This is a genomic window from Siminovitchia acidinfaciens (assembly GCF_003605385.1).
Lineage (GTDB): Bacteria > Bacillota > Bacilli > Bacillales > Bacillaceae_C > Siminovitchia > Siminovitchia acidinfaciens.
On sequence record NZ_QYTV02000004.1, the window covers coordinates 403699 to 461369 of the forward strand.

General features: G+C 43.2%; 56 protein-coding genes and 1 tRNA gene (1 of these 57 running past the window's edge). 21 read left to right on the top strand and 36 right to left on the bottom strand.

What is annotated here, in order from left to right:
• Positions 1-264 precede the first annotated feature (264 nt).
• Positions 265-699 carry a GNAT family N-acetyltransferase gene (locus D4T97_RS11795; RefSeq protein ID WP_126050924.1) on the top strand — a complete coding sequence of 145 codons (435 nt, stop codon included), beginning with the start codon at positions 265-267 and terminating at the stop codon, positions 697-699.
• Here the strand turns inward: D4T97_RS11795 and D4T97_RS20525 are convergent.
• The 4 genes from D4T97_RS20525 to D4T97_RS11810 all read right to left on the bottom strand — a co-directional run bounded on the left by D4T97_RS20525 (position 696) and on the right by D4T97_RS11810 (position 4764).
• On the bottom strand, positions 696-863 hold the full coding sequence (locus D4T97_RS20525; protein ID WP_164525554.1) for a hypothetical protein: 168 nt from the start codon (positions 861-863) through the stop codon (positions 696-698). The two genes, D4T97_RS11795 and D4T97_RS20525, sit on opposite strands and share 4 nt — an antisense overlap.
• 154 nt (positions 864-1017) lie before the next feature.
• Positions 1018-2445 (bottom strand): aspartate ammonia-lyase, encoded by a 1428-nt coding sequence (gene aspA / locus D4T97_RS11800; RefSeq protein ID WP_235872229.1) that lies wholly within the window; start codon positions 2443-2445, stop codon positions 1018-1020.
• Between the two features lie 171 nt (positions 2446-2616).
• Positions 2617-3399 carry a sulfite exporter TauE/SafE family protein gene (locus tag D4T97_RS11805; protein ID WP_126050926.1) on the bottom strand — a complete coding sequence of 261 codons (783 nt, stop codon included), beginning with the start codon at positions 3397-3399 and terminating at the stop codon, positions 2617-2619.
• A gap of 21 nt (positions 3400-3420) precedes the next feature.
• A complete protein-coding gene (locus D4T97_RS11810; RefSeq protein WP_126051001.1) occupies positions 3421-4764 on the bottom strand; it encodes an MATE family efflux transporter in 1344 nt (447 codons plus the stop codon).
• A 477-nt stretch (positions 4765-5241) separates the two neighbouring features.
• Here D4T97_RS11810 and D4T97_RS20925 point away from each other — a divergent pair, with 477 nt between their 5' ends.
• Positions 5242-5370 (top strand): hypothetical protein, encoded by a 129-nt coding sequence (locus tag D4T97_RS20925; RefSeq protein WP_268920431.1) that lies wholly within the window; start codon positions 5242-5244, stop codon positions 5368-5370.
• 204 nt (positions 5371-5574) lie between these two features.
• Here the strand turns inward: D4T97_RS20925 and D4T97_RS11815 are convergent, their stop codons facing one another.
• Positions 5575-6372: a carbon-nitrogen hydrolase family protein gene (locus D4T97_RS11815; protein WP_126050928.1), complete on the bottom strand. Its 798-nt coding sequence runs from the start codon at positions 6370-6372 to the stop codon at positions 5575-5577.
• A 411-nt stretch (positions 6373-6783) separates the two neighbouring features.
• Positions 6784-7362, bottom strand: a complete 579-nt coding sequence (locus tag D4T97_RS11820) for a superoxide dismutase family protein (protein WP_206435562.1) — start codon at positions 7360-7362, stop codon at positions 6784-6786.
• Positions 7363-7530: 168 nt separating this feature from the next.
• Here D4T97_RS11820 and D4T97_RS11825 point away from each other — a divergent pair, with 168 nt between their 5' ends.
• Together D4T97_RS11825 and lipA are read left to right on the top strand one after the other, a co-directional pair.
• Positions 7531-8379 carry a lipoate--protein ligase family protein gene (locus D4T97_RS11825; RefSeq protein ID WP_126050930.1) on the top strand — a complete coding sequence of 283 codons (849 nt, stop codon included), beginning with the start codon at positions 7531-7533 and terminating at the stop codon, positions 8377-8379.
• The gene (gene lipA / locus D4T97_RS11830) at positions 8366-9310 is read left to right on the top strand and encodes a lipoyl synthase (RefSeq protein WP_126050932.1); all 945 of its coding nucleotides are present in this window, start codon (positions 8366-8368) and stop codon (positions 9308-9310) included. The genes D4T97_RS11825 and lipA overlap by 14 nt, the downstream gene beginning before the upstream one ends.
• 703 nt (positions 9311-10013) lie before the next feature.
• Here the strand turns inward: lipA and D4T97_RS11835 are convergent.
• The 6 genes from D4T97_RS11835 to D4T97_RS11860 form a co-directional block, all read right to left on the bottom strand.
• Positions 10014-10439 (bottom strand): GNAT family N-acetyltransferase, encoded by a 426-nt coding sequence (locus D4T97_RS11835; protein ID WP_126050934.1) that lies wholly within the window; start codon positions 10437-10439, stop codon positions 10014-10016.
• A 73-nt stretch (positions 10440-10512) separates the two neighbouring features.
• Positions 10513-11052 carry a GNAT family N-acetyltransferase gene (locus D4T97_RS11840; RefSeq protein ID WP_126050936.1) on the bottom strand — a complete coding sequence of 180 codons (540 nt, stop codon included), beginning with the start codon at positions 11050-11052 and terminating at the stop codon, positions 10513-10515.
• Positions 11053-11235: 183 nt separating this feature from the next.
• The gene (locus tag D4T97_RS11845) at positions 11236-12573 is read right to left on the bottom strand and encodes an APC family permease (RefSeq protein WP_126050937.1); all 1338 of its coding nucleotides are present in this window, start codon (positions 12571-12573) and stop codon (positions 11236-11238) included.
• Positions 12574-12707: 134 nt separating this feature from the next.
• A complete protein-coding gene (locus D4T97_RS11850) occupies positions 12708-14189 on the bottom strand; it encodes an aldehyde dehydrogenase family protein (RefSeq protein WP_126050939.1) in 1482 nt (493 codons plus the stop codon).
• Positions 14190-14851: 662 nt separating this feature from the next.
• Positions 14852-16225, bottom strand: coding sequence for an aminotransferase family protein (locus D4T97_RS11855; RefSeq protein WP_126050941.1), 1374 nt, complete (start codon positions 16223-16225; stop codon positions 14852-14854).
• Between the two features lie 54 nt (positions 16226-16279).
• Entirely contained in the window at positions 16280-17518 is a 1239-nt protein-coding gene (locus D4T97_RS11860) for a M20 family metallo-hydrolase (RefSeq protein WP_126050943.1), read from the bottom strand.
• A 168-nt stretch (positions 17519-17686) separates the two neighbouring features.
• On the opposite strand from D4T97_RS11860, the gene D4T97_RS11865 reads away from it, so the two are divergent.
• The 3 genes from D4T97_RS11865 (at position 17687) to D4T97_RS11875 (ending at position 20415) form a co-directional block, all read left to right on the top strand.
• Complete coding sequence (locus D4T97_RS11865; RefSeq protein WP_126050945.1) at positions 17687-19072, top strand: sigma-54 interaction domain-containing protein; 1386 nt, start codon at positions 17687-17689, stop codon at positions 19070-19072.
• Positions 19073-19130: 58 nt separating this feature from the next.
• The gene (aguA, locus tag D4T97_RS11870; protein ID WP_126050947.1) at positions 19131-20228 is read left to right on the top strand and encodes an agmatine deiminase; all 1098 of its coding nucleotides are present in this window, start codon (positions 19131-19133) and stop codon (positions 20226-20228) included.
• 113 nt (positions 20229-20341) lie between these two features.
• Positions 20342-20415 (top strand) — tRNA-Pro (locus tag D4T97_RS11875).
• A gap of 595 nt (positions 20416-21010) precedes the next feature.
• Here D4T97_RS11875 and D4T97_RS11880 read toward each other — a convergent pair.
• From D4T97_RS11880 to D4T97_RS21095, 7 genes are all read right to left on the bottom strand, one after another.
• On the bottom strand, positions 21011-21607 hold the full coding sequence (locus tag D4T97_RS11880; RefSeq protein ID WP_126050949.1) for an ABC transporter ATP-binding protein: 597 nt from the start codon (positions 21605-21607) through the stop codon (positions 21011-21013).
• Complete coding sequence (locus D4T97_RS11885; protein WP_126050950.1) at positions 21597-22520, bottom strand: ABC transporter ATP-binding protein; 924 nt, start codon at positions 22518-22520, stop codon at positions 21597-21599. Before D4T97_RS11885 ends, D4T97_RS11880 begins: the two co-directional genes overlap by 11 nt.
• 37 nt (positions 22521-22557) lie before the next feature.
• Positions 22558-23403 (bottom strand): ABC transporter permease, encoded by an 846-nt coding sequence (locus D4T97_RS11890; RefSeq protein ID WP_126050951.1) that lies wholly within the window; start codon positions 23401-23403, stop codon positions 22558-22560.
• Positions 23400-24389: an ABC transporter permease gene (locus D4T97_RS11895; protein ID WP_268920432.1), complete on the bottom strand. Its 990-nt coding sequence runs from the start codon at positions 24387-24389 to the stop codon at positions 23400-23402. The genes D4T97_RS11890 and D4T97_RS11895 overlap by 4 nt, the downstream gene beginning before the upstream one ends.
• Entirely contained in the window at positions 24389-26014 is a 1626-nt protein-coding gene (locus tag D4T97_RS11900; RefSeq protein WP_235872230.1) for an ABC transporter substrate-binding protein, read from the bottom strand. The genes D4T97_RS11895 and D4T97_RS11900 overlap by 1 nt, the downstream gene beginning before the upstream one ends.
• 40 nt (positions 26015-26054) lie before the next feature.
• Complete coding sequence (gene nikR / locus D4T97_RS11905) at positions 26055-26474, bottom strand: nickel-responsive transcriptional regulator NikR (protein ID WP_126050952.1); 420 nt, start codon at positions 26472-26474, stop codon at positions 26055-26057.
• A 562-nt stretch (positions 26475-27036) separates the two neighbouring features.
• A complete protein-coding gene (locus tag D4T97_RS21095; protein ID WP_408021604.1) occupies positions 27037-27120 on the bottom strand; it encodes a putative holin-like toxin in 84 nt (27 codons plus the stop codon).
• Between the two features lie 338 nt (positions 27121-27458).
• Between D4T97_RS21095 and D4T97_RS11910 the strand changes: the two genes are divergently transcribed.
• The 10 genes from D4T97_RS11910 to D4T97_RS11960 all read left to right on the top strand — a co-directional run bounded on the left by D4T97_RS11910 (position 27459) and on the right by D4T97_RS11960 (position 36743).
• On the top strand, positions 27459-28823 hold the full coding sequence (locus D4T97_RS11910) for a vWA domain-containing protein (protein ID WP_126050953.1): 1365 nt from the start codon (positions 27459-27461) through the stop codon (positions 28821-28823).
• Positions 28824-29580: 757 nt separating this feature from the next.
• The gene (locus tag D4T97_RS11915; RefSeq protein WP_126050954.1) at positions 29581-29883 is read left to right on the top strand and encodes an urease subunit gamma; all 303 of its coding nucleotides are present in this window, start codon (positions 29581-29583) and stop codon (positions 29881-29883) included.
• Between the two features lie 17 nt (positions 29884-29900).
• Complete coding sequence (locus D4T97_RS11920) at positions 29901-30224, top strand: urease subunit beta (RefSeq protein ID WP_126050955.1); 324 nt, start codon at positions 29901-29903, stop codon at positions 30222-30224.
• On the top strand, positions 30221-31936 hold the full coding sequence (ureC, locus tag D4T97_RS11925; protein WP_126050956.1) for an urease subunit alpha: 1716 nt from the start codon (positions 30221-30223) through the stop codon (positions 31934-31936). Before D4T97_RS11920 ends, ureC begins: the two co-directional genes overlap by 4 nt.
• An 11-nt stretch (positions 31937-31947) precedes the next feature.
• Positions 31948-32403 carry an urease accessory protein UreE gene (ureE, locus tag D4T97_RS11930; protein ID WP_126050957.1) on the top strand — a complete coding sequence of 152 codons (456 nt, stop codon included), beginning with the start codon at positions 31948-31950 and terminating at the stop codon, positions 32401-32403.
• Complete coding sequence (locus D4T97_RS11935; protein WP_126050958.1) at positions 32396-33082, top strand: urease accessory protein UreF; 687 nt, start codon at positions 32396-32398, stop codon at positions 33080-33082. The genes ureE and D4T97_RS11935 overlap by 8 nt, the downstream gene beginning before the upstream one ends.
• A gap of 37 nt (positions 33083-33119) precedes the next feature.
• On the top strand, positions 33120-33731 hold the full coding sequence (gene ureG / locus D4T97_RS11940) for an urease accessory protein UreG (protein WP_126050959.1): 612 nt from the start codon (positions 33120-33122) through the stop codon (positions 33729-33731).
• A 1-nt stretch (position 33732) separates the two neighbouring features.
• Entirely contained in the window at positions 33733-34557 is an 825-nt protein-coding gene (locus D4T97_RS11945) for an urease accessory protein UreD (RefSeq protein WP_126050960.1), read from the top strand.
• 88 nt (positions 34558-34645) lie between these two features.
• Entirely contained in the window at positions 34646-35125 is a 480-nt protein-coding gene (locus tag D4T97_RS11950; RefSeq protein ID WP_126050961.1) for a hypothetical protein, read from the top strand.
• A 718-nt stretch (positions 35126-35843) separates the two neighbouring features.
• Positions 35844-36743, top strand: a complete 900-nt coding sequence (locus tag D4T97_RS11960) for a DMT family transporter (protein ID WP_126051005.1) — start codon at positions 35844-35846, stop codon at positions 36741-36743.
• Between the two features lie 693 nt (positions 36744-37436).
• Here the strand turns inward: D4T97_RS11960 and opuFB are convergent.
• Positions 37437-38951 (bottom strand): osmoprotectant update ABC transporter permease/substrate-binding subunit OpuFB, encoded by a 1515-nt coding sequence (gene opuFB, locus D4T97_RS11965; protein ID WP_126050963.1) that lies wholly within the window; start codon positions 38949-38951, stop codon positions 37437-37439.
• Positions 38944-39894 carry an ABC transporter ATP-binding protein gene (locus tag D4T97_RS11970; RefSeq protein ID WP_126050964.1) on the bottom strand — a complete coding sequence of 317 codons (951 nt, stop codon included), beginning with the start codon at positions 39892-39894 and terminating at the stop codon, positions 38944-38946. The genes opuFB and D4T97_RS11970 overlap by 8 nt, the downstream gene beginning before the upstream one ends.
• 174 nt (positions 39895-40068) lie before the next feature.
• Here D4T97_RS11970 and D4T97_RS11975 point away from each other — a divergent pair, with 174 nt between their 5' ends.
• Positions 40069-40854 carry a TIGR00266 family protein gene (locus D4T97_RS11975; RefSeq protein ID WP_126050965.1) on the top strand — a complete coding sequence of 262 codons (786 nt, stop codon included), beginning with the start codon at positions 40069-40071 and terminating at the stop codon, positions 40852-40854.
• Between the two features lie 509 nt (positions 40855-41363).
• Here the strand turns inward: D4T97_RS11975 and D4T97_RS11980 are convergent.
• The 4 genes from D4T97_RS11980 to D4T97_RS21100 form a co-directional block, all read right to left on the bottom strand.
• Positions 41364-42011 carry a TetR/AcrR family transcriptional regulator gene (locus D4T97_RS11980; protein WP_126050966.1) on the bottom strand — a complete coding sequence of 216 codons (648 nt, stop codon included), beginning with the start codon at positions 42009-42011 and terminating at the stop codon, positions 41364-41366.
• 13 nt (positions 42012-42024) lie between these two features.
• Positions 42025-43053, bottom strand: coding sequence for an ABC transporter permease (locus tag D4T97_RS11985; RefSeq protein WP_126050967.1), 1029 nt, complete (start codon positions 43051-43053; stop codon positions 42025-42027).
• A complete protein-coding gene (locus D4T97_RS11990) occupies positions 43050-43775 on the bottom strand; it encodes an ABC transporter ATP-binding protein (protein WP_126050968.1) in 726 nt (241 codons plus the stop codon). Before D4T97_RS11990 ends, D4T97_RS11985 begins: the two co-directional genes overlap by 4 nt.
• A 505-nt stretch (positions 43776-44280) precedes the next feature.
• Entirely contained in the window at positions 44281-44361 is an 81-nt protein-coding gene (locus tag D4T97_RS21100) for a putative holin-like toxin (protein WP_373315280.1), read from the bottom strand.
• Positions 44362-44590: 229 nt separating this feature from the next.
• Here D4T97_RS21100 and D4T97_RS11995 point away from each other — a divergent pair, with 229 nt between their 5' ends.
• Complete coding sequence (locus tag D4T97_RS11995; protein ID WP_235872231.1) at positions 44591-45055, top strand: Rossmann-fold NAD(P)-binding domain-containing protein; 465 nt, start codon at positions 44591-44593, stop codon at positions 45053-45055.
• 288 nt (positions 45056-45343) lie between these two features.
• On the opposite strand, the gene D4T97_RS12000 is transcribed toward D4T97_RS11995, so the two are convergent.
• On the bottom strand, positions 45344-45787 hold the full coding sequence (locus D4T97_RS12000; RefSeq protein ID WP_206435563.1) for a GNAT family N-acetyltransferase: 444 nt from the start codon (positions 45785-45787) through the stop codon (positions 45344-45346).
• 108 nt (positions 45788-45895) lie between these two features.
• Between D4T97_RS12000 and pdxR the strand changes: the two genes are divergently transcribed.
• Positions 45896-47311: a MocR-like pyridoxine biosynthesis transcription factor PdxR gene (gene pdxR, locus D4T97_RS12005; protein WP_126050969.1), complete on the top strand. Its 1416-nt coding sequence runs from the start codon at positions 45896-45898 to the stop codon at positions 47309-47311.
• A gap of 82 nt (positions 47312-47393) precedes the next feature.
• Here pdxR and D4T97_RS20530 read toward each other — a convergent pair whose 3' ends face one another.
• The 4 genes from D4T97_RS20530 to D4T97_RS12020 are packed head-to-tail and all read right to left on the bottom strand — an operon-like array spanning position 47394 to position 51422.
• Positions 47394-47555, bottom strand: coding sequence for a hypothetical protein (locus D4T97_RS20530; RefSeq protein ID WP_164525555.1), 162 nt, complete (start codon positions 47553-47555; stop codon positions 47394-47396).
• Positions 47556-47560: 5 nt separating this feature from the next.
• Entirely contained in the window at positions 47561-48793 is a 1233-nt protein-coding gene (locus D4T97_RS12010; RefSeq protein WP_235872232.1) for a Ger(x)C family spore germination protein, read from the bottom strand.
• Positions 48790-49881 carry a GerAB/ArcD/ProY family transporter gene (locus D4T97_RS12015; RefSeq protein ID WP_126050970.1) on the bottom strand — a complete coding sequence of 364 codons (1092 nt, stop codon included), beginning with the start codon at positions 49879-49881 and terminating at the stop codon, positions 48790-48792. Before D4T97_RS12015 ends, D4T97_RS12010 begins: the two co-directional genes overlap by 4 nt.
• The gene (locus tag D4T97_RS12020; RefSeq protein WP_126050971.1) at positions 49878-51422 is read right to left on the bottom strand and encodes a spore germination protein; all 1545 of its coding nucleotides are present in this window, start codon (positions 51420-51422) and stop codon (positions 49878-49880) included. The genes D4T97_RS12015 and D4T97_RS12020 overlap by 4 nt, the downstream gene beginning before the upstream one ends.
• A 156-nt stretch (positions 51423-51578) precedes the next feature.
• Between D4T97_RS12020 and D4T97_RS12025 the strand changes: the two genes are divergently transcribed.
• On the top strand, positions 51579-52319 hold the full coding sequence (locus D4T97_RS12025) for a MerR family transcriptional regulator (RefSeq protein ID WP_126050972.1): 741 nt from the start codon (positions 51579-51581) through the stop codon (positions 52317-52319).
• A 69-nt stretch (positions 52320-52388) separates the two neighbouring features.
• Here the strand turns inward: D4T97_RS12025 and D4T97_RS12030 are convergent, their stop codons facing one another.
• From D4T97_RS12030 to D4T97_RS12055, 6 genes are all read right to left on the bottom strand, one after another.
• Positions 52389-54506, bottom strand: coding sequence for an MMPL family transporter (locus D4T97_RS12030; protein WP_126050973.1), 2118 nt, complete (start codon positions 54504-54506; stop codon positions 52389-52391).
• 111 nt (positions 54507-54617) lie between these two features.
• The gene (locus D4T97_RS12035) at positions 54618-55193 is read right to left on the bottom strand and encodes a TetR/AcrR family transcriptional regulator (RefSeq protein ID WP_126050974.1); all 576 of its coding nucleotides are present in this window, start codon (positions 55191-55193) and stop codon (positions 54618-54620) included.
• A gap of 128 nt (positions 55194-55321) precedes the next feature.
• Positions 55322-56029 (bottom strand): hypothetical protein, encoded by a 708-nt coding sequence (locus tag D4T97_RS12040; protein WP_126050975.1) that lies wholly within the window; start codon positions 56027-56029, stop codon positions 55322-55324.
• On the bottom strand, positions 56026-56775 hold the full coding sequence (locus D4T97_RS12045; protein WP_126050976.1) for a hypothetical protein: 750 nt from the start codon (positions 56773-56775) through the stop codon (positions 56026-56028). The genes D4T97_RS12040 and D4T97_RS12045 overlap by 4 nt, the downstream gene beginning before the upstream one ends.
• Positions 56747-57658, bottom strand: coding sequence for an ABC transporter ATP-binding protein (locus D4T97_RS12050; protein WP_126050977.1), 912 nt, complete (start codon positions 57656-57658; stop codon positions 56747-56749). The genes D4T97_RS12045 and D4T97_RS12050 overlap by 29 nt, the downstream gene beginning before the upstream one ends.
• Positions 57655-57671, bottom strand: the 3' end of a protein-coding gene (locus D4T97_RS12055; protein ID WP_126050978.1) for a GntR family transcriptional regulator. It continues 364 nt past the right edge of the window; only the last 17 of its 381 coding nucleotides appear in the window; the start codon falls outside the window, past its right edge; it ends in the stop codon at positions 57655-57657. The genes D4T97_RS12050 and D4T97_RS12055 overlap by 4 nt, the downstream gene beginning before the upstream one ends.

A 57671-nucleotide genomic window follows, 5' to 3' on the forward strand; every position in this document is an offset into this window, starting at 1 on the left:
ATGTTAGTAACTTTCCTTGCAATTGTTTGATTTTACTTAAATAGTGAATGTCGTTAGAATAAACCCCTTTTCTCTCCACAACTGTGGATAAACACTCTATTAATCTGTGGATAATTGTATTTGAGATTTGGAGATTATCCCCAAGAAATTCAATGTCGTCATTTTTCCTGTGAGTTTTATTTGAAATCCGTTAAAATTATGTGGATATGATGTGGAGGATTTTCTTAAAAACAGTTATTATGATTTCAAAAAGGAGGCATCTCCATGCGTCGCTTAAGAATCAAAGAGCTTCATTCACGTAATGAAATGATGGAGGCCTTTCCAGTGATGAAGCAACTGCGAACACATCTTGATGAAAAAGTTTATCTTGAATTGATCAGTGAAGCGCAAGAAAAAGAGGGTTACAAAATGTTTGCCTTATTCCATGACAGCGACATTGTTGCAGTCATTGGTTTCCAGCCAATGATCACCCTATATTATGGGAAATTCATTTGGATCTGCGATTTGGTTACGGACTCGCATAGGCGTTCAGAGGGATACGGTGAAAAACTGCTTTCCTATGTTCATCAATGGGCAAAAGAAAATAAATACGAAAGGGTTGCATTATCTTCAGGGTTGCAGCGTACCGATGCACACCGGTTTTACGAAGAAAAAATGGGTTACGATAAAGTCAGTTTTGTTTTTAAAATAGATTTCTAAGGACGAGATTCGAAAAACTTCCGCAGCTCATGCTCATACAAGCCCCTTAACTCATGTTCTTTTTCATACATATCCTCACTGTCGGAAGGGGTTAGCTCAATCGATTTTATATGATTAATTCCCAAGTTTTTTTCAATTTCTTCAATTAACAAAGACTTTTTCATATTAATCAACTCGCTTTGTTTTAAGTTTTTCCTCTTATAAAAATGTAAGCAAAAAAGAACCTCCGCTCATGCCGGAGGTTCCCACTTTTTCCATTCATTCTCTACTTTCGATACGATAAAATTCGAGGTTATTCGGGGAGTGACAGGCACCCCCTTATTTTTTAAGCAAAGCCGCACCGGCGATTCCCGGGTTGGTCATTTCATGCGCATCCAGAATTTGATCTAGCTCTTCACCAGTCAACATGCCGAGTTCAAGGCAAAGCTCGCGGACAGAGCGGCCTGTTTCGATAGCTTCTCTCGCGATGGCTGCAGCGGCTTCGTATCCGATATGCGGGTTGACCGCGGTGATGATGCCCACGCTTGATTCAACGTAGTTCTTCATTCTTTCTTCGTTGGCAGTGATATCTGAAACGCAGTATTCTGTGAACACTCTAAAGCCGTTAGTCATTACCGTGATGGAATCCATTAAGTTGTAAACTAACACAGGTCCCATGACATTCAATTCGAATTGCCCAGCTTCCGAAGCAAGGGTGACAGTTTGGTCATTTCCGATGACTTGGAATGCAATTTGGTTGATGAGCTCAGCCATTACCGGGTTCACTTTTCCAGGCATGATGGATGAGCCCGGCTGTCTTGCAGGAAGGTTGAGTTCCGCAAGTCCTGCTCTTGGTCCTGATGCCATGAATCTTAGGTCATTTGCGATTTTGGACATATTTGTCATGCAGATTTTTAATGCGGCTGATACTTCCGTGTAGGCATCAGTGTTCTGCGTTGCATCCACCAAATTTTCCGCAGCGCTCATCGGCAGTCCGCTGATATCTTGGAGGTATTCAACGGCTAATTCGATATATTTTGGATCTGCGTTTAATCCTGAGCCAACTGCAGTTGCTCCAAGATTCACTTCGTAAAGCCCCTCTTTTGAACGGCGGATCCGTTTGATGTCCCTTCCGATAACGCGGCTGTATGCACCAAACTCTTGGCCAAGGCGAATCGGAACAGCATCCTGCAGATGTGTTCTTCCCATTTTTACAACATGGTCGAATTCTTTTTGCTTCTCATCAAAAGCAGCTTTCATGTCTTCCATGACTGCCAGCAATCCGTCAAGGACGTTCAAGACTGCCACATGGATAGCCGTTGGAACACTGTCGTTTGTGGATTGTGCCATATTGACATGGGAGTTTGGGCTGATTGTGGCGTAGTCGCCTTTCTTTTTGCCAATCAATTCAAGCGCTCGGTTGGCGATAATCTCGTTGGCATTCATATTCATCGATGTTCCGGCTCCGCCTTGGATCGGATCCACGATGAATTGATCATGCAGCTGCCCCTCAATAATTTCTTGGGAAGCCTCCACAATCGCCTGCCCAATTTCTCCTGGCAGCAGTCCGACTTCCGTGTTTGCCAATGCAGCCGCCTTTTTTACAATAGCTAATGCTTTAATGAGCTCTTCATGAAGTTTGTTTCCTGTAATCGGAAAGTTCTCCACAGCACGCATTGTTTGAATCCCATAGTATGCCTCGACGGGTACTTCTTTTTCTCCTAAAAAGTCTTTCTCCACTCGCGTTTCCATGACTGACGCTTCCATTTTTTCCGTCTCCCATCTGGTAATCTTTTACACGCATAAAAGTCTGCCCGGATCATTTTTTAAAGATCCGGGCAATCATATATTATTTTATAGTACTATATTACATCGTTATGCAGCTTTTGAAAACAGTAAGTTTTCAAAATTCGGTTTTCGTCCAAATTTTCTGCCATATTACAGACACACCTTCAGCATGTTAAATATATTTACGAAGAATATCATGATAATGATTGATTGAAAAAGAAGATCAACCCACTTTGAGGGCATATTATTGGAAAGGAAAGAGCCAATCAGGCCTCCTATGGCACCGCCCGCAAGCATGTAAACCAACGAGGACAGGTCGTATCCTGCGAACCCTTCCGTTAGCCAGACTAACATTAACGAGGACAGCTGTGAGAAAAATATGATGAAAATGGAGTTGGCGGCTGCTTCCTTGGTACCCATGGAAAAAGCCAGAGTGAGGACGGCTATGTTCAAGGGCCCGCCGCCGATGCCCAAAAATGCACCGATCATCCCAAGACCAAAGCCTATCAAAATGATCAAAAATATTTGGTGTAAACGATATGTATTCATTTTTTCTTTATTTTTTACCATGAAAAAGATGACTAGCATCAAAAATGCGAGCATACCTGACTGGCTAAAAGTAATCGCAGCGTCCTGATGGACTGCTTTTATAAGATAATCAAAAGTGTACTGTCCAACAATGCCTCCTATGACAGATCCGGCTGCAAGGATCAGGCTTGTTCTTTTCTCGACTCGCAAACCGGATTTTACAGTGCCCAAAAGTGAGACGGCCGCCATCATGAAAACAGTGGAGGAGGATAATATTCCAATTGTCGTGGGATCGTAATGACTCAGAAGGTCCAGGGCGGGCTTGATGATAATCCCGCCGCCGATTCCTGCGACTGCCCCAATAATGGAGGCAAGAAGACCGACCAAAAAATAAATGGCACCCATGCTGATCACTCCTGGAGAAGACTATTGAGCCGCTTCCTCAAACAACTCTCTTTCTCTCCATTTCCCGAATCGGTAATAGCCAAACGCAAGAATGCTGCTGATGACAAAGCTTGCCGCGATGCCGACGCCAATTCCTCTTTCCCCTATTAATTTAGCGAAAATGAACGTCAGCGGGTAACGCAGTACCCAGAAGGAAATGATGTTGAGCACAAGCACCTGGAACATAGCGCCCGACGCTCGGACCACTCCGTTCCACACGAAGTTGAGGCCAAGAAACGGATAGAAAAAAGCGATGATCTTCACATATTCCGTTCCAAAAGCTACTGCCCCTTCATCAGAAATGAACATGAGAATACCCCATCTTGCAAAAACAAAAATAATAAGTGCCGCCAAAATCATGGCTGCCAGGTTCAGCAACAAGGCATACATTGTAATCTGTCTGACCCGGTCCCATTGTTTGATGGCAATATTTTGTCCCGCCATACTGTTGACCGCTGTGCCGAGCGCATGAGCCGGCAGCATGATGATACTGTCGAGACGCTGCGCCGCACCAAAACCAGCCACCGCATCCGGACCGAATGAAGTGACAACACTCATGATCGCAGCAAGCCCCGCTGAGATCACCGTCATTTGAAGGCCAGATGGAATCCCCTGCTTTAAGATGATGGATGCCTCTTCCCTTTTCGGAAGTTTTGGCATGGAAAAAGGGATTTGCTTGAAGCGTATGCTGACAAACAGCCCGTACACAAACGCCGTTCCCTGTGCGACAACCGTCGCATAAGCCGCCCCTTCGATTCCCCAATCAAGGACGTAAATAAATAATGGGTCGAGAACTGCATTTAAAATGACTGCTGTCAAGACGAATCGGACAGGCGTTTTACTATTTCCAAGCGCCCTGAAAACAGTAGAAATAAAGTTATAGCCAAACAAAAACAAGATTCCAAGAAAGTTAATCTGCAAATAACTGACAGCATCAGCAATCATTGAAGAAGGAGTGCCAAGGAACTGGAGGATATTTTTTGCAAAAATAAATCCTGCAAGCCCGAGTGCAATGGCCATAACGCTTAAAATAATAACGAAAGCGTTGACAAAACTCTTTAACCTCGCTTCATCGTCCTTCCCTTTCAGCTGGGAAAGAACTGTCAGCGTTGCATTATTCACACCTATGATAAAAGAAAGAACAGTAAAAATGACCGTGCTCGAAACCGCCACAGCCCCCAGAGCATTCGCCCCTAGCAAGTTCCCTACCCACAGACTGTCGATAAATTGATAAGAAGTCTGGAGCAGATTGGTAACCAGGATTGGGAGTGAGAACGCAAGAAGCTGCTTTCCAATCGGGCCGGTCGTAAAATCCTGCTGTTTCATTGTTCGATATCCCCTCTTAAAAGATACTCCTCTCATTATATATACTCCTGGCAGTGAAAACATGGTTTTGGCTTTTGGTGTCCTAATCAATGATTGAATAATGCGTTAGAGGGCAGATGAAAATGTTTAATCAAACGTTTGATTAAAAAATGATGTTGTTTTAGCGGACACCCAGGGGAACCAGCGTGATTCCTGTATTTTTTCCATCTAATCAAACGTTTGATTAGATTAAATATGGAGACTAAATTAAGGATTGTAGAATTCAATTAATCGATTGATTAAGACAATGATATGCGGAAAAAACCTGCTGCTAATCATATGATTCGTTAAGAGTTTGATGTAAAGGAAAATGACGGTAGGGCTGTTAATCAAACGTTTGTTTAAAAATTGGGGTATTCCTGACGGACTTCCTGAAATCCTTGTCAACACTGACTTTTCTTCTATTGATCAAACGTTTGTTTAGATCAATGATGGGGATTGAATAAAAGATTGGTCATTTCAATTAAACAATTGATTAAGAGAATGATGGGCAGCAAATTGACAGGCGGCATCGGTGATACCCCGAATGGCCGTGGCGTTTGCTACAATGATGCCTTTGCCCGCTAATCAAACGTTTAATTAAAAAATACCGTATTCTAAGATAATCCCCTTAAACCCATGTCAATTCTAGCTCTTTTTCTACTAACCAAACGCTTGATTAGATCAATAGCGTGGATTAAATAACAGGTTGGTCCCTTCAATCAAACGTTTGATTAAAAATTTTACATAACCACAATTTGAAAAAAGAGAAACCCGGTTTCCCGGGTTCTATTAAAATCGTTCCACCAATTTTGAGTATAAATCCGCTCTCCGATTGGCCGTATAGCTCATTTTTGGGTCCAACTGCTGGTCGATTGGCATGTCCACTGTTTTAAGCCCTTCCGCCTGCTTCATCTGCAATAATATTTCTCCTGTAGCGTCAATGACCATACTATCTCCGCAGAAATCCAAATCGCCCTCTATCCCAAGTCGGTTGCAAATAATTATCGGAATTTCATTCTCCATCGCGCGTGCCCTGGAAAAGATATGGTGTTGCAGCTCGTACGGATGCATGTTGGCATTGACGATAACAATCATGTCCGCTCCTTGTAATTTCAAAGAACGTGCAATTTCCGGGAATTCAACATCAAAGCAGATCATCATCCCGATTTTCCCCAAAGGTGTTTCGATGACTTTAAATTCCGCTCCGGGAGTAAAATACTTCTTTTCTTCGTCGAACAGGTGGGATTTACGGTAAACTCCCAATACATCCCCATTATTATCAATCAGTGCGGAAGATATATAATAATGTTTTCCCTCTCCCTGTTCCGGAAAACTGATCGCCGCATATATTCCATGCTCGAGGCATAACTTCCTGACCTCTGTCATCCCCGGTCCATCTTCCGTTTCGGCCAGTTGGCCCAAACTCTCCCCAACCGAATAGCCTGTTAAAAATAATTCAGGAAATACGATCAAATCAGCTTGGTCCTTTTCCGCCTTAATCATCGCATCAGAAATCAATTGAAGATTATGTTGCTTATCTCCCAATTTAGGTGACAACTGTGCTATAGAAACTTTAATCGCTTTCATTTCTTCCCTCCTCATATTGAATATACCAAATTCCAAGTACGGGAGGAGTAAGAAAATTTTTAAAAACGTGATTGTGTGGGATTTCTCACTTTTTCCGCTTGAAGAAGCACGAGGCACTTAGATGTATTACCGATGACCGTGCTTTTGCACGAATTGCTGCTATGCCCGTTCACTTCAATTTCCCCCTTTATATATGCTACGATGCGCCTCTGTTCCAACCTTTATACGTTTAAGCAGGGACATATCCGCTTGATGTGTTGCACTTCAATCCTTATTAATTTTAAACGGGGAGAATCGTTTTAACGCGTATCCGTATTTCCAGAAGGAGCAGCCGCCAAAAGTAAAAAACAGATGGAGAACCTGACGGCCCCATCTGTTTCATATGGCAAGGACTTTTTTGATAGCCCTTTCTTAGTTCCCTTCCTTTACAATCGCTCCGCACACAACTCGATCTCCGGCATTCCCAGCGGGATCAGTGACATAATCATCCAGACCAGCGTGAATGACAAGCGCACTTCCGTCTTTATCCAATAAAGAGTTTGGTTTGCCTTGCTCTAGGGTGACGTCAGCAGTTTTTAAAAGTTCGTCCACTTTTCCTTCAGTATCTACTTCCAGATTCGGAAGGTCTCCAGCGTGATATCCTTTGGGATTATGGAAACCATGTTGCTTTTGACCAGGGTTGAAATGAGCACCGGCCGATTTAAAATCGGGTGGAGTACATTTTCCGGTTTCATGAATGTGAATCGCCCTTTTGCCAGGCTCAAGGCCTTGAGCCCTCACATGGATCGTCACGCCTTTCCCGTTTTCCGACAGCTCAGCTTCGCCGACTTTGTCTCCCTCTGTATTGAGCAAGTCAATATTGATCGGTGTTTCCGCGTTGACCGGCGCTGCCTCCTTGATTTTTTCCGGATCAGCTGTATCTTTTCCGCCACTGCAAGCACTTAGAATCACAAGCAAGATTATCGAATAAGGAATCATCTTTTTCAACATAAGGTACCTCCATATTTCAAAAGTTACTACCTGTATTTACCAACCCCTATTCATTTATACTTTTCCACGCCTTCTTTTACGGCATACAAGCCAGTCGGCTTTACTTATATCCCTAGGTCCGTTAAGATAAAATCAATATTTCATTGTAATCCTGTAGGAGTTGGTCAAATGAATGATACATGGGGATTATTACATTCCGGCCATGACGACGCCGCTATTAACATGGCTCTGGATGAGGCATTGATTAACTGGCACAGTGAGGGGAAAATCCCTCCAGTTCTACGATTTTATGGCTGGTCAACAGCAACGCTCTCCGTGGGACACTTTCAAAAGGTGGACCGCACCATTGACCTTGATGGAGTTAAACGGCATGGCTGCCAGTTTGTCCGCCGCCAGACCGGTGGAAGCGCAGTCTTGCATGATGATGAGTTAACATACAGCGTTGTTGTTTCAGAGTCCAAACCTTACATTTCCAAGTCGATTCGGGAAGCGTATTTTGAGTTGTCTAAAGGAATTATGGAAGGGTTTAATCAGCTCGGGATCAACGCCGACTATTCCATTCCGAAAGAACGCTTCAAGCAGGATCCGACTGCTGTTTGCTTTGAAAGGCCTTCCGATTATGAAATGCTCGTCGACGGCAAGAAAATTTCAGGAAACGCCCAGACAAGAAAAAAAGGCGTCCTGTTGCAGCACGGCTCTATTCCGTTCAGCATGGATAAGAAGGTCCTCTTTGATCTGTTCCTTTTTTCCGATGAAGATACAAGAGAAAGAAAGCGCTCTGCTTTTTCGCAAAAAGCAACCACCATCAACGAAGCTTCCGGCCGGGTAGTTACTTACGAGGAGGCCGAAAAAGCATTCCAAGCAGGCTTTGAAAAAGCGTTGAATCTTGAGTTTGTCCCATTCGAGCTGTCAGAAGAACAATGGAAAGAAGTCCAAGAACTGGCCGAATCGAAATACCGTTCAGATGATTGGAATTTAAATTTTCGAAAGAGAGTGTTGGCTCATGGCAAAAAATGAAGAGTACATAAGAAAGCCGGATTGGCTGAAAATCAAGATTAATACGAACGAATCCTATACAGGTTTGAAAAAACTGATGCGAAACAAGAGCTTGAATACGGTCTGCGAGGAAGCGCGCTGCCCGAATATCCACGAATGCTGGAGCGAGCGGAAGACTGCCACTTTCATGATCCTTGGCGATACGTGCACTAGAGGCTGTCGTTTTTGCGCGGTAAAAACAGGGCTTCCAACTGAGCTCGATTGGGGAGAGCCGGAGCGCGTAGCAGAGTCGGTAAAAATCATGGGCTTGAAGCATGTTGTTGTAACTGCGGTAGCTAGGGATGATTTAAAAGACGGGGGAGCGGCGGTTTTCGCGGAAACAGTACGAAGAATTCGAGAAGGCAACCCGGGTTGTACGATTGAAATTCTTCCTTCCGATATGAAAGGTGATTACGAGAGTCTCACCACATTGATGTCTAGTGCCCCAGATATTTTTAACCATAACATAGAAACGGTCAGACGCCTTACCCGCCGGGTCCGTGCACGCGCTATGTATGACCAGTCGTTGACATTGCTACAGCGTGTAAAAGAGATTTCACCTAAGACACCGACAAAATCAAGCATCATGGTCGGACTCGGTGAAACTAAGGAAGAAATCATTGAAACAATGGACGACTTACTTGCACATGACGTTGATATCATGACGATCGGGCAGTATTTGCAGCCTACGAAGAAACACTTGAAAGTTGAACGTTATTACCATCCGGACGAATTTGAAGAGCTGAAACAGATCGCTCTGTCCAAAGGATTCAGCCACTGTGAATCAGGCCCGCTCGTCCGCTCATCCTACCATGCAGACGAACAGGTCAACGCTGCATCCGCCCAAAGAAGAATTAAGTACATGAAGGGCTACGAAGATCAGGAGAAAAAAGAAGTGGACTTCACCTTTTAACCAAAAGGGGCTATCGATATCGATATAGCCCCTTTTGAAATTTTCCAAAACCTGGAATACTTTCTGGTGGGGGCAGCGAGGCTGACGGATCCCAGTATAAACAACCATCAATCATGGTGACCGTGATGATGAATGATGAAAAAAGCAATCGATCGGGTAACATGAAGCGGTCATAGGGACCGCTAAGATGAAAATAGCGAGTGGGCGGGTGCCATGAAGCAGTTATAGTGACCGCTAGGATAAAAATAGCGATCGAGCGGGTATCATGAAGCTGTCATAGTGACCGAGTGAAAGTTTTTTCTGCTTCATCGTTTACTTACAGTTTTTCTTAGTTCCCGCGAGGGCATTTTTTTCGCAGCAACGGTCACTTACAACTCTCCTTAATGACCGCTTGGACAGCTTTTCCCCTGCAACGGGCACTTACAGCTCTCCTTAGTGACCACTAGGACAGCTTTTCCACTAAAGCGGTCACTTAGAGACAAATTTGACGGCTTCTGACCACGCTCAGCCGCCATTGCAGCTCCAGAATCAGGAATGATAGAAATTTTTTCGTTCTTATTCACGCTCCCATTTCAATAAAGACCGTTCAGAAAGTCACTTTTCACCGACTTTCTGACGGTCTTTTTCTGATGGAAGATCCTTATGGATGCTGCCATCCTGCTTACACGGGGCAATCCCTGCTCTCAAGGTAATTATCCGGAGCTCACAGTGAATCGCCGGCATGAAAAGTACTGGCTCTTCTCATCGTTTCATTTCTTTTAAATCCATATCTTTCGTAAAACAAATGGGCATCTTCTGTCTTGAGACTCATATTGGTTTCCCTAATATCCGGGTGTTCCAAAATACAATCCATCAACCACTTTCCCAACCCATTTCCTCGGTAAGGTTCATCGATCACGACATCCATGAGCCATGAGAAAACGGCTTTATCGGTGGCTACCCTGGCGAAACCAATTTGCCTTTCCTCTGTATATATTCCAAAAGTAATGGAGTTTTCAATGCTCTTTACAATAGTGTCCCTCGGTCTGTCCGCTGCCCAGTATGTGCTTGCAAGCAGCCGGCAAACTGTATCCATATCAAGTTTCTCCTGTTGGTCACTCAAAACAAATTGGTCTTTTGTCCACTCCAAAAATGCCGCCTCCTCTCTCACCCTAGCTATTTAATTTATGGCATGTTTTTTGACATTTCTCGAGGAGTATTCATTACTTCCATTCTTTCGCAAGCATCCCGTAAACAGCATGGTCGACAAAATGGTCATACAGCCACTCACTTTCCCGGATACAGCCTTCGTGCTGAAATCCAAGCCGCTCCGGTACAGCCCTGCTTTTAAGATTCCCCATGGCCGCCCTGATTTCTACGCGGTTCATTTTCAATTCCGTAAACGCAAAATTGGTTAGCGCTTTGACAGAACGGACGATAATCCCGTGCCCTGTATAATGCTTGTCGAGCCAATATCCGATCGATCCGGATCTGTTGATCCAGTCGAATTCGTTGAACCCTGCTATTCCCACTATTTCATCTTTGTATACAACTGCTGTGTTCATGTTTTTATGCCTGGCAAAACCGTCGCGGCTGTGCTTAATAAAATTCCTAGTATCGTAAACGCTGTTCGTATCATCAAGCCATGGCAACCATTCACGCAAATAGCTCCTTGAACGGTCGGTTAATTCGAAAAGCCTCACCGCATCATTTTGATCGACGAGTTTTAAATAAATTTCTTCATCCACCACATGAACAAACATCTCGCCCACCTCCTGATTGGAAAAAATCTATGTCGGTCAATTGAAAATATCCATAATTTTTAAATTAAAAATATTATGATATCATTTTATTATGAACCATACAATCGTTTTAACAAAATATCCAATAGATTTTTCCCATTCAGTAAAAAAATGGACGGGGATTCGAATGATCCCCGTCCATCCTTAAGCCTCCAATTTATCAAAGGCAATTTGCGGTGGTTCTTTTTTAAAGAAATCAGTTGTAAATGCGAGGTAAACAATACCTAACAGAGCCCAAATTCCCCCTGCTATGATCGAGAAGATATCAAGGTTAGCCCATAGGTAAACGACAAATGCTAATCCAATTGATGGAAAAATAAGACTTCCGACAACCAGGCTAAACGTACGCGGTCCTTGATGTCTGAAAAAGTTGATGATCACGCAAAGGTTCACAAATGAAAAAGCTGTAAAAGCCCCTACATTTATCAAGGAAGAAGCTGCTTCCAGGCTTAGAAAAATAGCCGAAAGTGCCAAAACTCCAATAAGCAGGATGTTTGCTACCGGCGAGTTATATTTTGGATGCAAATATCCAAAGAAACGCTTAGGGAGAACCCCATCCCTTCCCATGGCATAAAGCAGTCTTGAAGCACTGACCTGTGATGCCAGGCCGGAGGCGAAACAAGAGAACAATGCCCCTGCGAGGAAAAAGGACAAGAATAAGTTCCCGCCGATAATTTGGGCAATTTCAGGAGAAGCCCCTTCAATATCGTTGAAAATAGAGACATCCGGAAATAGAGACTGCATAAAATAGGTAACCCCGAAAAAGAAAACGCCACCAATCCCCGCTACAAGAAGAATCGCTTTAGGTATGGTCTTTTTAGGTTTTACCGTATCCTCCGACAGTGTTGTAATGGCATCAAAACCAATAAACGATAAAGCCAATAAGGCCGCCGCCCCAAACAATCCTGATACGTCATCTCCTGAAGGGAAAATGTCACTGATAGGCATAAAGCTTTCAGGCCCTTTGACGATTGAACGAATGGTCAAATAAGTAAAAATTACCCCGACCAACGCTTGGAATCCAACGAGAAGCAAGTTCACGGACGCAGCTATTTTTACACCGAATATATTTAAAAAGCTGATGATTACGATTAATCCCACTATCCAGACCCAGCCCGGGACCTCAGGAAAACCAGCGGAAAGATAAATGTCAGCAAGCAAGGCGTTGATCATCGGCAGGGCGATATAAGCAATAAAAGTTACCCAGCCAACAATGACACCTAAATAAGGATTTATAATGTTCCTCGTATACGTATAGACAGATCCAGCATTTGGAAATTGCCGGACAAGCTTTCCGTAACTTAATGCCGTGAACAGGATGGCAATAAATACAACGATGTAGGCAGCCGGAACGTGTCCGGACGATATGTCTGATGCGATTCCGAAAGTGTCAAACACCGCCATTGGCGCCATGTATGCCAGTCCGATAGCAACAACATGTATTAACTTTAATCTTCTTTCGATTTGATTGGTTTGTTCCATAAAAACATCATACCTCTCAAGTTGAAATGTAGCGCATAGAAGCGGCATCCACCTGTATACGTTTTCAAAAAGCAGTCAATTTCATTTTTCAAGGAAATCATGCCCGGCAGCTGATAGTCAGGCATGATTCACCATTAGTCCAAATTAACCCAGACACTCTTTACTTCTGTGTAATTTTCCAAGGCGTAAGAACCCATTTCACGCCCAATTCCGGATTGCTTATATCCTCCAAAAGGTACTGCAGCGTTCGTGAGATTATAGCAGTTGACCCATACAGATCCTGCCTTTAATTTACCGGCAACAACGTGGGCGTTCTTTAGGTTCTCAGTCCAAAGTCCCGCTCCAAGGCCATAAGGGCTGTTATTTGCACGTTCAACCACTTCATCGATTGTTTTATACGGCATGCAGGCGACGACTGGACCAAAAATTTCTTCCCTCGCAATCGTCATATGGTCTTCTGCAGAAAAAACTGTCGGCTGAACGAAATATCCTTTGTCCAAACTTTCTCCGCCAGCTAGAAGCTTCGCGCCTTCGTCCAGACCTTTTTGAATATAGGATGTGACGATGTCTAGCTGCCTCTTTGAAACGAGCGGTCCCATTTGTGTATCTTCTGCAAGGCCGTTTCCCAGCTTTACTCTCTTCGCGTAATCAGCGAGACGTTCCATTACCTCGTCGTACATTTGCTCTGGAATATAGGCTCTTGAACCTGCGCAGCATACTTCTCCCTGGTTGGCCATGATTCCGTTAAATACACCAGGAATGGCCTTATCCAGGTCTGCATCAGGCAAGATAATGTTCGGTGATTTTCCGCCGAGCTCCAACGTTACGCGTTTCATTGTATCCGCTGCTGTTTTCATAATCGACTTTCCGACAGCCGTAGAGCCGGTGAAAGCAATTTTATTCACTTTCGGATGCTTAACAAGCGCATCGCCTGCTGATTTTCCAAAACCAGGGACAATATTGACAACCCCTTCAGGGAAGCCCGCTTCTTCAATGAGCTTGCCCAAATAAAGTGCTGACAGAGGCGTCTGTTCAGCAGGTTTTAAAATGATCGTACATCCTGTAGCAAGTGCTGGAGCAATTTTCCACAGCGCCATCATAAGCGGGAAGTTCCAAGGAATAATCTGTCCAACTACGCCAACAGGTTCGTGGCGAGTATAGTTGAGAAATGAATTGGAAACTGGGATTGTTTGGCCTGTCATTTTCGTTGTCCAGCCCGCAAAGTATCTGAGCTGTTCGATAGCGTCAGGCACATCGGCGATTCTCATTTCATTGATCGGTTTACCGTTGTCCAGCGTGTCCAGCTGGGCAAGAACTTCAAAGTCCCTTTCCATTAAATCAGCTAGCTTATGCATCAATTTGGCACGATCAGCTGCACTGATTCTTGACCAAGGTCCCTCTTCAAAAGCTGTTGCTGCAGCTTCAACCGCTTTATCAATATCTTTTTCACGAGCTTCATACACGTGGGCCAACACTTCCCCTGTTGCAGGGTTATGCGTTTCGAATGTATGACCTTCAACAGATTCATGCCAGCCGCCATTTATGAATAACTTTTGCGGCCCCTGTAAAAAGTCACTTACCTTTGGATGAAGTGGTAAATTTTCATCAGATGTCATCTTTTCAACCCCCTTATCAAAAAGTGGACTGGCCGGGCATTCCGGCCAGTCTTTCATTGTAAAAGTTTAGCTGTATAAAAGATTGCCAAACACGGAAAAATTCTCTATGAACTTCTCTTAGTGCCCGTTTGGGCGGTTATCCTGCCTGCTTGGGCACGATTAGCCACGATTCGTTACCGTCTGGGCGATCATCCGGCCTATTCGGGCACGATTAACTGCGATTTGTTACCGTTTGGGCAATTTTCCGGCCTGCTCAGGCACGATTAGCAACCCTGTGTACCCGTGTTTGCCATATTTCCCCCAACTCAGGCATTATGGCCTCAGCTTTTTTGGAGTCCAGCGGCGCACAGATGTGCTAGTGCCACTGAATCCACAGGATGCGGTGTTCTGTCAGGCGGCCTGCGCTTGTCTTATGCTTGTCGGGGCCGTTCGGGGCGCTTCCGCTTTTCCTCACTGTCCAGCTCCGGGCTCCAGCGACTAGCAGACTTTGCGCCTCCTCCTACGATAAGTCAACATCGGCTCCGACGGACAGGACGTCCTAGTGCCACCGAAGCCACAGGATGTGGCGGTCTGAGGCGGCCTTCGGCGCCGTTTTTCTTTTATCTCGTCGAAGGCCACTCTAGTCTGTACGTTGCTAAATGTCACCCTACACTTTTTCTTTCTTAAAGCGTTTTCGCAAATGCAGCTATTGACTCGTCAACGATGGCGATAATTCTTTCGACTTCCTCTTTATTTACGACCAACGGAGGAGCAATCGCTACGATGTTCATGCCAGGAGTAAAGGCGAATGGTCTGATTAAAAGACCTCTTTTGTAGGATTCTTCCACAACTGTAACAGCTGCTTGGATTGATCCGTCAAATGGCTTGCCTGCTGCTGGATCTTCCATCAAATCGAATCCGGCAAGAAGGCCTCTGTTTCTTGTGTTTCCAACAAAAGCATATTTATCTTCCAAATAGGCTAGACCTTTTTTCAACTCGTCTCCCATGACTCTTGCGTTTTCAATCAGGCCGTCACGCTCAAGAATTTCAAGGTTTTTCAAGCCGACTGCGCACGCTGTTGGATGTCCGCTGTACGTAAATCCGTGAGGGAGCATTCCGTCGTATGTGTGGAATGTATCTCTGATTTCATCAGTCATGAGCACGCCGCCAAGCTGTACATAACCGCTTGTCATCCCTTTAGCCACACACATGAAATCAGGAACAACATCCCAATGATCCACACCGAACATTTTTCCGGTTCTTCCGAATCCGCAGATGATTTCGTCGGCAATCATGTGAATGTCAAACTCGTCGCAAAGCGCACGAACTGCTTTCAAGTAACCTTCTGGTGGAACATGTACGCCGCCGGCACCTTGGACTGGCTCTAGGATGACAGCCGCAACTTTATCAGCGCCTTCTTTCTCAATAATGCTTCTGATGGAGCCTTCATACTCAGGATGGCTTTTGTCGCCAAGCTCGCATTCAGTCAAATGAGGCTTCGCGTTGACGATATTAGGATCCCCTGATCCGGAGAATTCACGGTAAGCGTCAATTCCTGTTGCCCTTTGGGTTGCAATGGTAACTCCGTGATAGCCTCTTCTTAAAGAAATAATGAGTTTCTTGTCTTTCTTTCCTTTTAAATCCCAATAAGATCTGGACAATTTAAAAGCTGTATCGTTGGATTCTGATCCGCCGGAAGTATAGAAAATGGTATTCAAGTCGCCAGGTGTGACTTCGGCAATTTTTTCAGCCAAACGTACAGACGCTTCATTCGAATATCCATAGAAGGTAGTTGTGTAAGCCGCTTTCGTCATTTGCTCATAGGCCGCTTCGGCCAATTCTTTCACACCATGACCAACGTTTACGTTCCAAAGCATGGAAACTCCGTCGATGTATGTTTTGCCTCCCATGTCTTTTAAATAAATGCCTTCTCCGCTTTCAAAAATCAGTTTTGGACCGATTTCAGAATGAAGTTTTGGATTAGTGGACGGATGAAGAATATGTTTTTTATCCAGTGCAGATAGCTCGTTGAATAATGTTTCAGTTTGTTGACTCATTTAAATCTCCCCTTTAATTGTTTTGTTATTGGTAAGGCGCCAGGCGCCGAAATACTATTTGGTACCTGCCAGCTTTTGAACAACATACAAAAGGACGTTCGCCCCTTTTTCAATGTCATCATCCAGCGTAAGTTCCTCCTCGTTGTGGCTGATTCCGTCAATGCTCGGCACAAAAATCATGCCGGAATCTGCCACTCCGGCCATATATTTTGCATCATGGCCTGGACCGCTGAACAATTCCAGAGATGAATATCCAAATTTATCCACAGCTTCTTGAATGGCATCTTTGACAGCCGGTGCGAATAAGGTTGTCTCTGTATTCCAATCAGTCGTGATCGTCAATTCCACTTCGCTCATCAATGCAATAGCACTGAGCTGCTCTTTTAATCTTTCGAAAGCATGAGACCGTAATTCATTGTCCTCGTGGCGAATATCAATCGTAAATTCCACCTCTCCAGGAATTACGTTTGTGACATTCGGTCTTACATCCATTTTTCCGATGGTAGTTTTTAAGCCTTTGATCTCATCCGTGATCTCATTAACTTTTAAAATCATCTTGGAAGCAGCCACAAGTGCATCTTTCCTGTTTTCCATCGGAGTCGGCCCTGCGTGGTTCGTTTTTCCAGTCACCTTTACCGTGAACCAGTCAATACCTTGGATTCCCTGCACAACACCGATTGTTTTTTCCTTGTCATGTAAAATCGGTCCTTGCTCGATATGCAGTTCTATGAAGTTTTTGACATTTGTCAGCCGATTCTTGGAATCTCCCAAATAATCAATGTCTGTCAGAGCCTGCTCAAAGGAGATCCCTTCAGCATCCTTGATGCCATATATGTAATCCTTTGTGAAATCTCCGGTAATTCCGCCGGACCCAAGCATCGGTGGAGCGAAACGGGCTCCCTCTTCATTGGTAAAATTGACAATTTCCACTGGATATTCGGTTTCAATATCGTTTTCATTCAGAATGCGGATTACTTCCAGTGCGGACAATACTCCTAAAATACCATCATACTTGCCTCCGCATGGCTGTGTATCCAAGTGGGATCCGATGGCAACAGACGGTCCATCTTCAAGCTTCCCTTTTCTTTTTCCATATATGTTTCCAAAATCGTCTATTCTTACTTCAAGACCTTCCTCTTTTAACCAGTCGACAAATATATCGCGCATGTTTTTATCAGCTTCCGATAACGCCAGGCGGTTTAATCCCCCGTTTCCGGATGGGCCGATGGAAGAGCTTACTTTTATCGTTTCAAGCAAACGCTCTCTGTTTACTTTCAATAATGTCTTTTCCATACGCATCCTCCTCACTATACAAATGTTGCAAGAACCATGCCAAACCTTAATCCCTTTAAAATTAAAGCCTTTTCATTTAGGAGAATAGTAATATATAATAGACATGAACCGAAATCGAAGTAATTGATGCGATATCGAATCATTTTTTTCAATGAGGAGGGGCATTATATGGGGAATTATTTTTTTAATGATCGGCACTTTCATCAAGTATTCAATCATTTAAAAGACGGTATTTTCATAGCGGATAAAAACGGCGTCGCCCTCTGGTGCAATGATACAAGTACGAGGCAGATCGGTGCACCGCGCTCCAAGATTGTAGGCAGACATGTGAATGACTTGGAGAACAATGGCTTTTTCACCCCTTCAGTGACTAAAATCGTCTTGGAAAACAGAGAAGTCGTGACAAAGGTCCAGACCTCAAAAGACCGGCAGTTCCTCGCAACAGGATATCTTGTAAAGATCGATGAAGATAATGCTGAATATATACTCGTTCAAGTAAAGGACATTACCGAAACAGTAAAGAACTCATTTAAGCTTGAAAAAGCAGAATCTCTGATGCGACAATATTGGGAAGAACTTCAAGAAATGAAGAAAAGCCGGCAGAGGGGTAAAACAAGCCAGTTAATCATCGGAAACAGTAAGAGCAATGAAGAATTATTGGATTTAGTGAACCGGGTTGCAACTGTTGATGCAACGATCCTACTAACGGGTGAATCCGGCGTCGGCAAAAGCTTGATTGCCGGTGAAATTCATAAACACAGTCCAAGAAGAGACAAGAATTTTGTTCAGATTAACTGTGGAGCAATCCCAGAAACCCTGCTGGAGTCGGAGCTTTTTGGCTACAAAAAAGGGGCTTTCACAGGTGCAAGCCAAAGCGGAAAGAAAGGGCTTGTTGAAAAAGCGGACGGTGGAACATTATTTTTGGACGAAATTGGCGAGCTTCCTTTAGCGTTGCAGCCTAAACTGCTCCAATTGGTACAAGATAAGTCGTTTATTCCAGTTGGGGGTACAGAGCTTAAAAAGGTTGATATCCGAATCATCGCCGCCACTAATCAGGACCTGCAGCAGATGGTACAGGAAAAGCGGTTCCGTGAGGATTTATATTACCGGCTGAATGTCGTGTCCATCCAAATTCCCGCGCTACGGGAACGAAAAGAAGATATCCCGCCATTGATCTATCACTATTTAAACACTTTTAACGATAAATATATGAAAAAGTCATCTTTGGACAGCGGCGTTCTTGAATACCTTCAAAACTACAGCTGGCCTGGAAATATCCGGGAGCTTGAGAACATGATAGAGCGCTTAATCGTAACAGCAAAAGAGGAAACGATTACAGTTTCGGATCTTCCTGATAAAATTTTATACGAAGAGATAATGGATCACTCCATCCGAAAATTGAACAATCAAAGCCTTCCAGAGTACTTGGAAACAATCGAAAGAAGATTGATAGAGGAAGCGAAAGTAAAGTACCCTTCTACGAGAAAAGCGGCCGAGTCTCTCGGATTGACCCAATCTTCCTATTTAAGAAGGCTGAAAAAATACGAATTTTAGTTTCATGGCATAAAAGTTGCATAATTATATCATTGAACATATATGGAGGGGGATCATTATGGCACGTACAATAGACAGCACACCAAGAAAAGACGGTTTCAGAATGCCCGGCGAATTTGAGGAGCATGAGGGCACATGGATGCTATGGCCCATGAGAACGGACACATGGAGATCTGGCGCTAAACCTGCACAACGCGCTTTTGCAGAAGTAGCGAAAGCGATTTCGCAATTTGAACCGGTTACGGTGTGCGTCAACGCGGAACAATTTGAAAACGCCCGCGCTCTTTTGGACGATAATATTAGAGTAGTTGAAATTTCATCAAATGACTCCTGGATGCGTGATATAGGACCTACTTTTGTTAAAAACGACAGAGGTGAAGTACGCGGTATCGATTGGCAGTTCAATGCCTGGGGTGGCTTGGACGAAGGTCTGTACTTCCCTTGGGACAAGGACCAGCTTGTCAAACAAAAAGTGATGGAAATTGAAAATATAGATAGATATGATGCAAAAGATTTTGTACTGGAAGGCGGAGCCATACACGTTGATGGGGAAGGAACGCTCATCACGACTGAACAATGCGTGTTGAATCCGAACCGGAATGGAGATATGTCAAAAGAAGAAGTCGAGGAAAAACTAAAAGAATACTTAAATGTAGAAAAAATCATTTGGATTAAAGAGGGCCTTGTCGGCGATGAAACCGACGGACACGTGGACGAAGTACTATTTTATGTACGCCCCGGCGAAGTGGCTGTCGGTTGGACAGACGATCCTGAACACCCGCACTATGAAGTGCTTCGTAAAGCCTATCAGCAGTTGGAGCAAGAAACAGACGCCAAAGGTAGAAAGCTGAAAATCTATAAAATCCCGATGCCGAAGCAAATTGCAATCACAGAAGAAGAAGCGCGGGAAATCGATTTTGCAGCCGACGCATTCGACCGTTCGGCAGACACTGAGTTCATTGCCACCTACATCAACTGTTACATTTGCAACGGCGGGATTGTCCTTCCATCATTCGGCGATCCAATGGATGAAGAAGCCGTACAGATTTTCAAGGAGATGTACCCCGAGCGGAAGATTGTCACAGTGAACACACGTGAAGTTTCTCTCGGTGGAGGCAACATCCACTGCATCACCCAGCAGCAACCTAAGGCTTAATTTTTAGGGCAGGCGGAGTTTTTCCGCCTGCTTTTCTTAAAAGCAGGAGCACACAGGCTTTTGCCATTGTTTTCTAGGGAGATATCTCTTATAATAAAGGTGTCGTTATTTACCGGGATGTAGCTCAGCTTGGTAGAGCACTAGCATGGGGTGCTAGGAGTCGCAGGTTCAAATCCTGTCATCCCGATATGAAAAAGAAGCGCCAAACCCTTTCATATTGGAGGGTTTGGCGCTTTTTCCATTGATACAAATTTAGCCGTTTTTAATTAGGTAAGAGAGTATAAAATCGACTAAGTTTCTGACAGAAAAAAATGCTTTATGTCTAGCTCCGACGGACAGGAAGTCCTAGTGCCACCGAAGCCACAAGATGTGGCGTTCTGAGGCGGCCAGGCGCCATCGGCTCGAGGTCACAAGCTCAAGGAAGCTTATTCAGGATGAATGTGCTCCTGTGCTATAGCTTTTTCAAGGAAGGCTTGTTCAGCTCGTCGCAAAGCTGCATGAAGCAGATTCAAAGATGTTTCCCACGATGTAATTAAGTTAGCAGCTTTGCTGTAGCGGCTGAAAAGCTCCCTCATCAAAATTCGCCTTGCGCTTTTCTTATTAACATAGATTTTTTTGGGGGCTATTTGGTGTTTTTATTCTTTTTGAAGTATAGAAGGTCAGCACAGTAGGAGAGGAAACTATTTTCAAAGGTTTTATTGTTCCCATTTTCTTTTCTTAAAAGATCATAATGAGATTATATTGTAATTTCAAAAAGCCATTCTTTTGGCTTAAAAATTAAATTAACCGAATTCGATGACACGGTGACAAAGTCTTTGGATCAGTTTTGCTTCATGACTGACAACGACTATTCCCATGTTTCTTTTTTTGGCAATTTCCAGTACGGCATGCCAAATTTGAACTTGTGTAATTGCATCAAGCATAGTGGTCATTTCATCTGCAATAAGAAACCGTGTGTTCGGCCCCAATGCACGAGCTACGCAAAATCGTTGCAGTTCTCCGCCGGATAACTCGTTGGGCCAGCGACCTAACCATTCCTGCTTAATGCCTAATAAATCAAGCAATTTTTGATCTGGCTTCCATACTTCGTTTAGTGTTTTTTCCATCTTCCAGCGAGGATTTACTGCTTTTTCCGGGTGTTGAAAGATCAACTGAACAGGATGATAGCCGTTTCTTCGTAATGGTTCCCCATCAAACAATACTGTCCCCTCAACAGGCTGTTCGAAACCAGATAATATCCGGCAAAAAGTTGTTTTCCCGCGCCCGCTAGGTCCGGTAATCCCAATGATTTCACCTGCATTTAAGGTTAAATCGACACCTTGAAACAGCATTGGTCCATTACCATAACGAAATCCGATTCCTTTTGCTTCAATTTGCATGGATACACCTCACCATTCCATCCCTCAATTCTCTTATATCCGGTTGCACTACCTGACATTCGGAAGTAGCCAGCGAACAGCGAGGCGCGAACAAACAGCCAGTTGGCAATTCACTTGGATGGGGCTGTGAGCCTGGAATCGGGATAAAATCATTTTGAGGCAGCGCTCTCCACAACGCCTTCGTATAAGGATGTCTGAGTGCTTCTCCATGACCCGAAAAATTTTCCACACGAGCAATTTCTACGGTAGTTCCCGCATAAAAAACAGCAATCTTATCCGCAATTTTAAGAGCAGATTCTATATCATGGGTAATGAGCATCACTGCACAGCCATTGTCGGCAAACTCTCGGAAATTATTTAAAGCTTCTTTGATCACAACAGGATCGAGGCCCGGGGTAGGCTCGTCAGCTATAATGACTTTTGCTCCGCTTACCATAGCGGTCGAGAGAAGTGCCCTACGCGCCATCCCGCCAGAAAGCTGAAATGGATACATATTATCAACTTCTTTTCTTAAGTGATAACGCTCAAATACCCTTCGCTGGAGTGCAGCCGCATCCCCACTTTTGACAGACGTGCGGACCTGTTTCCCAACGCGCATAAGAGGATCCAGAAAGTTAACCGATTGCGGAACAAGCGCAATTTCCTTCCCTCTCAAAGCCTCTTGCCGAGCATGAGTAAGAATCTCACCCGCATATTTAATGATGCCACTTGTCCTTGCATTGCTCGGAAGGATGCCCAGAATGGCATGTGCCAGCAGACTTTTTCCCGATCCACTCGCTCCTACAACAGCAAGGATTTCACCTGCATTTAGAGTGATGCTTAAATTTGAAATCACTTGATTTTGAACCTGTTTAAATCCAGCTTTATATTGCTTAAAAGAAACTGATAAACTTTCCACTTCAAGGATAGGCATTTCTCAACCCCTCTGCTATTAAACGTTGGTCATCTTATTAATCATGAGCTCTAGCAGGATCAATAAGCATTCTAAGATTTTCTCCAATATAATCAAATGCCCTCACGATCACCAGCAGGCAAAGCCCGGGGAAAAAGGCAAGCCACCACATACCTGAAGAAATATATTTCATCGACTCCGATAGAATAATTCCAATTGCCGGTTCGTGGGGAGACATCCCTAAGCCTAAAAATGTAACGGCAGCTTCATGTAAAATCACATGGGGAAACATGAGCATAAAACCAATTAAAAGCTGCGGAAAAATATGAGGCAGAATATGATGCATCGCAATCCACCATTGGGATTTCCCCATGTTACGAGACACTTGCACAAATTCCGCAGAACGGACTTGCATCACCTCTGCCCGAATGACGCGAGCTAAGCTTGGCCAATGGGTTAAGGCAAGTCCAATAACAATGCCTTTAAATCCGCCCCCTAAAGTAAAAGCGATCAAGATTAGGGTGACAAGGTGCGGCACACTTAGGAAAAGATCAATGAGCCATGAGATGAGATAATCTGCCGCTTTCCCCATTGTTGCTGCTGCCATCCCCAGAAATAGAGCGATGGACGCACTGCCAATCGCTCCAATCAAGCCGACCCATATACTTAATGAAAGCCCCATGACCGTACGAGTAAACATATCTCTTCCTAACCAATCCGTGCCAAACAAATGGGTGGGAGATGGAGGCGAATTTCGATTTTGAAGATTGGTGGCAATTCTTCCTTCATCCAAAAGAAAGCTTGATAAAATCACAACCACTAAAAAAACAAAGGCAAACAGAATCGAAATCATTGTCCATTGCCTTCTATTCAGAGGGAATCTTTTAATATGGCTATGAATCATATGGACCGCCCCTCCCTCATTCTCGGATCTAAAATCCGATAGATCAAATCAGCCAATAGATTACCGGCAAAAACAAATAATGTACTGAATATGACTAACCCTAATAAAAGAGGAACATCCCCTCTTAACCCAGCCTCTACCGTAGCCTGCCCTAAACCAGGATAAGAAAAGACTTGTTCAGCCAGTACAGCTCCGCCGAACAATTCACTAAAAGCAGCAAATTGTAAAGTTATCGCCGGTAAGGCCACATTCCTTAATCCGTGTCTCCAAAATAGTACGAAGCCTTGTTCACCTCTCGCTCTTGCAAATAAGATATAATCACTGGCAAGAACATCAATCAGCTTTTGCCTCGTATGCATCGCAATATTCGCAACACCAACTACACTCAGTGTGAGTACGGGAAGTATAAGATGCTTGATTTTATCCGCCATTGTAACATCTTCTGCTAGAACTCCTGCCGGAACTCCCATTCCAATTGGAAACCATCTTAGCCATACGGCAAAGACGATAAGAAAGAGAAGCCCCATCCAAAAAGTTGGAGTTGAGGCCAGTGTAAAGCAGTACCACTTGATTAAACGGTCTATCCATGTACCCTTCTTCATTGCAGCGATAACGCCCATTAAAAATCCTATGATTCCCGATAAAATCCAAGCTGATATCATGAGAGCCAGGGAATTAAAGAAACGTTCACTAATGATGTCAGCCACAGGACGGCGAAAAATCATTGAGGTACCTAGATCCCCTCTTAACAAGGAAGATCCCCAATTAAAGAACTGCACCATTATCGGCTGATCAAGACCCCAATATTTTGCAATTACTTCCCGCTGCTCAGGGCCTACCTTCAACATATCAGCACCTATATAGGCTTGAATAGGGTCAATCGGAGAATTTTTTATTAAGAAAAAGGAAATGAAGCAAATGGCGATTAGCAATGTCACCATTCTTAATCCTTTCAGAAATAGGAATTTCACCAGGTTTTTACCCACTATGACTTAGCCCACTTCCATTCAGCTATGTTATCTGTCGCTGGCCAGCCGTGCCCATGCACATGAATTCTTTGTTCTCCGATATCCAATCCCTCTTTTACTAAATACAAGTGGTTAATGTTCACTAACCATGCCCATGGAGCATCACCTTTTGCACTTAATCCCGTTGTTCCATCCCATTGAGCGTTTTTCCAATATTCAATTGCATCTTTTTCATTTGTAGCACGAAGAGCCTTTTCAAAGTACTCATCTACTGTTTTATTCTGATAAAAACCAGTGTTATAGAACTCTATTCCTGCATTTTCACTACTGTATATATTAAACATTTCATGAGGATCGTGGCTTCCCCAGCCCAAAAGAACAGCATTGGAGTACATGTTCTTTTCAATCACATCCCAGCTTCCGCCCTCTAATTTAATATTGATGCCCAACGGTTTCATCATATCCGCAACAGAAATGGCCAGAGATTGTCTAATCGCATCACTCGCCAAGTAATAAAGAGTGAATTCAGCTTTTAAAGACCCTTTTTCAAGAATTCCATCTCCGTCTTTATCCTTCCAGCCTGCTTTTTCTAATGTTTTTCTGGCCCCTTCTACATCAGCATCTTTAATGACTGTATCTGGGTTCCACCATGGAAGTCCATCAACTGAAGTATAGGCTGGTGTTCCTTGTCCTTCTAACACCCCATCCACAAGTGCTTGTCGATCTACAGCCATGTTGATAGCATGTCGGATAGCAGGATCAGCTGTCACATCATTTCCAATTGGATAACCATCTTTCGTGAATTTCCCCGATTTTACAAACGGGAAAACAATCCCCCGATTATCAACTGTTTCGACGGATTCTAATCTCATGCCAGGGACTTTCTGATTGCTGAATGCAGCAGGTATATAAGCAAGATCAACCTCGCCCGCTTGGGCAGCAGCAAAAGCTGCATCCTCGCTTAAAAATAAGAAGGTGATTTTTTTAAAATAAGGCTGCTTGTCATAGTATTCAGGATTAGCCTTTATTATGAGTTGCTGTCCTTTGTCCCACTGAACAAGCTGAAACGGTCCAGAACCTATAGGGTTTTCGGCATAGTCTGCACCATATGCATGTTTTGGAACAATTCCTGTGCCGATTAAAGTATTGACAAATGTGGATTGAGGCTCTTTTAATGTGAATTTTACTGTGTAATCATCTACTGCCTCAACTTTTTCCAATACATTCAGATCAACAACAGAGCCACTTTTAGCAGCCGTTTCAAAAGTAAATACTACATCGTCAACTGTTAGAGCCTTCCCGTCTGAGAATTTCACATCATCACGTATGTTTACGATCCAAGCATTGCCCTCTTCATTCACTTCGTATTTGGTTGCCAAATCATTCACAATATGAAGCTTGTTATCTCTTTTTAACAGTGTACTTTGGAATAGCGGTGAGCCATAGCGTCCCCAACCTGTCGTTGGATCAAACCCTGTTTCAGGCTCCGCTCCGAAGGCCAACACAAGCTCATCCTTTTTCATTTCGTTATCTTGACTACTCTCTAGACTAGATTCATTCGGCTTTGATTGAGCACAGCCTGTTAGTAGAAATAAAAAAACGAAAGTAGTTATTACAATAATTCCAAATAACTTCCTTCTCAAAAATATCACCTCATCATATAGCAAGTTTTTAAAAATCGAATCAAATATTTCCTATCGGTGCCACGGTAAATTTTCCATACTGAACACCCTTTAAACTAGTTAGTTTATTACTGAGCAATTGGATGTCCTTTGCTTTTCCCTTTACTATAATGAGTTCAAGGCAATTTGTATGATCGAGATGGAAATGTGTGGTGGACATGATAATATCATGCATATCGTGTTGGGTTTTGGTCAGTTCTTCTAATAAATTTCTTTTGTGGTGGTCATAAAATAACAGGATGCTTCCTGCAACAATTTGATCATCTTTTTCCCATGAATGTTGGATAAGCGCATCACGGACAAGATCACGAATGGCTTCAGAGCGATTTTCATACCCTTTTTCCTTAACTAAGCGGTCAAACTTTCGAAGTAAACGCCCCTCCATTGATATCCCAAATCTTTTTAACGTTGAGTTCTCCATCTTTTCCTCCTAGATTTTTATCGAATTCCATGAGTCTCCCAGTAACACGATTTATAACATTAGTAACACGAGGGTGTATAACGAAGAAATGGATAACCTTTAAAAAATCAACATTTATATATTATTATCCCTACTGCAATTATTCAACCTATATGCTAAGTTTTTGCTGTAAATTAACCCAAAAAAATGTGATATTATTCATACCATTTTCATAAATTCATTAACAAATTATTGCCTATTAAAGTATTACAAATATAAATAAAGGTGATACCCATTCACAGAAGCAAGGAAAGGTGTGCTGTACTCTTTACTAAGACTTGATAACCTATGCCTGTGCTTGTTTTTTCTTTTAGTCAGCTTTATTAAAAAGTAGTTATACATTTAACAAATTGTTTTAAATTGTAGTTGATTAAGGTATAATTCAAATAAGAAGATCGTAAAGTAAAAAAACCGTTCCGATGCTGGATACATCGAAACGGTCATGCAATAGCAGGTTCCCTATTGGGGATCGGCACAAGAAAGTGCGCTAAAACCGCCAGAGTGGGCTAACTCAAGGGCGGTTTTAGTCTTTTTTGTTAAATGACAGTATGGCTATGACCAATATTGCGAAGGTAAACATCGCAGATAGTGATTCATAAACTGTCACACGGCATCACCTCCCTCCTAAGTGGAGGAACCGAGTGCCGACCGCCCATGAGAAACCTTTTCTATCGCCCCTCAAGTATATCATATAGTACCTGTCCTATTATCAAAATATTCACCCAGATGCTAACAGAAGGAAGAGATAACGAGAAAAAACTCAGTTAGAAGTATATACATAAAGGATTTTATTATAACCAAACCGGTGCTCTCCTCCCCACTGTTTACAAAGAGAACATTTCGTTGAACAAATAGGGACATTTATATAGAATAATTTTTGATCGACGATGATCTTCGAATTAAAGGGCATACTTCACAAATGAGTTGTAATAAGGAGATAGAATTATGAAGCTAAGAAACTACCTTTTTATTTGTCTTAGTCTATTTATTGTCCTCTCCGGTTGTGGTCAAGAGAAGGAAAACAAACTGGAAACAACCACGGTTGAAAAGGACAAAGAAGAAAATGATAGGCCAGAGAATCATAGAGATGAAAATGTGTTGCTTGATGCAACTGCTTACCAATCGAATGAACTCGAAGATATACTCATGCAAGTCCCCGGCAAATTCAGCAGCGAGAATTATGATGAATTGAAAGTTAAGGAATTGATTGATCAATGGCCGAGAGACTTAGAGATGAAGGAGTATTATGAACAATTGCTTGCTTTAGTTGCTGAAGATTATCGTCCTTACAAAAAATATTTTGAAGATGTAGATACGTCATTTGAAGAAAATAGTTCGGAGCCGGGAAGCAAAAATATGGATGTTCCATCAGAGAAAAAGGTGAACATACAAATATTATTTGACTCAAGCGGAAGTATGAATGGCGAAGTGGGCGGCAAACAAAAGATGAAGTTAGCGAAAGATGCGGTTCAATCATTTGTATCTGAACTTCCTGAGCAAGTCCAGATTTCTCTACGCGTTTACGGTCATAAAGGGACTGGAAGCGATGCTGACAAACCTCTTTCTTGTAAAAGTACGGAAGTCGTCTATCCATTTAAATCCTATGATCAAAAACAATTCTCGGCTGCGTTGGATCAATTTTCACCAGCTGGATGGACCCCGTTAGCTGGTGCCATTCAAGCAGCTGAAGAGGACTTAAAAGAACTTTCAGGAGATGATGTAGAGAATATTCTCTACGTAGTAAGTGACGGAGTTGAAACATGTGATGGCGATCCGGTTAAAGCAGCCAAACAAATCAACCAATCGGATATTAAAGGCGTCGTAAATATCATAGGCTATGATGTGGATAACGAAGGTCAAGAAGCATTAAAAGAAGTAGCCAAAGCTGGTGCTGGTAAATATGAGACCGTCTCCTCACAGCAGCAGTTTGAAGATTTTTTTGAAAAAGAAAAAGAGCTGCTTATTGATGCTTGGTACGAGTGGGAGAATACAAATGTGGATAATGTTTATGAATCAGAATCAAGTAGATTAGATGAGATAAATACTAAAGAAAGTGAAATGCGTGATGCTCAAGAGAGAGAAGAAAAGCGTCTAGAGGAACTTACTAAATACATAGGTGACCATTTAAAAGAAGACCCAGTTGAGATTCGTTTAGCTGTAGCCGATCGCGGACGTGAATTAAGGATCTATGTTGGTGACACTGCAAGGGATTTAAGAATTAAACTCTCTGATAATGCGCGGAATCAGCGAATAGATACAAGGGATAAGGCACTGGATGAACGTATCAAAATCCGAAATGAAGAAGATTGAAAAGAGCTCATTGATTGATATTTTGTAGCACTTAAGCTATCAGGAATACCTTAGCAGCTTGTTTTCCTCCCGCCTTTTAAAATATAAGTCAAAAAAGGGAAATTGTTACATGCATAGCCTATAAAACAGTTTTAAATCATTTCAAAGTTGTATTTCCCCCCCCCCCCAAGTCTGCGTCACTATAAAGACAGAGAAAGAATCCACTGAAAGTGCCCTTTGGCTCCTCGGTGGATTTTTGCTTTATTTCCCCTTCATCTCAACAATGATTTACGGGCCTGTTTTTTTGCAATCCCCCTTAAAAAAGGGAAAAGCCGGACACACTCTTTTTTTAGTTTTTTTTGACAAAATGTCTCCAAAAATTTACTCAAAGACATCAAATTGCGTTATACTTCACCTTGAAATTTTTCTATGCTACGATGCATTAGGGCGGTTAAATGGGTGCCTTAAAGGGAATAATACGTAATGGTTTTTAAGATTTTTTCTGTGTATAGGCCCCTTAAAGGAAGGTCCTTGTTGCAGGAAGGAACATAAGCGGAAGCGCCTTGGCTTGTGACTAAGGGGCTAGGCGCCGGCAGGCTCAGGACGCGACAACCTGTCGCTTCGCTTGCACTAGTACTTCCTGTACGTCGCACCTAGACGTAGCATAATGTGAAAACAAAGTTATTCACAACATTTTCCTGAACAACAAGGTAAGGCGCCCGCTCAATAATTAGCCGCCCCAGCCGGACAGTAATCTGACCAAAAGGAGGTTTTAGTAATGCATTTATTGCCAAGGGAAATTGACAAGCTTATGATCGTTGTTGCTGCCGATCTCGCAAAGCGCCGGAAGGAAAGGGGATTAAAATTAAATCACCCCGAAGCTGTAGCCCTTATCACTTATGAAGTCATGGAAGGGGCAAGGGACGGAAAATCGGTAGCCGAACTGATGGAGTACGGCGCAACGATTTTGTCTCGGGAGGATGTCATGGAAGGAATCCCTGAAATGATTGATGATATTCAAGTTGAAGCGACTTTTCCGGATGGGACAAAATTAGTGACTGTCCACAGTCCGATACGATAAACAGGAGGGAACGCTATATGTTGCCAGGCGAATACATTTTAAAAGAAGAAGAAATTATTTGTAATGAAGGCAGCGAAGTATTTACCATATCCGTTACGAATACTGGTGACCGCCCCATTCAAGTCGGTTCACATTATCATTTCTACGAAGTGAATGAAGCACTTCAGTTTAATAGAGAAGAAGCCTATGGAAAACGGTTAGATATTCCTGCAGGAGCCGCCGTTCGCTTTGAACCCGGTGATGAAAAGGAGATCCATCTAATTAATTTTGCAGGAGAACGCCGTGTATATGGGTTTAACAACAAAGTAGATGGCTCATTAGAAGGTAGGGATGACTCATGAGTTTCAACATGTCCAGAAAACAATATGCTGAAATGTTCGGTCCGACGACAGGTGACTCTGTCCGACTTGCAGATACGGATTTATTCATTCAAATTGAAAAGGACTATACCACATATGGAGAGGAAGTTGTTTTTGGCGGCGGGAAAGTCATTCGCGACGGCATGGGACAGCATCCGCTAGCTACCCGGGAACACGATGGTGTAGCAGATACAGTTATTACTAATGCAGTTATATTGGATTACACTGGGATTTATAAAGCTGATATTGCTATCCGTGACGGAAAGATTGCCGGGATTGGAAAAGCCGGTAACCCGCTTATTACGGATAATGTCGATATTATCATTGGTGCTGCGACAGAAATCATATCCGGTGAGGGCTTTATCGTTACGGCGGGAGCCATTGACACGCATGTTCACTTTATGAACCCTGACCAGATTTCCCTGGCACTTGCAGCAGGGACAACCACATTGATCGGTGGCGGCACAGGCCCTGCAACTGGATCGCGGGCGACCACAGTCACTCCGGGTGAATGGAATATACACCGCATGTTAATGGCGGCAGAAGGTCTTCCGATAAACGTTGGCTTTACAGGCAAAGGCCATGCTGCAGCAATGGAGCCTTTAGCGGAACAAATAAAAGCTGGTGTGATCGGCATCAAAGTGCATGAAGACTGGGGAGCTACCGCCTCGTCCCTTGACTACGCACTACGTGCAGCTGACAAATATGATATTCAAGTTGCCCTCCACGCAGATACGTTAAATGAGAACGGCTTTATGGAGCATACCATGGCTGCGGTGAAAGACAGAGTTCTTCACATGTATCATACGGAAGGCGCAGGCGGAGGACATGCCCCCGACCTAATCAAATCAGCGGGATATTTAAATATTCTCCCTTCATCAACAAACCCTACCCTTCCATATACCGTAAACACAATTGACGAACATCTCGATATGGTGATGGTTTGCCATAACTTAAATCCTTCTGTTCCGGAGGACATCGCTTTTGCAGACTCCAGAATTAGAAGAGAAACAATTGCAGCTGAAGATATCCTTCAAGACATGGGTGTGTTCAGCATGGTCAGCTCCGATTCACAGGCAATGGGACGTGTCGGAGAGGTTATTTTGCGTACTTGGCAAGTCGCTGACAAAATGAAAAAACAAAGAGGCCTTCTCCAAGGAGACAGCCAACATGCAGATAACAACCGTGCCAAGCGATATATCGCAAAATATACAATTAACCCTGCAATTACACATGGAATTTCCGACCATGTCGGCTCAATTGAAGTCGGGAAAATGGCCGACCTAGTCCTTTGGTCACCGAAATTTTTCGGAGTAAAGCCTGAAATGATTCTTAAGAACGGACTGGCAGTAAAAGCACTAATGGGAGATGCTAATGCTTCGATACCGACTCCGCAGCCGTATATTTACCGTCCAATGTACGCACAGTTCGGAAAAGCTTTACCAAAAAGCTCTGTTACTTTCATTTCTCAAGCTGCTTATGATGACGGAGTCCATGAAAAGCTGGGGCTTGAAAAAATTGTTCATCCCGTGGGTGGAATCCGTAAGCTATCCAAGAAGGATATGAAACTAAATTCAGAAACACCTGAAATTACGGTTGATCCACAAACGTATGAGGTGCGTGTCGATGGCGAGTTGTTGACATGTGACCCTGTGGATACTGTTCCGATGGGTCAGCGTTATTTCCTATTCTGAGGTGAAAAGAATTGATTATTGATAAGATTGTCGGAAATTTAGAGGACATGGATCAAGACGAAATCAACAAGCGCCATATGGAGAAGGTATACCTTGAGAGCGCCAACTTGGTGAAGAGAATCCAGCGGGTAAAAACAGATCATGGAAATGAGCTTGGAATCCGCTTGAAAGAGCCGCGTGATCTTTTAGCCGGCGATGTACTATATATGGATGATAAAAATTTGATTGTCATTGATGTACTTTCGGATGACCTGCTCGTCATTAGCCCCAGAAGCATCAAAGAGATGGGGACAATCGCGCATCAACTTGGAAACCGTCACCTTCCGGCCCAGTTTGAAGGCAACGATATGCTCGTTCAATATGATTATTTAGTAGAAGAACTACTCCAGGAGCTTGAAATTCCTTTCAAACGGGAAGACAGGAAAGTAAAGCAGGCATTTCGTCATATAGGGCATAGCCATGGATAAAAACATCCTGTCTTTATTCCAGTTATGCGACTCAAATTTTCCAACAGGCGCCTTCAGCCACTCTTTCGGGTTAGAAAGTTATATCCAAGAGAACCAGGTGACTGACCAAGAGACATTTTATCGGTGGCTTCAGGTGTATTTGCACGAGCAACTCATCTATACGGATGGACTTGCCTGCAGTCTCGTGTATGATGCTCTGTCAAATGAAGATTATGAGCGTATATGGGAACTCGATCGACTGTTAATGGTTCAAAATTTACCGAGAGAAACGCGGGAAGGAACGCAAATGATCGGGAGCCGGATGCTTAAGATGGCCGAATCGTTATTCGGCCTCCCGATTCTCACCAAATACAGTGAAGAGATTAAGAAGAAAAATACATCCGGCCACCCTTCCATAGTATTTTCAATGGTCGCTCATGGCCTTGGAGTAACAAAAAGTAACACATTACTCTACTATTTATATTCTGCTATTTCCAGCCTGGTCCAGAACGGGGTACGTGCAATCCCACTTGGCCAGACGGCTGGACAAACGATCATACATCAATTTATGTCTGAACTGACAAAGGCGGTTGAAAAAATACTCACGCTGACCGAAGATGACTTCGGTATTGTGTCACCAGGTTTGGAATTATCTCAAATGAAACATGAACGAGTCAATATTCGTATTTTCATGTCTTGATTTTTTCAGAAATAGAAAGATTAAAGGAAGTGTTTCAATGGAACCAATTAAAATCGGGGTTGGAGGCCCTGTTGGTGCAGGTAAGACAATGCTCGTGGAGAAGTTGACCCGGCATCTGAAAGATGAAGTAAAAATGGCGGTTGTCACTAATGATATATACACAAAAGAAGATGCGAAATTTTTAATGCAAAACGGTGTACTCCCCGACGACCGGATCATCGGGGTAGAAACGGGCGGCTGTCCTCATACAGCCATTCGCGAAGATGCATCAATGAACTTCGCGGCCATCGATGAGTTAATAGAGCGCCATCCTGACGTGGAACTCATTTTTGTTGAAAGCGGCGGAGACAATCTTGCAGCTACTTTCAGCCCTGAGCTTGTTGATTTTTCTATTTATATTATTGATGTCGCACAAGGTGAAAAGATTCCCCGCAAGGGCGGACAAGGAATGATCAAATCTGATTTATTCGTCATAAACAAGACAGACCTTGCTCCATTTGTCGGTGCCAGCCTTGAAATCATGGAGAAGGATACAAAAGTATTCCGCGGGGATAAACCGTTTGTCTTTACAAACTTGAAGAACGAAGAAGGCCTTGACGAAGTCATTGACTGGATTAAGAAGCATGCTTTATTAAAAGGATTGGAATAATATGACAGATTGGACAGGCGATTTATCTTTAGACCTGGAAAACAGAAACGGAAGAACAGTTGCCAAGAATGTATATTTCAAAGGTGCCTTTAAAGTCATGCGACCGATTTACCATGACGACTCGGGACAGGTATGCTATTATCTATTAAACCCTGGGGGCGGATATTTAGACGGTGATCGGTATAGAATGAAAGTTTTCGCTGATGAAAACTCCAAAGTGACTTTGACGACGCAATCTGCGACGAAGGTCTATAAGACACCGACCGATCATGTATATCAGGAGACAGAGATTTCCCTTAAAAAAGGGAGTTATTTGGAATATCTTCCAGACCCGCTGATCGCTTATGAAAATGCCCATTATAAGCAAAAGAATGTTGTTCATCTGGAATTGGGGTCAACATTTTTATATACGGACATTCTAACCCCCGGATGGTCACCAAGCGGAGAAAAATTCAGCTATGACACGATTCAGTTGAAAACTGAAATCTATTTGGACGGCAAACTGGGTGTTTTTGATCATATCAAATTAGCTCCGGAGAAGAATTCGATGACAGGTCTAGGCTTCATGGAAGGCTACACTCATCTAGGCTCGATGATTGCGGTCAGCGAAGATACTGATAATGACCTCCTTGATGAATTATTTGAAATGATCCAATCAGAACAAGCAGACTTTAAGTTTGGAATTTCCAGACTAGCCATCCCAGGCTTAAGCATTCGGGTCCTTTCGAATTCGACCCAACTCATTGAGCGTATTTTTAACCATTGCCACAGAATCATAAGCGAAAAGTGGAACAATACCACGCCAAGTCCTTTAAGGAAATATTAAACATAAAATTCACTCTAGGACAGTACCTCCCCTGAGCTCAACCATAACAAGGGGAAAGCAACCAACAATATCCGGAGGAGGCTCACCCATGCCTGAAGATAAAAACGAAAATCCTGAAATTGAACATTTTGAAGTGGATACGGTATTTGATAATCGTGTACACGAGCGGTACTCTTTTACACTTAAAATTGAAGGGGACGAATACAAAGGGCACTTTCATGAGGATGAAATTCAATGGCTTCATCCCCACCCTAAACAAATGCTTGGTGAAGAGCAAATGGAAGCCATTGAATCCAAAATCCACTTATTAATGAGAAAGTACGGAATTGCTACCGATAGTGGAATAGAAGATTTGGAAATAACGTCGGCGTTTGAAGACACAGCACATGAGCGGAAGCAATTCACTCTGAAAGTGCATGGTGAGGAATATAAGGCCTTCATGACCGAAGGTGAAATTCAATGGTTCCATCCACACCCTAAACAAAAGCTTGAAGATGAACATGTTGAGGCAATTGAATCGGAAATATACGAAGAAGTAGCAAAAAAAGAGATCCAAGAGGAACAATGAAATTAGTAGGTACAAGAAGACTCATGCAAGATTAAGAAGGAAGGCTTGTCGAAAGCCTTCCTTTTCATATATAGAATCAATCCCACATCTCATATTTTCATGTTTTATCCAATTCTTCAATACTCCACAATATGCCAAATCTATGGTACCCACGATTTCATCGCATAGCAAGCGCAAGCCTTCGGCATCAAGGTGATCAAGCGAAAACCCGTCACAAAAATGCTCTTCTTGTAGAAACTGCAAAAAAAACAATGCCATGCGGTTATGAATACCATCGTACCTTTCAGGGCAGATATATTCTGACGGAATACTTATTGGGAAATTCCAAGTAATACGACACAAAAAACACTATGTCTACGGCCACCTGATTGGTAGTCGGGAAGTAGTAATAGACGGGCAGAACTGTCCCGGAAGGAGAGCCTTGCGTGATTCATTTATCCTTTTGCTGCTAAAGGTGGAATCTTGTCAGATAAGGAATCTACCACTTCCATCTAGTATCACGCCTCCTTTTTTCCACCTTACGGGCGGCGGCCGCCCAGGGCCACCGGTGAAAATTGGATGTCGTACACGCCTGCGGAAGCCCCTTGATAGGCGAGGTTAACTGAGCAGTTGATTTCATCCACTTTTCCTAATGGATCAACATGGCGAGATAGGAGCATTCCAGAAAGCATGTTAGAATTAACCAGTTGGAATTTTGGCAATAGAAAAGGTGAAAAGTATGTTGAAGGCTTATGCTTGGCTTACATTCTGTGTTGTCGTATGGGGCAGCAATTTTGTTTTCGGAAAGATATTAGTTCAAGGTTTCTCCCCGGCTATGTTAACCATGCTCAGACTTTTATTTATCGTGATGTTTTTAGTTGGATTATCCTTTCGTAGAAAAAACAATACACAATTGTATAGAGGAGATGTACTTGCACTCCTTTTTCTAGGAATTATAGGGGTATTTATCAACCAATGGTCTTTTTTTGCCGGGCTGCAAACTGCCGACCCTACAACATCTGCGTTAATCTTAGCAACAACACCTATTCTGACAGGGTTTTTGGCGGCCATTTTTTTAAAGGAAAAAATAACACTCCGCATGTTAATCGGATCCATCGTTGCAATTATCGGTATCTATTTCGTTGTAACGGAAGGTAAAATGTCATCTGTGTACATTGACAAAGGCTTATGGTGGATTGTTGTTACAATGATCACGTTTGCAATCATGATTATTATGACAAGGCTGCTCTCTCAAAGGCTTGATCCGCTCACTATCACTTTATATTCGAATATCGTCGGATTCATTATCGCTATTCCATTCGCGTTTATACTGGACAATCCTATCCGTGTAAGCTTTGACCTCTCCAATTGGACCCTTCTCATTGGAACAGCTGTTATTGTGCACGGAGTTGCAACACTTATTTGGAACAATAACATCAGATATGTGGACGCTTCAAAAGCTTCAATATTATCCAACTTAGAACCTTTTGTCGCCATGGTTACAGGATTGATTTTGCTGGCCAAGCCGATCACAGGAGCGGAAATCTGGGGAGCTTTGTTCATCGTAGGAGGCGTCGTCTTATCTACATACCAAATGAAAAATAGATTGGCGGTCTCACGTTGGCGGGAAGGGGAATGACGAACTCTAGAGCAAAGCGCAAGCAGTGCTGTCCCAGGCAATACTCACGGCGAACTTTGATAAGGTGGTTCCTTAGCCAACGGGGCAAAGCGGCCGAATTTATCACATCGTGTGAAACATCCCCAATAATGCTCCATGCATCTTTTCGATGAGGTAACCATTATAAGAATAAGAGAAACCCCCAAAACCTTTAGGGGTTTCTCTTTTCCCTGATCAGTTACCTACCAATCGTCATGTCTACGTCTACGCTCTTCCCTGCATATGCACTCAAACTCGCGCTCACGCTCTCTCTCACGCTCACGTCTTACTTCGAAACACTCGCAAATTAACCTTCTTCTGCGTCTTTCCCTTTCTCCACCTACAAAATCATCTTCAAAGCACATATTTCGCACCTCCTTTACTACAATTAAAGCCAGCTGACTTGTTAATAATATATTGATGGTTGTCGAATTAGATTGGACAGAGAGTCTGGTAAAAGCGAGCATTTTTCTTCTGAAACAAAAAAGCCCTCATACAAAGAGGAGGGCTGCGCAACCTGAATAAGAGGGATGATATCCATTATCGGCGAATATTTTATTTAATTTAATACCTTGCTTGATACCTGATCAGTGAGGGGGGATTTGTTAGAATTCAGCCTTTTGAGACTTTCTGTTCTGCAATTTAAATGCCTGATTTATTACGTGTTGCTCTCTTTCAATAAAGCCCCGCTTTTTTTAAGTATTCCTTCGCCACTTTTTCCGGCGGTACGCCGTTCACATTTACTTGATAATTCATTTCACGCATCTCGTCATCCGTAATTTGGCCTGCCAACAGATTCAAGGCTTCTACAGCTTCAGGAAATTGTTCGGCAGTTTCTTTTCTCATGAGCGGTGCGCCCTGGTACGGGGGGAAAAGGTTCTTATCGTCTTCCAAAACAACAAGCTTGTAATGCTCGATTTCGCTGTCCGTCGAGTAAGCATCAATCAGATTGATATCTCCGGATTCGATTGCGCCATAACGCAGCTTCGGCTCCATCGTTTTCATCGAAGGAAACGCCAATCCGTACAGCTTTTGAATTCCTAGATACCCGTCCTCACGGTCGGAGAATTCCAACGTGAAGCCGGCTTTGATTTTACCGGAAACGGGGGCCAAGTCCGAGATAGTGGAAATCCCGTATTTCTTCGCTAGCCCCTCAGGCACCGCTAATGCGTACGTATTATTGAATTGCATTGGTTCCAGCAGTACGAGATCGAATTCATCCAACATGCCTTTTCTCGCCTGCTCATATACTTCTTTCCGATCTGTACTGACAGCCGTCTCTTTTAAAAATTCCGAGATGGCCGTTCCAGTAAATTCCGGATAAATATCGATGCTTTTGCTTGTCAACGCATTAAATAAAAAAGATGTTTTTCCAAGGCCTGGCTTCAGTTCAACTTGGAGATCAGTATTCTCCTCAATCAACACTTTGTACATGTTAATCAATATTTCAGGCTCGGAACCAAGCTTCCCTGCAATGACCAGTTCGTTTTTCTTGCCTCCTGCAGCAAAAGGGATGACGATGATCAGCAAAGCAGCAATGGCGATTACGCCTACCATGCCGGCTGATTTTTTAAAAGAAAGATGCTCAAACTTTCGAAGAAGGAGGTCAAATAAAATAGCCAAAAGAGCAGCGGGAACCGCACCAAGCACGATAAGGGCCGAATTATTCCGATCGATCCCAAGCAAAATGATATCTCCCAGACCACCTGCTCCAATCAGTGCGGCAAGGGTAGCCGTACCGACAATGAGCACCATTCCTGTCCGGATTCCTGCCATGATGACAGGCATTGCCAGCGGGAGTTCAACTTTCATCAGCTGCTGGCGTCCGTTCATTCCCATTGCCCGAGCAGCTTCCGTTAAAGACGAATCGACCTCTTTGATGCCCGTATACGTGTTACGCAAGATGGGCAGCAGTGCATATACAACAAGTGCGATAATTGCCGGAACTTTTCCAATTCCAAGGAGCGGAATCAACAGACCCAGCAATGCAAGCGATGGAATCGTCTGCAGAATAGCCGTAATGCCGATGATGCTTTCAGCTGCCTTTTTCTTCCTTGTTAAAAAAATGCCGAGTGGAATCGCTATTAAGACAGCAAAAAAGAGCGCAATGAATGACAACTCGATATGCTCAAGCAGTGCCGAAACCAATTCTTCTTTTCTATCTTGAAAAACCTTCATGAAACTACTCATTTTCCCGGCCTCTTTCATCCATATGGCTTGCCATATATTCAATGATTGTGCGCCTGTCTATCTGGCCTATCGGAATCCCGGCTTTTTCCACAAGAACCCGTTCATGCTTTGACAAGATGTCAAGAACTTCAGACAGTGATGCATCTGCAGGAATACAGTGTAATGCGCCGGACCCGTCCAAAGGAAGGATAATTGCCTCAAGGTCGATTCCTTCCTCCTGCTTATGTGCACCAACAAACTCTCGAACAAAAGGGGTTGCAGGCCCTTGTAAGATTTCATCCGGAGTTCCAACCTGCAGAGCCCTTCCCTCTTTCATAATGCAGATTCTGTCCCCAAGCTTAAAAGCTTCACGGATATCATGAGTCACAAAAACGATCGTCTTATTAATCGTCCGCTTCAGATGCAGCATATCGTTCTGCAGCTTTTCCCGGCTGATCGGATCGAGGGCGCTGAATGGCTCATCCATCAAAATAATCCGCGGATCAGCGGCCAACGCGCGGGCAACTCCGATGCGCTGCTGCTGGCCTCCCGAAAGCTCTCCCGGCTTCCGATCCCGATAAACAGCCGGATCCAATCCGACCATGTCCAGCAGTTCATCGACCCTGTCATGGACCTTTTTCCTGCTCCACTTTTTCAACTCCGGTACAATGGCGATGTTTTCTGCAATCGTCATATGAGGAAAAAGTGCAATCTGTTGGAGGACGTATCCAATATTCCATCGTAATTCATGTATATCGTAATCAGTGATTTTTTTATCCTCAATAAGAATAGTGCCATCAGACGCGTCAATCAAACGGTTGATCATTTTCAGTGTCGTTGTTTTCCCGCAGCCGCTCGGACCGATCAACACGAAAAACTCATTGTCTTGAATATGTAGATCAAGTTGGTCAACGGCTTTTGTCCGATCATCATATAACTTAGAAACTCTATCGAATTTTATCATGGGTTTCCTCCTTTTTGTCCGACCTAATAATAGCGTTAATTGTCCCAATTGGCGGAAGAAAAATCAAATACTATGGTTTTTAAATATTTTTTTTGGGGGTCTGACCCCTTTAGAAAGTTTTTGAATCCAATGGCCTAGTCTATCCGTACATTGCATAAAGGATGGTGAAAAAAAATGAATAATCACGAAATTGACTATCAAATTTTTGGAGATGACATGCAGTTTGTAGAGGTGGAATTGGATCCGGGTGAAACAGTTGTTGCGGAAGCCGGCAGTCTGATGATGATGGACGACCACATTCATATGGAAACAGTGTTTGGAGACGGTTCTTCTAAAGGCGGCGGGCTGATGGACAAGCTGATTGGCGCTGGAAAACGGGTGCTGACTGGCGAAAGCTTGTTTATGACGATGTTTACAAATGAAGGCAGTGGAAAGAAGCACGTTTCATTTGCTTCGCCTTATCCAGGAAAAATCATTCCGATGGATTTAAGTGAACTGAATGGAAAGATCATCTGTCAAAAGGATGCTTTTTTATGCGCGGCAAAAGGCGTTGCGGTTGGAGTCGAGTTTCAGCGCAAAATGGGGACAGGCTTCTTCGGCGGTGAAGGCTTCATCATGCAAAAGCTGGAAGGCGATGGATTGGCGTTTGTCCATGCCGGAGGAACGATTCATCAAAAAACACTGGAGCCTGGAGAAGTCCTAAAAATAGATACAGGATGCCTAGTGGCCATGACACGGGACGTAGATTACGATATTGAATTCGTCCGGGGAGTGAAAACGGCGCTATTCGGCGGAGAAGGGCTTTTCTTTGCGACGTTACGCGGACCGGGAACTGTATGGGTCCAGTCGCTTCCGTTCAGCAGGCTGGCCAGCCGCGTATTTGCAGCAATGCCTGCAGGCGGAGGCTCGAAGGATGAAGGCGGAATTGGCGGATTGTTTAATATGTTCAGTGATAGATAATCACGGAGAACCTCTCACTTTGTATTCAAATATTTTAAGAAAACTGTCCGAAAAGTCGTCTGTAATGATTTCTCCGGACAGTTTTTACTTTTTAAACTGATCCGATTAAACAAAAGCGACCATTGGTGACTGATTTCAGCTTCATATGAAGCGAACTGGTATCTATGCGACATTTAATCAAGTTTCTATCTAAAAAAGCAGTCATGGTGACCGCAAGATGAATTTTTCCGCTTACCCAGTCACTATAAGCCCTCCATGATGACCATGCGGGTCGCTTTTTCACCTTTACGGTCACTATGAACTCTCCATGGTGACTATGTGATACGCTTTTTCGCTTTTACGGTCACCATGAAGCAGTCATGGTGACCCAAAGATGGTTTATCCCGCTCACCCGGTCACTATGAACGCATCTGTCTCCTCGTCCCTTCGAGGTACGCATGAATGAATATGGCTCAGAGCTCCAAAAGGAGGTCGCCAGTTTTTAGGTGTGTTTTTGTTCACAATATAAGCTACCATGGCCTCAATCCTCTTACTAAAAACTGAACCGTTCTTTCCATCTCCTCTTCATCATTCCACTCATCAGGAGACAGAATGAAAAAGCGTGCCATCAAATGCCCGAAAATCGTTGAAAGGAACAGGCGAATTACCGTTTTTGTTGGCATTTCAACGACTTCTCCATTTTGCTGGTAATGCTCGACAATCCGCTCCATCCGTTTGTAAACCTTGGCCACGATATGCTCCTTGAATTGCGCCTGTAATTCTTTTTGAAAAGGAAGCTCCTGTACGACAATCCTAAAAAGCAGCATATTTTTCTCCATAAAAGCTGCCCTGTTTTTAATCATTTCCTTAAGGAAATCTTCCAAAGTATCATGGTCTTTATCCAACACACGATTAATATCTTTGATGACAAAAGGGGCAATCATTTTGGCCATCATCGGTGCCACAATGGATAAAAGCAGTTCCTTTTTTGTTTTATAATGACGGAAAATTGTTCCTTCCGCTACGCCAGCTTTCTTTGCGATTTCGCTTGTCGATGTGGCGGCATAGCCTTTTTCTGCAAAAATTTCAATGGCTGCAGCAACAATTTTTTTCTGCTTCGGAGTAAATTCCTCCCCTTCAAAATGTAGTTCCTCCAATAGTTGATTTTGCTCGAACATAAGAAACCCCTCGCTATATTTTTCGATATTTTCTGAGAGCTGCGATATTCAGTATCATGAATAATAACCCAAACCCGAACAGGACGAGTAAATCAAAAATGATTTCATCCATGCCCTGCCCCCTGACCATTACATCCCTTAAAGCATCTGCGGCATAGTATAAGGGTGTCATCGGACCAACCCAGCTCACCCAGCCCGAAATCGTCTCCAGATTGAACAACCCTGAGAAAAAAATTTGAGGAACAACAACAATTGGAATGAACTGAATCATTTGCAGCTCATTGTTTGCAAATGACGATAGTAAAATTCCGAGGGTTAAAGCCGTGAATGATAAAAGCAGGATGATCAACAGCAGATGCCAGAACGAACCTTCCATTAGCATGCCAAGTACGTAAATGCTGTAGGCAGCGATTATCGTTGCCTGAACAAGGGTAAACAGGCCGAAACCCGCGACATACCCTAACACAATTTCCCATTTGCGAAGCGGCGTTGATAACAGGCGCTCAAGTGTTCCCGTCGTCCTTTCTCTAATAAAAGATACTCCTGCAATAAGGAACACAAAGAAAAATACGAAAAACCCAAGAAGGACAGGGCCAAAATAATCGAATTGGCTCATGTCGGACGAACCGTGCAAGTAGTGGATATCCATGTCTGCCGCTCCGCTTTGGCCTTGCATTGGTTTGAATGCCGATTGCAGCCATTTCATCACCGCTCCATTGACGAGCGGGTCGCTGCCTTCAAGATATACGGATGGGGTCATCTGATCGAACACAAGGTAACCGTCCAATTCGTGCGTTGAAACAAGCTCTTTGGCCTTCACCTCTTTTTTTAACTCGGTAGTCTCGGCACCTTCAAGGTCCATTTTACCCTTGACTTGTTCAGGCACATTCACCAGTCCTATTTTTGGCGTGTAATCATCTCCGTTAAAAACTAGATGGAGCATCGTTAAAACAAGAATGGGTGCAAAAACTAAAAGACCGAGCGTCCTCTTATCTCTTCCGATTTGCTGCAAAATTCTTTTTACCAAAGCCATGACTCTCATGTGGCTGCACCTCCGTATACAAGAAAAGCTTCTTCTATCGAATTTGAATGCGTTTCTTGCTTCAACTCCTCTGGAGTGCCGACGGCAATAAGCCTACCCTCACGCATCAATCCCAAGCGGTCGCATTTCTCCGCTTCGTCCATGACATGAGTCGTTACAATCAGCGTCTTCCCTTCATCCTTCAACTGATGGAAGGCTTCCCAGACACTTTTTCGAAGGACGGGATCGATACCGACAGTCGGCTCATCCAATATTAATAACTCAGGCTGGTGCAATAGAGCTATCGCCAAAGAAAGTCGCCTTTTCATTCCTCCGGAATAATTTGATACCTGTTTTCCCAGGTGGTCGCTCAGTTGAACAAGCTCCATCACTTCCACGATTCTTTGTTTACGTTCTTTTTTCTTTAAACCGTATAATGCCGCAAAAAACTCAAGGTTTTCCCTGGCGCTCAGATCCATATAGAGCGCATCCGACTGAGCCATGTATCCCAGTTTTTCAATCAGATGCAGGGCAGGCATCCTCTCTTGAAAAACTTCAATTTCACCCGCTGAGGGAACATCCAGTCCCGCAAGTTCTTTGACCAAAGTCGTTTTCCCTGCTCCCGAAGGTCCGAGCAGGCCAAAAATTTCACCTTGTTGAATCTCTAGGTTAATATTCTTAAGAACTTCCACCGCTCCAAAATTTTTAGAGACGCCGCGGATTGAAACACAGGAATCATTCAATTTTTTCACTCCTCCTCCATATGAGTGATTACTCACTTTTTATTATAAATGAATTTTACAAAAATAGAACTGACAAAATCAGATTCCCGTGCCTTTGAGGTATTTTCACTTAACAGGTATTGGGGTATAATGAGGGGAGAAGCATCATAAGATCAGAATGACCGTTTCGGTGCTGCGAACACCGAAACGATCTGTACAATAGCAGGTCCCACCGGGGATCAGCACGAAGTTTAGAAAAGCGGAAGGCGCCGGACTATCGGCGACAAGCACAAGGCGAATTGCGAGGAGGCAGCTCTTCAGCCACCACAGCAATTTGACTTGTGACCTCGAGCCGATGGCGCCTGGCCGCCTCAGGACGCCACATCCTGTGGCTTCGGTGGCACTAGGACCTCCTGTCCGTCGAAGCTAGACATAACTTATTCTGTTTGAATAGAATAATTGGTCTACTCCTATACTTTCTTTACTGTGTACTAAAGCCGCCTGGAGGGTCATCTCAAAGGCGGCTTTAGTCTTTTTTAAATGACAGAATCGCCACAATCAAAACGGCAAACCCAATCATGGACGTGATAGATTCGTATACTGTCATGGCACCACCTCCCTCCTTGCGAGAAGTGTGCACAGACCGCCCTTGAGAAACCTGTTCTATTGTTCTTATATTATACCATTTTTTCAACAAATGCGAACATATGTTTTTATTTTGTTACTTTAGAACGAGGAGGTGAGTAGGTTGGAGCATGTTCTTGTCATCGGCGGAACGGGAATGTTGTCAGGGGTGACCCACTGGCTTGTTCAGCAAAATTACCGAGTGTCTATAGTTGCAAGAAACCGGGATCGCATGGAAAAAATTGATTGGCGAGTCGGAGATTCCTTCCGCCATTACGCCTTTGTTCGTAGACTATTGTAGCGAAACGGACCTTCGCAGCGAGATAAACCGGATCATTCGTGAAAATGGGGAAATTAAATTAGTTGTGGCCTGGATCCATTCAGTCGGAAAAAATGCTTTGTCCATCATTGCAGAGGAAATTTCAAAAAGCTGTGAAGACAAATGGAGGCTCTTTAATCTATTGGGCAGCAGTACAGATCTGAAAAAGGCTGTCGAGGAAGTTGAAGTACCAACCGGATGCCGTTATCGGCAAGTGCTGTTGGGATTTGTCATTGAAAATGGCCTTTCCCGATGGCTGACTCACAAAGAAATATCGGACGGTGTCATTGAAAGTATTCAAAATGATAAGGCTCTTCATATCGTGGGAACTGTAGAGCCTTGGGAATTGCGGCCTTAAGAACAAAAGCCTTGATCAGCCCCGACAAGCACAAGACAATCCCCGAGGAGGCAGTTCTTCAGCCACCACAGGGAAGCAGCTCACTTCAATCCCATCATGTGAAGCTGCCCTGAGTCTTCCTCGTGCAGCTTTGCTTTGATGTTCCAAGCCTTCCTCGAAAAAAAAGCTGTGCTGCCAGGAACATCGTCTTCTTTGCTGGCTTGTGACCTTGAAGGACTGAGCGAAGAGCTAGACTAAAAGATACTTTCATGGGAGGCTGCCTCCGCAATCCGCGGCAGCCTCCCTTTTTCATATCGTGTAACTCAACCAGTCGGCAACGCTGCCTCCCATTTTTTCATAAAAGCGCTGCGCACGGCGGTTGTCCTGAGCCGTCACCCACGCCATATGGGCATAGCCGTTTTCTTTAGAGTGGTTCTCGCAGGCTTTAAACAACTTTTGGGCCACACCCGTTCCTCTTTCCTCTTCAATGACATATAAATCATTCATGACTGTTATTTTTTCGGCTTTTGTTGTGCTGAAAGTAAAATACAAGGTAGCAAAGCCAACCAGCTTTCCATCCTTCTCGGCTACAAACTGAATCCCTTTTTCTTTTTCAAGCAGCATGTCAATTAATGCATGAACTTTTTCAATAGCCGGCCTTGGCCTTTGGTAAAAGTCCACTATGTACTCATACATAAGAGGTGTTAATTCTTCCCTATCCTTCGCTTGAGCAGCCCTAACATTCACAGACATATAAATTCCCCCATTTCATTGTGATAAATAAAAGGTTATAGTAAATCTGTACACTTAAAAAGATACAGTTTAATATATTTGGACCAGTACAAAATTGGGGTGAATTTCATGGATATATGTCCACAATTGGATAGTCAATCAAATGAACCGTTGTATTTACAGCTCTATCACTACTTCAAGGAGGAAATTCAGTCAGGAGGAATCCCTTCCTTCAAGCGCCTTCCTTCCATCCGTGAACTTGCCGATGATTTGCATGTTAGCAAAACAACCATTCAGACAGCATACCAGCAGCTCCTAGCGGAAGGTTACATCGAAAGCATAGAGCGAAGCGGATATTTTGTGGTTGAAATTGAAAACGAGCCATTCGGAAATCTTCCTCATCTATCGCAGCCGCCGTCTGTTAAAAATCACTTTTCTAGCGAAAAAGAGATTTTAATAGATTTTTATTTGTCAGGCACTGATGTGAATCATTTTCCTTTTGACAAATGGAAAACGTGCATGAATCAAAGCCTGGACCAGGATTTCCTTTCATACGGGGATAAACGAGGTGAGATTGGCCTCCGCTCGGCATTAAGTGATTACCTTCGTCAGGCACGAGCGGTGAACTGCACAGCAGAGCAAATTGTCATGAGTGCCGGAACACAAACAACCGTGAGGCTGCTATGCCAGTTAATCGGAACGGATGGGAAAAAGATTGCTATGGAAGAACCGGGGTACCAGGGAGTTCGTCATGTTTTTCAGGAACTGGGTTTCGAAGTCGTTCCTATCAAACTAGAGGATGACGGAATCAATCTTGAGGAATTGGAAAAAAGCGGCGCAAAAGTGGTCTACATCACTCCTTCACATCAATACCCGCTAGGAATGGTTATGCCAATTACTAAGCGGATCAAACTTTTACAATGGGCGGAAGAAAATGGAGGATTGATTATCGAAGATGATTATGACGGGGAATTCCGCTATCATGGAAAGCCCATTCCTTCCTTGCAGGGACTGGATGCCCACGGTAATGTCATTTATGCCGGAACTTTTTCGAAATCATTGATGCCAGCCATAAGAATGAGCTATTTTGTACTTCCTACAAGGCTATTGGATGGATATCAAAAAAAAATGAGTGTGTATGATCAAACCGTGTCACGGCTTCATCAAAGGTCATTGCAGCTATTTATGGAAAGCGGTGAATGGCAGCGGCATATTCGTAGAATGAGAAAGATTTACGCGAAAAAGCATGACCTTTTGCTTCATACGATAAAAAGCGTTATGGGTGATAATGTGGAAATCACCGGGCAAAACGCTGGGTTACATATTGCCATGCAGGTGAACAGTGCAAAAAGTGCCGATGAACTGGTTCAAATCGCAGAGGAAGCAGGGGTAAAAGTATACAGCACAACGGCCAACTGGATATCTGATCAGGAGCAGGGAACTCCGCTCATTTTACTGGGATTTGGCGGTTTGTCTGAAAAACAGATTATCGATGGGATTGAGCAACTTCATAAGGTATGGCTACCTTATTATCTATTGGAATAATGCTTCCTTTCTTTTTGTTATTGGGAAGCGAAGAAATATCGTATTGCAAAGTCCAGACTTAAGGATCACTGCACCAGATTGATCATTTTAAATAAAACATGACGGACAGTACAGGAAAGCTAGCCGCCATCAGTGCAATGACAGCACCCGCAAATTTATTTTTCTCATCTTTCCAAACCAATCGGGCGTATCTGATCGTATAGTAAGACAAATATAATGAAAATCCGATTAAAAGAAAATACATTTAATTCAGTCCCTACCTGGTTTATCAATGTCAGCCGGCTTTAGCTGTTCTCCAAAGCTCTCGATGGTTACGTCGTAATTCACGTCCACTTTAGCAGTTTGATACTTTTTTTCCCAATCATAATTTTTGTAATCCGGCATTGTCCAAAATGTCCGCCGTGCTTCTAAATACCATAAAAAAGGTTCGCTCTGAAACTCTTCTTGCGTTCTTTTAATGAAATCCATCGTTTCCTTTTCCAAGTTTTCTTTTATCGATTTTCTAAGCTTCTTTTGATTTGCTGGGTTTGTTGGGTAATTGACCAGACTGGGGTTGGAAAAAACTTGCAGTCTTATCGGGATTGTCACTTTGACTTCAGCCGGCGTTTTTTTCGTATTGATTTTCACCCTTGTTTTAGTAGGTTTTGTCATTCGCAATGTAATACGGTATTTATCGTTTACAGGATCGGGAAATGATTCAACAAACGTATGATTCAAAGCTTTGTGCCTTAGAAATAAGGCGATTCTTGTCTCCTTACCGGTTAATGAACCAACCATTTTTCCGTTTTTGAAAACAGCAGATCCAATCATTTGAACGGGATCCCCGGATTTCTGCGGAATTTGTCCTGGCTCATAATCCACCTCGTTCTTACTAACCGTTTCATTTTTATCAGTGGTTGCATAAATGGATAAAAAGAGTTCGCTGGACAAGCGTTGAAAGTATCGGTTTAAATTGGAGTAAGGAGCAAATCCCGTATCCCTCCAGCGTTGCTTCATAAAGGCATAAAATTTATGTGGGCGTGTCTCCAATTTCGGCTTATTTGCATGGATAAAGTCACTTGCCTTTTCTTTGCTGACGATTAGATTTGTTTCTCTCCTCATTTCTGGATCAACAATGGAGGAGGCAATAATATGGTGGAATAATTTTGTTTTTGCTAACTCTTCTCCAATGATAATGGTTTGTAAATGGCCAAAATCTAACCTTCTTGGAACAACACTGTTTGCCAACTCTTTGGCTGATAAGATGTCTGATGCGGTAAATGAAATGATATCGCTTGGAGGCTCAGTGGGGGCCGCACCGCCTCCTGTTGAGCCAACCTCGGGATTTGCAATTTGGAAAGTGACTTTAACAAGATTGTCATCAGCTTTATCGAGGCCAAGAACAACTACATAAGCCTGTTGTTCCAATTCGGCTTTCCCAAAGCACCCGGAAAGAAATAAGAATGGAATCATACTTAATAAAACAAATTTAAATGGCTTCACTTTTTCAGCCGCCCCTTCCATAAATCTGCAATCCATAAACAGAAAGGAAGTACAATCAATATCACTGAGCTATATTCGATTAATATGTTCCTAGCCTGTGTAACGTGGAAAACATTATCCTGCTGGATGCCGAGCAGAAAAGCCAATCCTACAAAAGGCAACAAGAGCGGTTCAAATTTATCCAGCCGCAGTGCTCCGGAAAAAAAGTAAGCGGACACATATAACGTAATGGCAAAATAGATGGCTGCTGCATGAATCCAAATCCCTAAAAATAACGATTCAATGTGGGTGGTAATTCCCCCTAGAGAAGCAATTCGAGTCAATTGCTGGTATGGATAAGCCATGTTGATAATTTCAGGATAATCGAAGACCATCACATATATAGCAATAAATAAAGTGATTGTTACGCAGGAAACTCCCAAACCTAAAAACGAGGCCAGCCGAAATGTTTTGTATGAGCGAACAAAAGGAAACAGGGCAGCAAACAAGATGATATTCCCCAAAACAGAGCTATGCGTAACACTTCCTGTGACCACTTGTTTGAATCCAGGTCCTGCAAACGGGAATATTTGCATCCAATTAACTTCATGGAAAACTGCGATGACAAGAAGAAACAAGATGAAAAAAGTGATCGGAATAATAAACCAGGCAGCTCTGCCAATCGCTTCTAACCCGCGTTTAGCTATTAAAAAGCTGCATGCAACCAGCAATAGGAACAAAAGCAATAGAACAGGCGCTTTTGGGTAAAACATGACATTTACAATATCGATATAGCTGCGGCTGTAAATGACCATGCCGCTAAAAATAATCAAAAACAAGATGAATCCAATGAACCCCCCAAGATACTTTCCAAAAAGATGGAACAAAAGCTCAATTAATCCTTTTTCGTGCTTTTTCATTAACCATAATAAGAGAAAAAAAGGGACACCGATAACAAAGGAAGAGAAAATCGGCATCATCCATGCAGCATTTTCCCCCAAATCAAATAAAATATTCGGCGTTGTATCTGTCGCCTTTATTCCAACCGATAGAAAAACCAATGAAAAGAATTCTCTTGTACCAATTTTTCCATCTGCTGCTTTCATCATGATTCCGCATTCCCCTCCGGCTTAGACGCCCTTGTTTGATCCTTCGGTGACATCGAAAATGGACGCAGCCATTGTTTCCAGACAGGGGGTCTGATGAGCATATCCTTTGATGATGGGAAATGAGGTGATAGTGGTGCAAAGAATGGTACACCGAACGATTTAATGGAAACGAAATAAGCAATAAAAAAACCCAAAAAGATGGACATACCGAAAAATCCTAAAAAGTTAGCAGCTAACAATAGAACAAAGCGTAACATCCTGATAGCAATGTTTAAGCTTACATCTGGAATAGTAAATGAAGCCAGGCCGGTAACCGCCACTACAATCACAAGAGACGGACTGACGATATTAGCCTCTACAGCGGCTTGCCCGAGAATTAATGCACCTACGATCCCAATTGTAGGTCCCAGGGTACTCGGAACACGAACGCCTGCCTCCCGTAAGATCTCAAACGTAACTTCCATAATAATAATCTCCATGATGACTGGAAATGGCATCTTTTCTCTAGTTGCAGCGATGGCGAGCATCAGATCGGTCGGAAGCATTTCAGCGTGAAAAGTGGTTATGGCTATATAAAGAGCAGGCGTAAATAAAGCAATTAATAATGACAATAAGCGGATCATCCGGATAAAGTTACCGTAGGGCATGCGTAAATACTGGTCTTCGACTGTATGAAATAACGACCAAAAAGTAACTGGTACAATTAAAACATCCGGAGAATTTTCCATCACCAATACAATGTGGCCTTCCATAAGAAAAGATGCAGCCCGGTCAGGCCGCTCTGTCGTCAATGTAGATGGGAAAATGGAGTACGGTCTTTCCTCTATATGTTGCTCCAGATTGGAAAGCGTCAAAACGATATCGGTTTTGATCTCTTGAATCCTGTTTTTTACCTTCTCAATTGTTTTAGAGTCTGCCAGTCCTTGCATATACATAACCGACACCGGCTGCGGAGCCCGTTCACCAATTGTAACAGTCTCCGTCATAAGCTTAGGGTCCCTGATCAGGTTTCGAATGAGAGAGCGGTTTGTCGCTGCCGATTCGATGAATGCGGCTTTTGGCCCTTTAATAACGGTCTCCGCGGTCGGCTCAGCAATGGATCGTTTTTCGAATCCAGTCGTTTCAACAGATATAGCTGCATCCAAATTTTCAATTATAATCACCGTATTGCCGTTCACCATGTCTTTTGCGGCATCCTGTATTGTTTTGACTTCCTTGGCATTCGCAGTTGTCAGGACACTTTTTATTAAAGATGTAATGAGTGCTGACTCTTGTATCGAGCTATCGGTTTTTTCCTCCAGCAAAGGTTTTACGACATGAGTATCAATCAGATTTGTATCCACTGTTCCTTCAACAAAAAGGAGTGTTATGTCCTTTTTGTAACAAGGCAGATGTAGATTGCGCAGTTTCAGAGCATTGTTGGCAGGATAACAAAAGGCTTCCTTCAGCTTATTTACATTAGCAAGCAAATCAGTTGTGAAAAAATCTTTCTTATCTTGCTTATCCTGTGTAGGACTTTTTGTCTTTTTGAACAAAGCCATAATTACAACCTCCAATTGCACCTATGGACATTTTTTGCTTTATTGCTAAATTCATACGCTTTTTTTATTCAGCTTAATTTACCGCCGAAATGCAATAAAACATTTGACTCTCACGCTGCGTGATACTTTATATTGTTATTTGAGGGAGGCAATACAATGAAAGTCAAAGAGGTTGCGGAGCTGACTGGAATCAGCGTCCGGACGCTGCATCACTACGATGAAATCGGTCTTTTGTCACCTGGACGCCGCTCGGAATCCGGTTACCGCGAGTATTCGGATGTAGACTTGGAAACCTTGCAGCAGATCCTGTTTTTCAGAGAGCTTGGCTTCCCTTTAAAGAAAATAAAAGACGTGTTGAACAGCCCGTCATTTGACAGGAAGGAAGCATTGATATTACAAAGAACAATGCTGCTGGAAAAGCGGTCCCGTCTTGACCAAATGATCCACCTAGTTGAAAAAACGATTCAACACGCCGAAGGAGAGATTCACATGTCAAACGAAGAGAAATTCGAAGGCTTCGATTTCAGGCATAACCCTTATGAAAAAGAGGCCCGCGAACGCTGGGGAGATAAAGCTGTCGATCAATCAAACGCGAAGCTCGCGGGAATGTCGGAAGAGGAGCAAAAGGCGATGGGTGAAAAAATGAATGCCATTTATAGGGAATTGGCTGCCCTTCGTCAGGAATCACCAGCCTCGGAAGAGGCGCAGGCCGCCATCAAAGAGTGGTATGACTTTTTAAACAGTAACTTCGGGAGCTATTCGCTTGATGCCTTTAAAGGATTGGGTCAGATGTATGTGGCTGATGAACGGTTCACGAAGAACATCGACAAGTTTGGAAAAGGATTGGCTCAGTTCATGTGTGAGGCGATGGGAGTGTTTGCGGATCGGATTCGCTGACCCTATAGCGATAATAAAGAAAGTACCCCATGAGATAGATTAATCTATTTCATAGGGTACTTTTTACTGTTACTGTTCTTCTTTTGCGGCCTTTCCATTATGATCTTTTTCAAATAAAACAAGCAGTCCAGGCATCAATACACCTCTGATCAAGAAAGTATCCATCAATATTCCTATTGCCACAATAAATCCAAAAACAAACAGCAATTCAATGGGCTGCGTCATGAGCACCGCAAAAGTGGCTGCAAGAATAATCCCTGCTGAGGATATCACGCCTCCTGTGGCTGATACAGCTGTTTCCACCGCTTTCCTAAGCGGCTGACTTTGCCGTTCTTCCATAAACCTTGATACAAGGATGATATTATAGTCGATTCCCAGTGCCACCAAAAAGATAAAGGAATACAGCGGAACCCGGTTGCTGACGGTATCAATATCAAACAGGAAGTTCGTCAAGAACATCCCTAAACCAAGCGCTGCCAAGAAGGACAGCAGAATGGTACCCATCATATAAATTGGCATTCTGACGGACCGCGTCAAGAAAATCAGCATGGAGAAGATTAATATTGTCTCTAGTACGACAATCACAATGAGATCTCTATTGTTAATCGAGCGATCATCAACAGATACGGCCGTCTCTCCAGCGAAATAAAGGTTCCCGTCCAGGCCGCTGTCTTTGACAATCTGATCTGATTCTCCCCTGATTTTTTCCAATGCATCCATCGCTTCAGCTTCATATGGGCTGACTTTAAAGATCATGCTATAGGCAATCACTTTCTCGTCTTCCGTGCTGTCACTTAAACGCACACTGCCAACAAGGGGCTGGTCTGAAAGCTGATTTCGCAAATCTTGCTGATCTTCTGCAGTCAACGGCTTCTTGGATTCAAATAAGACAGTTGTAGGAGCCAGTTCTCCTTTATTGAAGCTTTCTTCCAGCAGTTCATATCCCACTCTTGAAGACATATCACTCGGAAAAGACTTCATCGTATCAAATTCATATTTCAAGTTAAACACGTTGGCTGAAGACAGCAGGAGAAAAATACCGATCACCGCTATTGAAAGACCGGGCTTTTTCGTGACAAAACGGCCCACTCTGCCCCATAGAGAGCTCGCTTTTAGCCTTTCATCACCAATACGAGGAATTTTAGGCCAGAAAGATCTTCTTCCAAACAAGGTAAATAATGCCGGAATCAAGGTAAGTCCCGCAAGCAAAACAATGATGATCGTCGTTCCGAATATCGGAGCAAAGTTCTTATAATCTCCGAACTTGGCAAAAAACAAAATCAACATGGCTGCCAAAATGGTCGAACCTGAATAAAACAGCGGGATACCTGTCCCTCTCATTGCCCATTTCATCGCTTTATATTTATCATCATGCGTCTTTAACTCTTCGCGGAAACGGGAAAAGACCAACAAGGAATAGTCTATGACAACAGCAAAAAGCAAAATGGTCATAATGGAAAGGGACTGATTGGCCAGTACCACTCCGGCTTTTCCTAGTAAACCGAGCGTCTGGTTCACGACTTCATATACAAAAGCGGCCGCCAATAATGGAATCAAGGCCAGTAATGGCGAGCGGTAAGTGATCACCAGCAAAACAAGAATAATTCCCACCGTTGAAAACAGCAAGACTAAATCCGCCCTGCTGAAAAGATCCAACGTATCAGCGGCTATTCCGGCAGGACCTGTGACATACAGCTCGAAGTTGCCATTCTTTTCAGAAATCCTATTGATCTCATCTATTGAATTTTTAATTTCTTTCGTTTCAAGCGATGAATCAAAAGTCAAAGGCAATAAAGCGATTTTTCGATTACCAGAGAAAAAGCCGTCTATTGCCTGCGGCGGCAATTGTTCCAATGGAATCAATTCCTTCAGGCCATGGATTTCCCCCTTTTCAAGCTGATCCAGGAAACTAATCAGCTCCCCTTGTTCGAGCTCGCCTTTAGTTGACTCAAAAACCAATATGGCAGGAACCCCTTCATTGTCCTTAATATATTCATCCACTTTATTTTGAGCAATGACAGCCTGGGCATCTCCAGGCAAAGATGCAATGCTGGACACCTCATAATCCTTGGCACTTGGAGCAAACACAGCTAAAATCATAGCTGCTAAAAACCAAACGCTAAGCGTGATCCACATCCCTCTTTTTGTCGTTACACGGTCGGTAATCCATTGTAATAGCGGCTTCATAAGCAAACCCCTTCTATATTTATTATGTAAGTAACACATCTGTCACTTACGACAAAAATAAAATGACACTCGTGTCACTAACATTATCTTTTAGTATGACAGGAGTGTCAATTATTTCTTTATGAACATTCCATGGCTGAGAAATTCCTTCGTCATTTTCATCCACTCCCCTTGAGGGATGCCGAAATGATTAGGAATAGCAATGGATTGAAAAATGAATCCTAATATAAGTTCGTCTGCCAATTCCGGCCGCAGGAGCCCTTCTCTTCTCCCTGTCTGGATGAAAGATCCCAAATGACCGTACATCTCGACATGAATCTGCTCCAATTGCTGTTTATTCCTCTTTACATTTTTATTGGTATTCGCAGGAATCTCATAAGACAAACCAAGAATTTGATGAATTTTATTATACTTGAAAAAAGTTTCAAGCAGAAAGTCAAATTGGTCATGGAAACCGGCGTATTGATGAATTTTTTCAAGATCCTTCATGAACTGGTCCATTTCAAAAAGCATGTACTCTGTAATCAATTCTTCTTTATTATCGTAGTATTTATATAGTGCACCTCTGGACACGTCCAGCCGCTGGGCCAGGATGCCGAATGTAAATCCTTCATAGCCTTGTTCAAGCAAAATGTTCTTAGTTTCTAGAAAAACATCCTCTGTCGTAAACTTGCGTTCCCGTGCCATCTGCTCACTCCTTCCTTTTCATTATAGGATAATTTTCTCATTTAACAAATGACTGCAGATCTCTGAAATTGAAGCAAGCAATCAGAAAGCCTAAAAGCTACCGATGCTTTTAGGCTTCTTTTCCCTAATCAATCGTCTTCACCGACATAATGAATATAGATATCTTCATTTTCCGGTACTAGTTTCAGGTCTTTTGGAACCTTCAAATAAAGATAATTGATTTCCATAAAGCCGCCAAAACCCATTCCGCCTTTGCGTTCCCCCGTAAACTGAATGATGACAAATTCTTTTTCAAACACCGTAAATTCCAGGTTTTTCTCTTCCCATTTTCCTTTCAGATGCAATATATCCTTTTCCAATTTCACATCCCAGGATTGATATTCATTGGTTAGATCAATTCCACCGACGACAGAATTTGCATAAAAGGCCCCTTCAACAATTCCGTCATTTTCGGCTTTCCTTTCCACGATCACCGTTCCATTCAACCAATCTTGGTTTTTTAAGCGGAGCTCTTTTCCATTATAGTTCCATTGCCATTCATTCAAAACATACCGTGAATCAACCTCTTCTGTCCTACCATTGAAGAGGGCGTCATTAACACGGTTCATTTCCTTTTCCATCTGTGAGTCAGAAGACGAGCTGAAATCTGGCTCATCTTTATTGATTGGCAGTACTTCAAACACAAAAACTGATGCGATAAGTACAATCCCATATCCCATTAAAAGAATTTTGACATAACGTTTATTTTTCAAGACATTTTGCTGCATCCCCTTGATTCCCCATATAAGAATGCCGGCAACCCCGACGAGCACAAGCAAACTGGTGAGGCCCATCATTTTCTGACCTCCATTCTATTTGACAGGATGAGAGCTCCTGCGAAAAACAGAGTTGATATAATAATTGTTTTGACGGCGAATAACCATAAGGATGATTCTGCAAAAATAAAGTTAAAAATGGATTTGGCCAGTTCTTCATTGCGGATTCCGACGTAAACGACAAACCCTGTGATAAGAGCCGGCAGCACAAAGATAAAAACTTTATTCACCTGCACAATGGTCCCCGTCAAATAACCGGCAGCCGAAAATAAAATCATATATAAAATGGACGCCGACACAGCAATGAAAAACTCAGCAGGTGCTTCCATGAAGCTGTTTCCCATGCCATATTGGACATTTCCCATAAGGAAAGTGACAATTTTCAGCAAAAATCCAGCGAAAACGGCGGCTGCACCACCGACGGCACTTGCCGTCAACAGGAACAAGATATTTGCCAAATTGCTACTTAAGCGATTCGCTACAAAAGTGAAGTCGTCATATCTGACTGCCTTTGTCGTAATCAATATACTTGTAATGAAAATCCAAAGCATGGTAAAGACAACAATCATATCTGCTGAATAGTAAGAAATGTTGATGCTCATGCCTGAACTGGTGCCCGTTCCTACGGAGCTCACTCCCCCGAGCGAGAAAAGGAGGCTGATCAGCTGGACGCCTACCAACGAGCTGAACACGCCCAAGAATGCTCTCACCTTGAACTCATACTGTCTTTTCACCACATCAGACAGACTCATTTCGATTAAAGACATCGTCTATCCCCCCTTTATGCCTCCTCGTCAAATAAACGCAGACGTCACTGGCCGGAACAGGAGAAACACTGATCCCGTCCAGTTTCATCTGCTGAATCTCCTCTTCAGAGAATTCATTTTTTACAGCGCTAAAAATACGGCCAGGGCCTGATTCCTGTTCATGGAGCACTTCTTTGTTTTCGATCCACTTAGCAACAGCAGACATTTTTCCAGTAAGACCTACTGCCCATTCCTTCAAATCAGAAACCGACAAATGCAGACGGACCTTGCCATCATTAATTAGCAAAACATCTTCCAAAACATCCTCAATCTCACTCAAATGATGGCTTGACACAATGATCGTTCGCGGATGTGCGATATAATCTTTCAGTAAAGCTCTATAGAAATCTTTCCTGACCGCAGCGTCCATCCCTGTTGTCGGCTCATCAAAAATCGTTAATGCACAGCGGGATGCCAGCCCCAAAATCATATTGAATGTGCTTTTCATTCCTTTTGATAAATTGCCATGGTATGCGTTTGGATTGAATGAGAAGTAATCAAACAATCCATCGGCCAGCTCCTCATCCCAATTATCATAAAATCGCCCCGCCTCCTCCAATATTTCCTTAAGAGTGAGGGCCGGCGGCAGGCTGAGCTGGTCATCTATGAAAATACTATTGGCAGACACCCGCAGACTGTTAAAGGGATTTTCAGAAAACACTTTGACCACTCCGGAAGTCGGGTGGATGAAACCGGAAATCAACTTGAGCAGCGTTGTTTTGCCGGCTCCGTTTCTGCCGACAAGACCTGTCATTTTATTTTCCTTGATTGTCAGTGAAAGCTGATCCAGAACTTGTTGCCGACCGTATTTTTTCGTAAGCTCCCTACATTCGATGACACTCATTTTTTGTCCCTCC

Excerpts from the sequence above, each read along its gene's own strand:
- D4T97_RS11795 (WP_126050924.1), top strand. The coding sequence starts at position 265 with ATGCGTCGCTTAAGAATCAAAGAGCTTCATTCACGTAATGAAATGATG.
- D4T97_RS20525 (WP_164525554.1), bottom strand. The coding sequence starts at position 863 with ATGAAAAAGTCTTTGTTAATTGAAGAAATTGAAAAAAACTTGGGAATT.
- aspA (WP_235872229.1), bottom strand. The coding sequence starts at position 2,445 with ATGGAAGCGTCAGTCATGGAAACGCGAGTGGAGAAAGACTTTTTAGGA.
- D4T97_RS11805 (WP_126050926.1), bottom strand. The coding sequence starts at position 3,399 with ATGGGTGCCATTTATTTTTTGGTCGGTCTTCTTGCCTCCATTATTGGG.
- D4T97_RS11810 (WP_126051001.1), bottom strand. The coding sequence starts at position 4,764 with ATGAAACAGCAGGATTTTACGACCGGCCCGATTGGAAAGCAGCTTCTT.
- D4T97_RS11815 (WP_126050928.1), bottom strand. The coding sequence starts at position 6,372 with ATGAAAGCGATTAAAGTTTCTATAGCACAGTTGTCACCTAAATTGGGA.
- D4T97_RS11820 (WP_206435562.1), bottom strand. The coding sequence starts at position 7,362 with ATGTTGAAAAAGATGATTCCTTATTCGATAATCTTGCTTGTGATTCTA.
- D4T97_RS11825 (WP_126050930.1), top strand. The coding sequence starts at position 7,531 with ATGAATGATACATGGGGATTATTACATTCCGGCCATGACGACGCCGCT.
- lipA (WP_126050932.1), top strand. The coding sequence starts at position 8,366 with ATGGCAAAAAATGAAGAGTACATAAGAAAGCCGGATTGGCTGAAAATC.
- D4T97_RS11840 (WP_126050936.1), bottom strand. The coding sequence starts at position 11,052 with ATGTTTGTTCATGTGGTGGATGAAGAAATTTATTTAAAACTCGTCGAT.
- D4T97_RS11845 (WP_126050937.1), bottom strand. The coding sequence starts at position 12,573 with ATGGAACAAACCAATCAAATCGAAAGAAGATTAAAGTTAATACATGTT.
- D4T97_RS11850 (WP_126050939.1), bottom strand. The coding sequence starts at position 14,189 with ATGACATCTGATGAAAATTTACCACTTCATCCAAAGGTAAGTGACTTT.
- D4T97_RS11855 (WP_126050941.1), bottom strand. The coding sequence starts at position 16,225 with ATGAGTCAACAAACTGAAACATTATTCAACGAGCTATCTGCACTGGAT.
- D4T97_RS11860 (WP_126050943.1), bottom strand. The coding sequence starts at position 17,518 with ATGGAAAAGACATTATTGAAAGTAAACAGAGAGCGTTTGCTTGAAACG.
- D4T97_RS11865 (WP_126050945.1), top strand. The coding sequence starts at position 17,687 with ATGGGGAATTATTTTTTTAATGATCGGCACTTTCATCAAGTATTCAAT.
- aguA (WP_126050947.1), top strand. The coding sequence starts at position 19,131 with ATGGCACGTACAATAGACAGCACACCAAGAAAAGACGGTTTCAGAATG.
- D4T97_RS11880 (WP_126050949.1), bottom strand. The coding sequence starts at position 21,607 with ATGCAAATTGAAGCAAAAGGAATCGGATTTCGTTATGGTAATGGACCA.
- D4T97_RS11885 (WP_126050950.1), bottom strand. The coding sequence starts at position 22,520 with ATGCCTATCCTTGAAGTGGAAAGTTTATCAGTTTCTTTTAAGCAATAT.
- D4T97_RS11890 (WP_126050951.1), bottom strand. The coding sequence starts at position 23,403 with ATGATTCATAGCCATATTAAAAGATTCCCTCTGAATAGAAGGCAATGG.
- nikR (WP_126050952.1), bottom strand. The coding sequence starts at position 26,474 with ATGGAGAACTCAACGTTAAAAAGATTTGGGATATCAATGGAGGGGCGT.
- D4T97_RS11910 (WP_126050953.1), top strand. The coding sequence starts at position 27,459 with ATGAAGCTAAGAAACTACCTTTTTATTTGTCTTAGTCTATTTATTGTC.
- D4T97_RS11915 (WP_126050954.1), top strand. The coding sequence starts at position 29,581 with ATGCATTTATTGCCAAGGGAAATTGACAAGCTTATGATCGTTGTTGCT.
- D4T97_RS11920 (WP_126050955.1), top strand. The coding sequence starts at position 29,901 with ATGTTGCCAGGCGAATACATTTTAAAAGAAGAAGAAATTATTTGTAAT.
- ureC (WP_126050956.1), top strand. The coding sequence starts at position 30,221 with ATGAGTTTCAACATGTCCAGAAAACAATATGCTGAAATGTTCGGTCCG.
- D4T97_RS11935 (WP_126050958.1), top strand. The coding sequence starts at position 32,396 with ATGGATAAAAACATCCTGTCTTTATTCCAGTTATGCGACTCAAATTTT.
- ureG (WP_126050959.1), top strand. The coding sequence starts at position 33,120 with ATGGAACCAATTAAAATCGGGGTTGGAGGCCCTGTTGGTGCAGGTAAG.
- D4T97_RS11945 (WP_126050960.1), top strand. The coding sequence starts at position 33,733 with ATGACAGATTGGACAGGCGATTTATCTTTAGACCTGGAAAACAGAAAC.
- D4T97_RS11950 (WP_126050961.1), top strand. The coding sequence starts at position 34,646 with ATGCCTGAAGATAAAAACGAAAATCCTGAAATTGAACATTTTGAAGTG.
- D4T97_RS11960 (WP_126051005.1), top strand. The coding sequence starts at position 35,844 with ATGTTGAAGGCTTATGCTTGGCTTACATTCTGTGTTGTCGTATGGGGC.
- opuFB (WP_126050963.1), bottom strand. The coding sequence starts at position 38,951 with ATGAGTAGTTTCATGAAGGTTTTTCAAGATAGAAAAGAAGAATTGGTT.
- D4T97_RS11970 (WP_126050964.1), bottom strand. The coding sequence starts at position 39,894 with ATGATAAAATTCGATAGAGTTTCTAAGTTATATGATGATCGGACAAAA.
- D4T97_RS11975 (WP_126050965.1), top strand. The coding sequence starts at position 40,069 with ATGAATAATCACGAAATTGACTATCAAATTTTTGGAGATGACATGCAG.
- D4T97_RS11980 (WP_126050966.1), bottom strand. The coding sequence starts at position 42,011 with ATGTTCGAGCAAAATCAACTATTGGAGGAACTACATTTTGAAGGGGAG.
- D4T97_RS11985 (WP_126050967.1), bottom strand. The coding sequence starts at position 43,053 with ATGAGAGTCATGGCTTTGGTAAAAAGAATTTTGCAGCAAATCGGAAGA.
- D4T97_RS21100 (WP_373315280.1), bottom strand. The coding sequence starts at position 44,361 with ATGACAGTATACGAATCTATCACGTCCATGATTGGGTTTGCCGTTTTG.
- D4T97_RS12000 (WP_206435563.1), bottom strand. The coding sequence starts at position 45,787 with ATGTCTGTGAATGTTAGGGCTGCTCAAGCGAAGGATAGGGAAGAATTA.
- pdxR (WP_126050969.1), top strand. The coding sequence starts at position 45,896 with ATGGATATATGTCCACAATTGGATAGTCAATCAAATGAACCGTTGTAT.
- D4T97_RS20530 (WP_164525555.1), bottom strand. The coding sequence starts at position 47,555 with ATGTATTTTCTTTTAATCGGATTTTCATTATATTTGTCTTACTATACG.
- D4T97_RS12015 (WP_126050970.1), bottom strand. The coding sequence starts at position 49,881 with ATGATGAAAGCAGCAGATGGAAAAATTGGTACAAGAGAATTCTTTTCA.
- D4T97_RS12020 (WP_126050971.1), bottom strand. The coding sequence starts at position 51,422 with ATGGCTTTGTTCAAAAAGACAAAAAGTCCTACACAGGATAAGCAAGAT.
- D4T97_RS12025 (WP_126050972.1), top strand. The coding sequence starts at position 51,579 with ATGAAAGTCAAAGAGGTTGCGGAGCTGACTGGAATCAGCGTCCGGACG.
- D4T97_RS12030 (WP_126050973.1), bottom strand. The coding sequence starts at position 54,506 with ATGAAGCCGCTATTACAATGGATTACCGACCGTGTAACGACAAAAAGA.
- D4T97_RS12035 (WP_126050974.1), bottom strand. The coding sequence starts at position 55,193 with ATGGCACGGGAACGCAAGTTTACGACAGAGGATGTTTTTCTAGAAACT.
- D4T97_RS12040 (WP_126050975.1), bottom strand. The coding sequence starts at position 56,029 with ATGATGGGCCTCACCAGTTTGCTTGTGCTCGTCGGGGTTGCCGGCATT.
- D4T97_RS12045 (WP_126050976.1), bottom strand. The coding sequence starts at position 56,775 with ATGTCTTTAATCGAAATGAGTCTGTCTGATGTGGTGAAAAGACAGTAT.
- D4T97_RS12050 (WP_126050977.1), bottom strand. The coding sequence starts at position 57,658 with ATGAGTGTCATCGAATGTAGGGAGCTTACGAAAAAATACGGTCGGCAA.